Origin of the sequence: Microbacterium paludicola (assembly GCF_039529675.1) — a bacterium.
GTDB lineage: Bacteria > Actinomycetota > Actinomycetes > Actinomycetales > Microbacteriaceae > Microbacterium > Microbacterium paludicola.
The window spans coordinates 1-48,346 of sequence record NZ_BAAANG010000012.1; the positions used below are offsets into that span (position 1 = coordinate 1).

The window sequence follows — 48,346 nt, forward strand, 5'->3', positions numbered from 1 at the left end:
GTAACCCACATCCTGCCCGGAGGTCTTCGCCTACCTCAGCCGTTCACAACCTGCCGGGGAAGTACATCTAGCGATCGCGACCCCATACCCCCTCGGAACGTCTGTGGCGGTGGATAGACTCCGCGCCGAGCGAGAGGAGGTGAACATGGCGGACTATCACGTGACGCACGACAAGGGCGACGACAACTGGAAGGTGACGCGGGCTGGTGGGCAGCGGGCCTCGGCATCGGCAGGCACTCAGGCTGACGCGGTCGCGCGGGCGAACCAGCTGGCGGGCAACTCGGGCGGTGGTGAGGTGAACATCCATCGCAAGGACAACGGCCAGATCCGTGACAAGAACACGATCGGCAAGTCGGATCCGCACCCTCCGAAGGGTTGATCCGGAAGTGAGCCGGGACGACGGAGCGGAATCGTCGTCCCGGCTCTGCCAGGCGGGCTGTTGAATGCACGTCTGGCGGTCTCGGTTAAGCCGCGAGGTCGATCTCTACGATCGCGTCAGGGCGGTAGACCGAGAGGCCGAACCGTCCTTCGACGCGAGCGATGAGCTCGTTTGTCTTGAATCCCTGGCTGCGGTCCCACTCGACCTGCACGCCGCGGGTGTCGTGGTCGATGGTCGCCGCGTCGAGGTCGAGCGCGAGCGCCGTTCCTGCGGGGACGCCGGTGGACGTGATGACCTGGCTGCCCCAGACCTTGCGGGCGGCTCGGTCGATGGGTCCTCCGAGATCGAAGCTGCCCGACGTAGCGCGGGCGGTCTCGATGCCGGCCCAATCGTTCGGGTTCAGGATGAACACGTCAGCGCTGTAGCCGAGCACCTCGAGCTGGGTGGCAGCGAGGCGGAGGGTCGTGATCGGGTCGGCGCCTGCGGTCTGAGCCTGGGTGCCCGTCGTGTTGAGCAGACCGGTCAGGTGGCCGGCGGTGCCGTCGCCTGCCAGCACCTCCGCCTCGAGCTTCCGCGCGATGCCGTAGAGCATCTGCGACGTAATGAAGCTGACGAGGGTGTCGTTGTCCTCGAGGAGGAACTTGTCGACCGGCTCCGTCAGGTGCGCGATGACCTGCAGCTCGCCGGTCTCCTTGTCGAGGGTGATGACCGAGGTCGGCTTCTCCGCGCCCGGGGCAACGATCGCCGCGTTGTTCGTGAATGCGGTCTGACGCAGATACTCCCAGCGGGGCGTGCCGCGCTGCGTGCTCTTGAGCACCTCGAGCAGTGACGTCGGGATCCGCTGGATCTCGAGCGGTGACTGCGACTCGAGTGGCGTCGCGAACACCTCCGCGCCGGGGGTGACGAATGCCTTGGCTCCGTGATGGCTGCGGATCTGGTTCGCAAGCGTCGCGCCGGCGTGCTTCGCCCGGGCGCCGGTGAGAGCCAGGTAGCTCTTGGCGGCTCCGTAGACGCCACTGCCGCTGCCGCCCGCGGGCTCGGAGATGACGGTGCCGCCGATGCTGGCGAGCAGTGCCTGCGACTTCTCCGACCGCTCGATCTTGCCCTTCAGGTCGAGGGCCTCGGTGTACCCGGCCTCGATCTCAGTGATCTCGCTGGGTGTGAAGTCCCGGCTTTCGGCCTTGGCCTTCTCCGCGATCTCTCCCAGGCGCTTCTGCAGCTGGGCGAGCTTTTCCTTCGGGTTCATGAGTGTGTGCTCCAAACGCGTCTGCCCCGGCGCGTGCCGCGCTCTCGTAGGGCGTGTGAAAGGTTGCGGGCGTCACAGATGCGGACGGTGCTCGACTTGCCCCGGAGCGGGGTCCTCGTCGGTCGTCGGCTGACGCTCGGTCGCTTGGGGCGGACGGGTTGACGCTCTGCGGCGGTTCGCCGCGGCTTGACCGCTGGCCTTTCACTGAGCTTGGGCTACTCCGTCGATCTGCTCGAACTTGACCTTGCGGCCCTCGTTCTTCAGCCCGGCGTTCGCCTTTGCTTGAGCCGAGACTATCGCCCATGTCTGACATTCGAGGTTCACCGGCGTGGCGTGTCTTCCCACTGCCACGCGAGATCCGGGCGGATCCACGCCCGCTCGAGCGGCGTCCCGTCCCCGTCGCGACGAATAGTGACGAGCACGCGCCCTTCGCCGGGTTCCCCGTGCGTGATCACGTCGTCGTCATCAGAGCGGAGCGCCCACCACGGCCGCCCCGTCATGACTGGTGCCTCCGCTGCGCGAACGCGATGGCCTTGCGACGCCGCGCGAGACCGTCGAGGGCGGCAGGGAAGTCGCCGGCGAGCAACTGCTCCTCGATCTCCTTCAGCACCGCTCTGACCTTGTTTGACGTCGCACGAGCGGAGTCCCGAGCACTGAACGCATGCCCGAGATCCCGACGTGCGTAGGCGAGCTCCGTCTCGGTCTCCTCGAGTCGCGCGGCCGCGGCGTTTGCGCGACTGTTCGCCTCGCCGAGGGCCCGACGAAGCTCAGCCGCGTACCGGCGCCACGCGAGCTCTCCGTCACCGGTCTTCGGCTGCTCCACGGCCGACCACCCCCTCGATCGCCCTGCAGATGCTTGCTGTGCAAAGCGTCGCGAGCCAGATCGCCGTGAACGCCACCTGAGTGAGCCAGCTGCCCATCACCGCTGCCACGGCCGCGGCGACGCTGAACACCAGCGACACGAGCATGAGGCCGCGCCAGCCCATCACGCCGCCTCCACCTGGTCGCTCAGGAGCAGCGTGCGCTGCGGAGACTCCTCAACCTTTGCCACTGGCCCGACGGTCCGCATCAACGCGTCCTTGAAGCTGCTTTCCGGCAGATCCCGCACCAGCAGCTGACGCGGCGCGACATTCTCGATACGGCCGTGATCGCGAAGAACCCGACCGCGCGGATCGATGACCCACTCGCTTTCCAGGATCGCCAACACACCCTCAGGTTCCACGATCGTCGAGTACAGATGTGCGCCCGGCTGATTCGCTACCCTCGCGTCGCCGCCAGGCGCATACCTCGCCGCGAGACTGATGAACGGTGTCCAATGAGCACGCACCTCCCGACCCGGAGTGCACACCCGGTACAGCGGAACGGGCTCTCGGGGACGCATATCTCGGAACGTCAACGAGTTCACGTTGGCGTGAACACCATCCAGTCCGATGCTCAGCGCGTACGAGGCTGCGAAGAAGCCAACCGCCTGGAACTCTTCAATCCACTCACCAAGCGGCCGCCGATCCATCGGCGCCTGACCCGCAATGAAAAAGAACTCTCGCAGGAGTTGCAACGCGCGATCCGACCGCGTCCCAACCGCCCCGGCGCTCATAGGTAGCTCCCTTCGCTGTCGACGCACACGTACAGCACGCCGTTGTCCTCGCGGAACTGGTTAGGTCCTCGGAATAACCGGCCTCCCAGGGACTCGACCCATACCAGCGGGCTGTGGAGGGCGTGCACGTTCGCGGGGAGCGTGGTGATCGGCATCGATTCGACTGCGAGGGAGATCCACCCTTCGTGGCCGTCCTCGTCGGGACGGAGGTGATAGGGCGCGTGAGGCATCAGTGTCCTTTCGGTTGTGCCGGCTGTTCCGAAGGGCGCGCAGCGCCGGCGGGAGGAGTGGCTGCGCCGGTCACGCCGCGCTCCTTCGTGGTTCGGTGATGTCGACGCTGACCGGAGGCGCGAGCGGCGTGCCGGTCTTCGTGCTCACGACGCGGCCGTCGTCGCGGACGCCGCAGCCGTTCGCGCACCATCCGGAGGCCGGTTCGAAGCGGTGTCCGGGGCGGTTGGGGTAGCAGGGGCGCATCAGGCGGCCCTCTCGCTCACCTGGTCATCCCGGATGCCGCAGATCGTGCAGTAGCCCGATGACGCGTCGAAGCGGTGTCCGGTCTTGCACGCGCCGCGAGGCTCGCTCATGGTCGCCGGGCGCCGCGCGGATGCTGCTGTCTCCGCCGCGCGGCGATCGGTGCCGCACGCTCGGCACGGGATCGAGTGTTCCCACGAGCTGTGGACCGTGCACGTCCGTGGCGTGGCCGTGCTCGATGTGATCGGGGGTGGCAGGGGAGGGGTCGCGCGCGTGCGCGCCTCCTCCTCTTTCTCCTCCCTCCTCCTCGGGGGACCCTTCAGGGGTCCCCGTTCTGACCCTTCAGGGGTCCCCGTTGTGACCCTCAGGGGTCCCCGTTCAGCACTATTCACAGACCCGTCAGGGGTCCCCGTTCCGGCAGGTTCCACGGCAACGGGGATCCCTGAAGGGTCCCCGTGGACGCCAAGCGGTGACATCCGCCCATCGAGTAGTAGATACCTCCCTGGACGACCGGGAGCGGGCTTGCCGCTGAGCTGGATCAGGCCGGCAGCCGTGAGCGCTCTGACGGCCTTCTTCACGCTGCGATGCCCGGTCACGTCTTGCGGAGCCGCGAGCGCGTCGGCGAGCGCGTCGCGACCGCCGTAGAAGCTCGGTCGCGGGTCGCTGTCCAGCGCTGTGAGCGCCATATAGACGAACAGGCGCACCGGGGCGTGGTCGCGCATCTCGAGGGCGCTGGCGGCCGCGTACGCGGCTTTGGCGAGTCCGGCGCCCATCATGGCCAGACCTTCCGGCGCGTCATGCCGCTGCTTCCTCGCGGGTGCGCGCAGAGTCAGCCTCGTTCGCGCGTCGGCACTCCTGCTGCATCCACTGCAGGTCGTTGACGAACCGCGCGACATCGTCGGGGGTTCCGTAGAACTCGCTGGTGTGGACGTTGACGAACCAGCCGTCCGGCTCGTCGTTCTCGTCCTCGGCGAGGAGCTTCTCCACGGAGATGCTGTACGTGACTCCCGGGTGCGGTTCCTCGTAGACGGAGTCGAGCTCGTGCCAGCTGTCTTCGGTGTGCCACTTGTGGATGCAGAGAGGCTCGCCACACACGGTGACCTTCGGGGACTTGTCGCGGTGCGTGTACGGATCCGCGTAGGGGCGGCTGTCGTAGTCGAGCACGAACGTGTGATCGTCGGCCCACTCGGCACTGACGTGCTGCCAGTCGCTGTCGAGCCCCGCGCCGCTGCGGGCGCGATCGACCCACTCGAGGAGCCACTTCAGGTCGCTCTCGTTCGCGCCGACGTAGAGCGTGACGACGATCGCGCGCCCGTCGCCGTCGAGAGCGGGGCGAATCGACACGGTGCCTGGGTTCCGCCACCAGCTGCCCTGCGGGTCTCGCCAGACGTGCACTCGGCTGCCGCGCACGGTCTCACGGATCAGGACCGGCAGCCCTGCGATGTGCGTCTCAGCGAGGCGCTCCTGGCGCGGGAGGGCGTCTTCCGAGGGCTTGACGGTCTTCGCCGTCACGATAGGTGCGTCGCTGATGTCGACATCCGGGTCCGCCGCGATAGTGCCGCGCCGGGCGGCGCCTGAGCGGGTCTCGCGGGTAGAGTCGGGCATGATCGGTTCTCCCTGGTAGGTGTTCTGGTCGTTGCCCTCGACCGCGGTGGCCGCCGCGTCGGGGGCGTTCTCGTTACTGGCGGGCTGCGGCCAGCTTGAGCAGAAGATCCCGTGCCAGCCGGCGCGATCGGTGCCGCAGTCGCAGACGGTCGTAGTCATCTACGACGCCTCTGCGAAGGCGTCGTCGATGAACTTCTCGACGTCGGACTCTCGCCAGCACCGGCGGCCGCCGATGACGGCGCTCTTCGGCGCGGTGCCCTTCGTGAGCATCCACCGGAGCTGCGCAGTGGACCGGCCGAGTCGATCCGCGACTTCGTCAATGAACATGAGCCGATCGCGCGGGCGTCCTGGGGTGGTTGGGGTCGTGGTCTCCACTGGGGCCTCCGTTCGGGAAGGTTCGGACTCGGAATGTTCCGATACGGGAACAGTAACATGACCGCGTTCTGAAACGGGAACAATTGTGCGTGTAGTGTTCTCGCATGACCGATCTGACGGCCGCAGCCATCGGTGCGCGCATCGCGATGTACCGCAAGGCGCTGCGGCTCACCGCGGAGGATCTGGCCCGCGAACTGGCGCCCGATGTGACCGGCAACGCCATCGCAAAGCTCGAGAACGGTCATCGCGCGCAGGTAGCGCCAGCGATGGTGGCGGATATTGCCCGGGTTCTCGGTGTGTCCCCGCTTGCGTTGCTGTTTCCCTTGCAGGACCCAGATGCGGTTGTGGTCGTGAACGGCATGCGCTCCACCGTGCGCGAGATGGGCCAGTGGCTGTTCGGACTGCGGGATGAAGACACGGTGACCGAGACGTTCAGGCAACTGATCGCGTCAGATCGTGCGCTCGCGCTCGCCGAGGCGCGGCTTCGCTCCGCGAGCACAGACGACGCGCGTGCTCGCATGCGGCAGCTAGTCAGCGACGAGCGCGAGCGGCAGCTTTTCCTGCTCGGTGTCCTAGAGAGCAATCGACGCATCCTTGAGCGTGACGGGCTGACAGATGGCGAGCATTAAGCAGCGGTCTGACGGTGTCTGGCGAGCCCGCTACCGGGACGCGGACGGTCGCGAGCACGCGCGGCACTTCAAGCTGAAGCGCGACGCGCAGCGGTGGCTCGACGAGACCGCGGCGGCCGTCCTGACTGGGCAGTATGCGGACCCGCGCGCGGGGCGCGTGAAGTGGTCCGTGTGGGCTGTCGAGTGGATGGACCGGCAGTCGTGGGCGTCGGGTACGCGCGAGGCCGCGGAGACGGCCGTACTGCGCGTGCCGTGGGCGGATCAGCCGGTCGGCGGAGTGAAGCCGTCGCACGTGCAGGGCTGGGTGACTGCGGAGCTCAAGCGCGGACTAGCCGCATCGACGGTCCGCACCCGCCTGAACTACGTGCAGATGGCGTTCAGGGCCGCGGCCGCGGACAAGGTCATCCCCTCGAGCCCGGCCGCGAACGTGAAACCGCCGCGCGCGCGGAAGGCCGAAGCTGCGATGCGGGTCCTGACGGCCGAGCAGGTGGCCGCCGTCCTCGCGGCCGCGGGGGACTTCCGCCCGTTCATCGAAGTCTGCGTCTTTGCCGGCCTCCGGCTCGGAGAAGCCGCAGGGCTGCAGCTCGAGGACGTGAACTTCCTCGGTCGGACGATCTACGTTCGTCGCCAGGTGCAGGGCGCCACGCACAAGACCGCCGAGCTCGTCCCGCCGAAGTACGGCAGTGAGCGCGCGATCTACGTCCCCGCCGATTTGATGGCCACGCTCTCGCGCCACGTCGCGGCCGAGGGGGTCACCGCGCCGGACGAGCAGATCTTCGTCACGCCGCTCGGCCGCCTCTGGCACCGGAACAACGCCGGCGACGAGTGGCGGCGGATCCGCGCAGCGGTCGGCCTGCCCTCTGACGTCACACTGCACACGCTGCGGCACACGTACGCGTCGAACCTCATCGCCTCGGGGTGCGATGTCGTCACTGTGCAACGCGCGATGGGGCATGCCCAGCCCTCGATCACGCTCAACACGTACAGCCACCTCTGGCCATCCGCAGAGGACAAGACGCGGGCCGCGACCGCTTCGTTCATCGCTGCGGTTGCAGGAGAAACAAAGACGCCCTCCGCGTGGGAGGGCGTCGGGCAACGGTCGTGAGGTTCAACCGCTGCTGTGGTGTGTAGAGATTCTAACACCAAGCTTGTGAGTCACGAGAACGTGACTTCTATCCACTCGAGAAAATCCTGGAGAACATGGACGAGAAGAAGCTGGAGAAGCTGATCGTCTATATCGACGGCTTCAATCTCTACAACGGGTTGCACGACGCTGCAGGCAACCAGCTGCTCTGGCTCGACATCGTGAAGCTGGTCAAGTTGCTTCGCCCGCGGTCGTCGATCGTTCAGGTGAAGTACTTCACGGCTATCGTGCTCAACGAGCCGGAGGCGCAGGCGCGGCAGGACCGCTACCTCGAGGCGCTGAGCAGCCTCTACCCGGGCCGTCTCACAATCATCAAGGGTGAGTTCAAACCGAAGCTCCGCCGGTGCCGCGCGTGTGGGGCGGAGTGGACGACGTACGAAGAGAAGCAGACCGATGTGAACATCGCCGTCCATGTTGTCGCCGATGTTGCCGCCCGTCGCGCTGATTCGTTCATGCTGATCACGGCCGACACGGACATCATCCCCGCCGTGAAGATGGCGTGGGGGTTGAACGCAGAGGCGAACATCTTCGCTCAGTTCCCGCCGCACCGTGGCTCGACGGCACTACGTCGGATGATGCCGAGCTCACGGAAGATCACACAGGCGCGCATAAGAGAGGCGCTCCTGCCTGCTGAAGTGATCACCCACTCGGGTGCTAGGTTCCGCCGTCCGGAGAAGTGGGATCCGGAGGCCCTCAGCGCTGCACCGCAGGGGGAGTCAGGACAAGCTCACGAGTGCCGTCTGCCCACCCCGCTGGACGTCGCGCGCAAACGACGAAGCAACGAGGCGTCATAGTCTTGCGGACTCACCGCGGACTGGGGGCGAGAAAGCCCAGGTCAGGGGCTAGCGCTACCGGTAGTTGATGAACTGCAGATCGATGTCGAGATCGGCCGCCTTGAGGAGGCGGATGACCTCCTGCAGGTCGTCGCGGCTCTTGCTCGACACGCGCAGCTCGTCGCCCTGGATCTGCGACTTGACGCCCTTGGGGGCCTCGTCGCGGATGATCTTGCCGATCTTCTTCGCGTTCTCCTGCGAGATGCCGTCCTTGAGGCTGGAGACGAGCTTGAACTCCTTGCCGCTCGGGGTCGGCTCGCCCGACTCGAGGCTCTTCAGTGAGATGCCGCGCTTGATGAGCTTCGACTGGAACACGTCGAGCACCGCCTTTGCGCGCTCCTCGCTGTTGGCGGTGATCAGGATCTGCTCGCCGCTCCAGGCGATCGACGCATCCGTTCCCTTGAAGTCGTAGCGCTGCTCGACCTCCTTGCGGGCCTGGTTGAGGGCGTTGTCCGCCTCCTGCTTGTCGACCTTGGACACGATGTCGAAAGAACTGTCAGCCATGGCGCCAGCCTACTTGCGTCGCGTCGCCCAGCCGAGGCCCCACGTCGTCAGGGATTCGTAGACTCGTCAGGGATCCGCGCGACGGCGGATCCGGCAGACATCCGGGAGGTTTGCATGCGCGCGCTCACCGAGGCGGAGATCCGCGAGTCGTTCGTCAACGCCGAGCGGACCGACGCGTCCGCGATCGCCCTTCCCCACGACTTCCTGCTCACGGAGTGGGATCACCTCGACTTCCTCGCCTGGCGCGACCCCCGCACGCGCAGCCGCGGCTACATCGTGGCCGAGATCGACGGCGAACTCGCGGGCGTCGTGCTGCGCGCGGCAGACGGGGCGTCGAACGCGCGCTCGGCCTTCTGCAACATCTGCCGCACGATGCAGCCGGGCAACCAGGTGGCGCTGTTCACCGCGCGGAAGGCGGGAAGCGCGGGGGAGCACGGCGACAGCGTCGGCACCTACATCTGCGCGGATCTGTCGTGCCACGAGAACGTGCGCCTCGCCCTGCCGCTCGCTCCCAACGAGTACCGCACGAGCGTCGACATGAAGATCGACGGAACCAAGCGCCGCACGCGCGATTTCGTCGAGCGGGTGCTGGCGAAGGCCGCCTGACACCGACGCAGGATCGCGCCGCGCCCGGGTCGAGGGGCTGGATTTCAGTGCACGGCAAGGTGCAGGTAACATTGACACGCGTCTCCGGTCGGCTGGATAAGTCGGTCGGGTACGCCTGGCAAGTTGCCCGAGCGGCCAAAGGGAGCTGACTGTAAATCAGCCGCGTCATGCTTCGGGGGTTCGAATCCCTCACTTGCCACACCGATCGAAGCCCCCAGGGAGACCTGGGGGTTTCGTCGTTCCCGGCACCGGGCTGTCCACAGTCCTGTCGGCGCGCGCTCGCCCCGTGCCAGGATGATCCCGCAGGGCCGCTGGTCCGCATCGAGAAGGGGGATCTCCATGTCGACACCGAACGGTGCGCCGTACGAGCCGGCGCCGCAGCAGCAGACGCCGCAGCAGCAGGCGCCGCATCAGGCACCCGCTCAGGGCACCGCGCCCGCCGCCGTGCCCGGACGCCCGCAGGCGCCCGGCATGCCGAAGGTGCTGCGCGGCGCGATCTGGATCGCGATCGGCGCGCTGATCGCGGCGGCCATCGTCTGCGTCGTGTGGGTGCTGATCGGCCCGCAGAGCAACGAGCTCGTCGGGCGCGCGTTCCTCACCATCGTGCTCCTCGCCGGATTCTCGGCCTGCGTGCTGCTCGAGGCGAGCCTCGCCGAGCGGCGGCCCCCGTGGCTCGTGCTCGCCAGCATGGTCGGCTGGGTGCTCGTGCTGCTTGTCGGCGCCGTGAAGATCTGGGCCCCCTTCGAGGTCGTCGACGACGGGTACGGCGGCACCTACACCGACGAGAACGTCGCCGAGCGCATCTGGCATCTGCTGCTCGCGATCGGTCTCGTGCAGCTCGCGGTGTGGACGCAGCACTTCCTGTGGAAGGCGCACCAGCGCCACGTCACCACGTTCACCCGCGCCATCACCATCGCCACGACCGCGCTCACCGGCGCGCTGGTGCTGATGCTCCTCTTCTTCCTCGCCTTCGCCGACACGTTCGACTTCCACGAGTTCTACTGGCGCCTGGTGGTCGCCCTCGCGATCCTCGCCGTCGTGGGCACGCTGATGATCCCGCTGCTCAACGCCCTGTTCGCGCCGAAGAAGCCGCGCCCCGCCCCGTACGCCGCGGCACCGGGCTACGGCGCGCCGCAGGCGGCGCCGCAGCTTCAGCAGTGGCCGACCTACGCGGACGGACGCACGCCGCTTCCCGTGATGCCCGACGGTTCCCCCGACTGGAACGCCTACTACACGGGCGTCCCCACGGCGTTCCAGGCGCCGGCCCCGGCTCCGCAGGCCCCTATGCAGCAGCAGCCCCCCGCGCAGCAGCCGCCTATGCCGCAGCAGCCCGTGCCGCCGGTGCCTCCGGCGCCGCAGCCCCCGGTCCCGCCGGTCCCGCCGTACCCGGGTGACCAGGGTGGGCATATGCCCCCGCGTTGAGCGCCCGCACGGAGGGCCGTCATCCGGCCCCGATACCGTGAAGGCATGACCTCGCCGCTCGAACTGCAGGAGATCGCCCGCGCCATCGCCGAGGAGGCGGGCGAGCTCGCCCACCGCCGACGCGTCGCGGGGGTCGCGATCGCGGCCTCGAAGTCGACGCTCGCCGATATCGTCACCGAGGCCGACCGCGAGGTCGAGGCCCTCATCCGCAGCCGCCTTGCGGCGGCGCGGCCCGAGGACGGGTTCCTCGGCGAGGAGTCGGGCGATGCCGAGGGCACGAGTGGCATCACCTGGGTGGTCGATCCGATCGACGGCACCGTCAACTACGCGTTCGGGATCCCGTCCTGGGCCGTCTCGATCGCCGCGGTGAGCGGCTCGGTCGACCCGGGGGAGTGGCGCGCGCTCGCCGGCGTCGTTCACGCTCCCACCCTCGGCGAGACGTTCCGCGCTGCGGAGGGCGAGGGGGCCTGGCTGGGCGACATCCGGCTGCAGGTGAACACGGACGCGCCGGCGGGAGCGCTGCTCGGAACCGGGCTCGGCTACGACCCGCGCACTCATGCCGGCGACATCGAGGTGCTGCAACGGGCTATGCCGCTCGCGCGCGACATCCGCCGGATCGGCGCCGCGTCGCTGGATCTCGCTTTCGTCGCGGCGGGGCGCCTCGACGGGTACTTCGAGCGCGGCCTTCGGCCGTGGGACATCGCCGCGGGGCGGCTGCTGGTGGACGAGGCGGGCGGACGCACCGGATGGTTCTCGCCCGACGAGTTCGGCCGGCACCTGGCGATCACCGGCGGGCCGGAACTCTACGAGCGTCTGCGCGAGCGGATCCTCGGATGACGCCCGCTCGGCCGTCCCCAGCGGGCTGCCGACCCCGGTCCCGTCCACAGGGAATCCCGCACATGGCGTTTTCAGTCGCAACCGGTTAGTGTTTACCCAATCGTTACTCTGTCACCCGAGACGGACGACGATGAACCCGTGCTCCGCGCCGACCCTCCCCAAGTGCCTCGGCGCACCAACCCGAAAGTCTCTCTGTGCCCTTCGACGTCCCCCCGTCTGAGTCCGCGCCCACGCGCCGCTCACGTCGCGTCGCAGCACCGCGCCCGGAAGCCGAGGCGCCGCTGTCCCGCCGTGAGCTTCGTGCCCGCGCGCCGCAGAACGCGATGAACGCCTCGGAGCCCCTGCCCGAGATGCTCGCCGAGGTCGCGCCCCTCACTCGTCGGTCCTCGCGTGTGCGCTCCGCCGCGGCCGTGCCCGCGGTCCCCGTGCCGAGCGAGCCCGTGCTGCACCTGCCGTTCCTCTCGACCGAGGCGCCCGCCGCCGCGAAGAAGCCCGCCATCGCCGACGAGCCCGCGGTCGAGCAGCCCGCCGCCGAGGCGCCGCGCGTCGCCGAGGAGCCCGTGGCCGAGGTCATCGAGGCCGCCACGGCCGAAGAGCCGGCGGACGAGCCCGTCGATCTCTTCATCGAGGCGGCACGTGCCCTGAACTTCACGGGCGAGACCCCGATCGCCTCGGATGAGCCGCGTCCGGCTCCGCAGGCGAAGGCGCGCCCCGCGCACCGCAGCCGGCCCACCACCGTCCGCCGCGTCGCCACGCTGACGGCCTCGATCAGCGCCTTCGGCGTGGTCGGACTTCTCGCCGTGGGGATGACCACTCCCTTCTCTGCTCTCGCGCCCACGAAGAGCGCCTCGGCCGCGGCCGGCGTCTCGATCGCCGCCGCCGAGGAGGCGGAGCAGCAGATCCAGGCATTCGTGGCCCCCGCCGAGGTGAAGAACGCCGAGGTGCAGAGCTCGGGTGGTTACGAGACCGCCACGTTCGCGGAGCTCGCCGAGGTCACCGGCATCAACACGGCGAACGCCTTCTACGTGAACGACCCGACGGCCGACATCCAGTGGCCGATCGCCCTGGGCACGAGCAAGTCGTACTCGTTCGGACAGCGCTGGGGTCGCCTCCACGAGGGAATCGACTTCACCCCCGGCAACGGGGCGCCGGTTCAGGCGATCGCCGACGGCACGGTGCGCATCGCCACCGAGTCGGGCGGCGCCTACGGCGTGAACGTGTACATCGACCACGTCATCGACGGCGAGATGATCACGAGCCACTACGCGCACATGCAGTACGGCTCGCTGCGCGTCAGCCAGGGCCAGCAGGTCGAGGTCGGCGACGTGATCGGCCTCGTCGGCAACACGGGCCGCTCGTTCGGCGCGCACCTCCACTTCGAGCTGCGCCTGCCGAACAACCAGGCGATCGACCCGATGCCGTGGCTGCAGCAGTACGCCGGAACGCACTACCCGAAGACCGACGCGGCCGAGGAAGAGGTCGCGAGCGCCTCCGACGAGTGAGACGCGCGCGGGCGGGGACTCGTTTCGAGTCCTGGCCCTGAGGATGATATCCTCGTGTGGTTGCCCCGGCGCGGGCAGCACGCCCCGATAGCTCAGTGGCAGAGCACTTCCATGGTAAGGAAGGGGTCGTCAGTTCAATCCTGACTCGGGGCTCTCGACATCTTGCGACCGAGATGCGAATGGCAGGGTAGCTCAGTTGGTGAGAGCGCACGACTCATAATCGTGAGGTCGCGGGTTCAAGCCCCGCTCCTGCTACAGGTCAACACCTCCGAAACCTGATTCGATCAGGGATTTCGGAGGTGGTGTCGTTTCTGCGGCATTGTACTGAATCCCGGGACATCGCGGGACGGTGCACGGTAGCCTTGGGCGGACGTGCAGGCAAGGGTGCGCACGGATTCTCACCCGAGGAGAACGATGACTGCACTCGACGCTTCCCTGAGCGGTGACTGGCTGTTCGACCCCGATCACACCCGGATCGGGTTCTCGGCCCGGCACGCGATGGTCACGAAGGTGCGCGGCGCCTTCAACGACGTGGACGGCCGCATCCACCTGGATGTCGACAACCCCGAGGAGTCGTGGGTCGAGGTGCGCGTGCAGACCGCCAGCATCGACACCCGCAGCAAGCAGCGCGACGAGCACCTGCGCAGCGCCGACTTCTTCGACGTCGAGACCTACCCCGAGATCGTGTTCCGCAGCACCGCGATCGACGAGGTCGACGAGAACGCGCTCAACGTGGTCGGCGACTTGACGATTCGCGACGTCACGCGCCAGGTCACGATCCCACGGGCCTTCACGGGCGTGGAGCGCGACCCGTTCGGCAAGCTGCGCGCCGGCTTCGAGGGCACCCGACGCCTCGACCGCCGCGACTTCGGCCTCGAGTGGAACGCGGCGCTCGACACGGGCGGCGTGCTCGTGTCGGAGAAGATCACGCTCGAGTTCGAGATCTCGGCCGTGAAGGACGAGGGGCCCGCCGAGGGCTGAGCACGTCCCGGACTGTGGTTGCACGTCCCGCGCCTGTCGGCAACCCCATCCCGCGGCCGGCATCGCACGCATAGCGTGCCGGCATGAGCACCGAACACGAGGGCCTCCCGGACCACCACGGATCGAATGGCGGCGCGCAGGGCGACGCTGCCAATCTCGACCACGAGGACGCCGATCGTCTCGCCACCGAGCACGGCGAGACGGACTTCGCCGGGTTCACCGATCCGGATGCCGACGCCGACGACGATCAGGGAGACGACCGCGGGCGGCCGCATCCGTCCTGATCCGGTCGGCCACACCGCTCAGCGGCGGCCGATCGTCCTCCGCAGAAGCGAGACGACGCTCCAGGCGGCGAGCACCCACGGCCCGGCCACGATGATCGGATCCAGCCAGTGGTGCTTCACATCCGCCCGCCGCGTGCCGAAGCGCGAGGCGACACCGTGGCGGCGCCCCTCGCTCAGGATCCCCGTCTGCGTGATCGGGTTGTCGGGCCGTCCCTTCGCCACCGACAGCAGGTGACTCTCGACGGCGTCGACGCGGTCGCCGACGATCAGCAGCAGCCAGTGCGCGGCGCGGCCCTCGCTGAACCGGGCGTACGCGAATCGCCGGATCGCCCCCGAGAGTCCGTGCAGGGGAGCGGCGGTCCCGAACACCGGCGTGAGCCGCGCGTGTTCGATCGACCTCTCCCGCGGCGTGCGCTCGGGCTGCTGCTCGGGCAGCTCCCAGTGCGCGCCGGTCTCTCCGGGCGCGAACCGCTGCTTCGGGTACGACGGCCGGTCGGCCGGGTCGGCGTCGACGCCCCAGCCGGGGATGCGCGCGCGCAGCTCGTCGGGAGACCAGTGCCTCGGGTCCTCAGCGGTGTACGGCATGTCGTTCTCCTTCCTCGCTCGTCTCAGGCGGCGCTCGGCACGATCACGGGCTTGATGCAGCCATCGAGCTTCGCCGAGAACATGTGGTAGCCCTCGGCGATGTCCTCGAGGGGCAGCCGGTGGGTGATGATCTCGCTCGGCGTGATGTAGCCGTTGCGGATGTGCTCGAGCAGCCGCGGCCACTGGCGCTTGACGGGGCACTGGTTCATCCGCAGCGTGAGGCCCTTGTTCATCGCGTCGCCGAACTTCACGGCCGAGAACAGCGGGCCGTACGCCCCCATGACCGAGACGTTGCCGCCCTTCCGCACGGAATCGATCGCCCAGTTCAGCGCCACGGGCGAGCCGCCCTGCAGCTTGAACTTCGCCGCGGTGATGTGCTGGGTGAGGTTGCCGTCGGCCTCCGCGCCGACCGCATCGATCGCGACATCCGCCCCGAGATGATCCGTCGCCTTCTTCAGCGCGACCACGATGTCGTCGTGCTCGCCGAAGTGCAGCGTCTCGGCGTGCGCGAACTCGCGCGCCTTGGCGAGGCGGTTCTCCAGATGGTCGACGACGATCACCCGGCCGGCGCCCATGAGCCACGACGACTTCGCCGCGAAGAGCCCGATGGGGCCGGCGCCGAACACCACGACCGTGTCTCCCTCGGCGATGTCGCCGAGCTGCGCGCCGAAGTATCCGGTCGGCAGGGCATCGGTGAGCATCAGCGCGTCGTCGTCGTCGAGCCACTCGGGGATGACGCTCGGGCCGACATCCGCGAACGGCACGCGCACGTACTCGGCCTGCCCGCCGTCGTAGCCGCCGCAGGTGTGCGAGTAGCCGTAGATGCCGCCGATCGCCGTGGCGTTCGGGTTCACGTTGTGGCAGTTCGAGTACAGGCCACGGGCGCAGAACCAGCACGAGCCGCAGTACACGTTGAACGGCACCATCACGCGGTCGCCCACCTGCAGGTTCTCGACGGACGGGCCCACCTCCTCGACGACCCCGATGAACTCGTGCCCGAACGTGGTGCCCACGCGGGTGTCGGGCATCATGCCGTGGTACAGGTGAAGATCCGATCCGCAGATCGCGGCGCGCGTGACGCGCACGATCGCGTCGTTCGGATGCTCGATCGGGGGGATGTCCTTCTCCTCCACCCGCACCTTGTACGGGCCGCGGTACACCATCGCCTTCATCGCGCCTCCTGTCTCGCTCGTGTCGGTCAACTGTCCGGCGGGGCGGATCATCCACTCAAGGCTCTTGCCCTCCGGGAGACGATGTGCGATAAACGGGACCGTCACATCCGCCCGGTAGGGTGGCACGGTGATCGATGCCCTCCGCTCCCGCGGACCCCGTGCCCTGCTGACCTACGCGGCCATCGGCCTCCTCACCGGGTTCCTGTCCGGACTGTTCGGCGTCGGCGGCGGAACGGTCATCGTCCCTCTGCTCGTGATGCTGGCGGCCTTCGGGCAGCGCCTCGCCTCCGGCACCTCCTCGGCCGCGATCATGCCGATCGCCGCGGTCGGAGTCATCACCTACGCGGTTCACGGCGACGTCGACTGGATCGCCGCCCTGCTGCTCGCCGCGGGCGCGGTGGTGGGCGCCCAGCTCGGCACCCGGCTGCTGAACCGCCTGTCCGAGCCGCTGCTGCGGTGGATCTTCGTCGGCTTCCTGATCGTGGTGATGGTCAGCCTGTTCTTCGTCATCCCGTCGCGCGACGCCGAGCTGCACCTCACCTTCTGGTCGGGCGCGGCCCTCGTCCTGACCGGCCTGGTGACGGGCGTGATGTCGGGCCTCATCGGCGTCGGCGGCGGGATCGTCGTCGTGCCGGTGCTCATCCTGCTGTTCGGGGCGAGCGACCTGATCGCCAAGGGCACGTCGCTGCTCATGATGATCCCGACCACCATCTCGGGCACGATCGGCAACATCCGTCACAAGAACGTCGATCTCGTGGCCGGGCTCGGGATCGGCGTCGCCGCCTGCATCACCACCCCGCTGGGCGCCCTGACTGCCGGTGCGATCGACCCGCAGCTCGCGAACATCCTGTTCGTCGTGTTCCTCACGCTGATCCTCGTGCAGATGACGCAGCGCGCGATCCGCGCGAGCCGCAAGCCGAAGGACGACTGACCTCCGCCGCCCTCGACGGGCGGCACGCGGCGGGGCAGGATGAGAGCATCCGGCCGGCCTCAGGAGGATCCGCGATGTCCCGCACACCCGTCACCGTCACGGTCACCGGCGCGGCCGGTCAGATCGGCTACGCGCTGCTGTTCCGCATCGGCGCGGGAGACATGCTCGGGCCGGATGTGCCCGTCCGGCTGCGGCTGCTGGAGATCCCGCAGGCCCTGAAGGCGGCCGAGGGCACCGCCATGGAGCTCGACGACGGCGCGTTCCCGCTGCTGGCGGGCGTCGACATCACGGACGATGCCCGCGTCGCGTTCGAAGGGACGAACATCGCGCTGCTGGTGGGCGCGCGGCCGCGGGGGCCGGGGATGGAGCGCGGCGACCTGCTCGAGGCGAACGGCGGCATCTTCGGGCCGCAGGGCGCGGCGATCGAGGCCGCCGCCGCGGACGATGTGCGGGTGCTGGTCGTCGGCAACCCGGCCAACACCAACGCGCTCATCGCGCAGCGGCACGCGCCGAGCGTGCCGGCCGGGCGCTTCACCGCCATGACGCGCCTCGACCACAACCGCGCGCTCAGCCGGGTGGCGGGGCACCTCGGCGTGCCGGTGGCCGACGTGTCGCGCGTCGCCATCTGGGGCAACCACTCGGCCACGCAGTACCCCGACCTGACCCACGCGCTCGTGGCGGGCGAGCCCGCGGCGGCCTGGCTCGACCGCTCCTGGATCGAGGACGACTTCATCCCCGGCGTCGCGAAGCGCGGCGCGGCGATCATCGAGGCGCGCGGGGCGTCGTCGGCCGCCTCCGCCGCCAGCGCGGTGATCGACCACGTGCGGGACTGGACCCTCGGCACGGCGCCGGGCGACTGGACCTCCGCCGCACTGCCGTCCGACGGCTCGTACGGCGTCCCGGAGGGGCTCGTCTGCTCGTTCCCGGTCACGGCCGAGGGCGGCGAGTGGCGGATCGTGCCCGGCCTCGACATCGACGACTTCTCGCGGGCCCGGATCGACGCGTCGGTCGCCGAGCTGATCGAGGAGCGCGACGCCGTCGCCGCCCTGGGCCTGATCTGAGATCCTCAGGCGCCGAGGGCGCGCGCGAACGCGCGGACGTGCTCGCCGAGGCGGCGGATGCGCTCGTCGCGCGCCGCCTCGCGGTCGAACCCCTCGTAGGCGAGCGGCGGGAGCTTGCGGACCACGGCCGAGCAGCCGAAGTTCGCGCACACGAGCGTGCCGACGGTGTCGCCCTTGCGGCCGGCGGGCCCCGCCTTGCGTGCGGCGAAGAACTGCACGTCGTTTGTCAGCATGACGTCCTCGCACCACGAGCACTGGGCCCGGGCCGACGTGCGCTGCTCGGCCTGCTGCAGCAGCATGCCGACAAGCCGGCCGTCGAGCTCGACGACCGCGTAGGCGCGGCGCGGGAACTTCGGGTCGGACCAGCCGAGGTAGTCGAGCCGATCCCAGTCGAGGTCGGCGAAGCCGGCGGGCAGGGTGAGGTCGGAGACCTCCTTGCGGCTGGCGTTGACGAAGGAGGCGCGGATGTCGCGCTCGGTGACGGGAAGCATGGATGTGTCCTTGTGAGTGAGGGTGCGGAGCACCCGGATGTCGCCGCGTGCGGCGGGAAGGGGACGGCCGGAGCCGGGCGGCTGGTTCAGCCGAGGAGCGCGCGAGGGTGCGCGTCAGCTCCTGCCGGCGCGAGACGCGCCGACGACCTCCTCCGCCCCGACGGGGCCTCGATCCATCCAGAACACGCGCGACAGCTTACGGGCTCCACCTGGCCATACGCTCGATGCATGGCAGGAGAAGACGCGGCGGTCGAGTGGCACGAGGCGCGCGAGGCGAACCTCGCGAACTGGGAGGAGCGGGTGGCTCTTCACGAGAAGGCGTACGGGCTCGAGGCGTACGACGACCCGACGCACCTGTCCGACGTGGTGCGGCACGACCTCGTCGCGCTCGAGCGCTTCCTTCCGTCCCTGGCGGGCCTCGACGTCTGCCACCTTCAGTGCCACATCGGCACGGACACCCTCTCGCTCGCGCGGGCCGGCGCGACCGTCACGGGCGTCGACTTCTCGCCCGAGGCGCTCGCCGCCGCCGCGCGCCTCTTCGAGCGCCAGGCGGCCGACGCGACGTGGGTGCACAGCGACGTGCTGGAGGCCCGCGCGGCGGTGACCGGCGACTTCGACCTCGTCTACACCAGCGTCGGCACGATCTGCTGGCTGGCCGATCTCGATCGCTGGGCCGCGCAGATCGCGGGGCTGCTGCGCGCGGGCGGCCTGTTCTACATCCGCGACGGTCATCCGGCGCTGTACTCGCTCGACGAGAACGCCGAAGGGCTCGAGATCCGGTACCGATACTTCCCGAACGGGCAGGCGCAGCAGTGGGATGAGGAGACCACCTACGCCGGCGACGGCACCCTCGCCAGCACCCGCACCTACGAGTGGCCGCATCCGCTGTCCGAGGTCGTGAACGCGCTCATCGGTGCCGGGCTGCAGATCCTGCGGCTCGACGAGGACACGACCCTGCCGTGGCGCTTCAGCGACCGGATGGTCGAGGTGCCGGGCGGCTACGCGTGGCCCGAGGACGAGCGCGACCGCGTGCCGAGCACGTTCACGGTCGTCGCCCGCAGGCCCGCCTGACCGGTGAGCGACCAGCGCTCGGTCGATAGGATCGGGTGGTGCCAGTGAATCCCGAACTGCTCGGTCGTGAGTTCCCGCCGACGCCGCCGTACCTGGTCGGCCGCGAGAAGGTGCGCGAGTTCGCCCGCGCCGTCTTCGCCGATGCGCCGGAGCACCACGACCCGGAGGCCGCGGCCGCGCTCGGCTACGCCGACGTCGTAGCCCCACCGACATTCGCCATGGTCATCCAGGACCTGACAATGCAGCAGCTGCTCGCGGAGCCCGACTCGGGCATCGTGCTCGAGCGCACGATCCACGCGAAGCAGAGCTTCCGCTGGACCCGGCCCATCGTCGCCGGCGACGAGGTCACGGGCCGGATGACCGTCACGGGCGTCCGCGCGATGGGCGCGGGGGCGATGGTCACGAGCGAGACAGAGATCCTCGACGCCGAGGGCGACCACATCGTCACGGCGACGTCCGTGCTGCTGATCGGGGGAGAAGAGTGAGCGAGCTCACCGTCGGCGACGTGATCGCCGAGCGCACCGTCCACCTGACGCGCGAGTCGCTCGTGCGCTACGCGGGAGCGTCGGGAGACTTCAACCCGATCCACTACCGCGACGACGTCGCCGCCCGCGTGGGCCTCGACGGCGTGCTCGCGCACGGGATGCTCACGATGGGCCTCGCGGTCGCGACGATCGGGGAGTGGCTCGGCGACGCCGGCCGGATCGTCGACTACGCCGTGAACTTCAGCAAGCCCGTCGTCGTCGATGCCGAGACCGGCGCGGATGTGACCGTCTCGGCGAAGGTCGGCCAGGTCGACGACCAGACCGCCCGCATCGACCTCACGGTCACCTTCGGCGGCACCAGCGTGCTCGGCAAGGCGCAGGTGCGCGTCCGGAGGGCGTGATGCCCGAGGTCGCCCCGATCCCGCTGCGGGACCTGACGACGCTGCGCGTGGGTGCCGCGCCCGCGCGCATGGTCGACGCGCACACGCGCGACGAGCTCGTCGCGGCGCTCCGCGACGTCTGGGAGACGGGCGACGAGCCCTGGTTCGTTCTCGGCGGCGGATCCAACCTGCTCGCCGGAGACGAGCCGTTCCCCGGCACGGTGATCCGGATCCTGACGTCCGGCTTCGAGGAGATCCCGGGTGCGCGGGACGGCTTCGTGCGGCTGCGCGTGGAGGCCGGGCAGAACTGGGACGAGCTCGTCGCGTGGACCGTGTCGCAGGGGCTCGCCGGCATCGAGGCGATGTCGGGCATCCCCGGCACCGCGGGAGCGGCCCCCATCCAGAACGTCGGCGCGTACGGCCAGGAGATCGTGCAGACGCTCGTCGAGGTCGAGCTCATCGACGAGGCCACCGGCGACGTCTCGACGGTGCCGGCCTCCGAGCTGGGCCTCGGGCCTCGAACGTCGGTGCTCAAGCACCACTACGGGTCGGTCGCGCCGCGTTCGGCCGTTGTGCTCTCGCTCACGATCGACCTCGCGCGGGTGGGGCACGAGGCGCGCCCGGTCGCGGATGCGCGCCTGCGGTCGGCCCTCGGGCTGACACCGGATCAGGCGGTGTCCGGATCCTGGATCCGCGAGACCGTGCTCGCCATCCGCGGCAGCAAGGGGATGGTGCTGAACGAGCCGGATCACGACACGCACAGCGCCGGATCCTTCTTCAACAACCCGATCGTCTCCGAGGCGGTCTCCCGCACTCTTCCCGCCGAATGCCCGCGGTGGCCGATGACGCCCACGGTCGACGCGGTGTCGGTCATCCCGCTGTCGCAGTGGGACGGCTACGTCCCGCCGCCGGCGCGGACCGAGACGCAGGTGAAGGTCAGCGCCGCGTGGCTGATCGAGAACTCGGGGCTGCCGAAGGGCTTCTCGCTGCCGCGCTCGCGCGCATCGCTGTCGACGAAGCACACGCTCGCCCTCACGAACCGCGGCGGCGCCACGGCCGGCGAGGTCGGCGAGCTCGCCCGCTTTGTGCAGAGCCGCGTCGCCGCGGAGTTCGGCATCGTGCTGATGCCCGAGCCGGTGCTCGTCGGCGTCGAGCTCTAGCCCATCCTGTCGCTCGCGACGTCCGTCAGCGCCGGCGGCGGATCACCGGGATCGGCGAGGTCACGACCGCGTCGACCACCATCGAGCCGTCGGTGGGGCCGATCACGGGGATCGTCGTGGTCGGGGTGACCTCGCGCGGGTCCACCCGCATGGTGGCGAGCTTGCGGTGCGCGCTGACGTAGGACGGGATCAGCAGCGCGACGGCGCCGAGCCAGGCCAGCGGGTTGCTGAGCGCGACCCCCATGAAGCCCATCAGGCCGCCGAGCACCACGGCGGCGGCGGTGCGCATCACGAGCTCGACGATGCCCGTGACGGTCGGGATGAGCGTGTGGCCGAGTCCCTGCAGGGCGCCGCGGATCACGAAGAGCACGCCGAGCAGCGAGTAGGCGGCGCCGTTGATGATCAGCATCCCGTGCGCGAGCTCCACGACGGTGTCCGCGCCGTCGCCGACGAACACCCGCACGATGGGCGCACCGAGGAGGATCATGAACAGGCCGAGCAGCACGGCGGCGGCCACCGCGAGCCCGGTCGCCTGCGAGACGCCGCGACGGATGCGGTCGGGGCGGCGGGCGCCGAGGTTCTGCGCCGCGTACATCGACACGGCGAGGCCCAGCGACTGCAGCAGCGCGATCGCCAGGCTGTCGATGCGCGACGCGGTCGTGTACGCCGCCACCGCCTCGGTGCCGAGCGTGTTGAGCGCGACCTGCACCGTGATCGTGCCGATCGCGATGATCGACGCCTGGAAGCCCATCGGCAGGCCGAGGCGCAGGTGCTCGCGCAGATCATCGCGTGCCGCGCGCCAGTCCTCGCGTCGCACGTGAAGCACCGGCAGGCGGCGCCGCACGTAGTCGAGGCACAGCAGCACCGACACGCTCTGCGCAAGCACCGTCGCCAGCGCCGCACCGGCCACGCCGAAGTCGAGCACGCCGACGAACAGCAGGACGAGCGCGATGTTCAGCACGCACGAGACAGTGAGGAACACCAGCGGCGTGCGCGAGTCGCCGATGGCGCGGATGATCGCCGACAGGTAGTTGAAGAACATCATCGCCGCGGCGCCCAGGAAGCTGATCTGCGTGAACACGGTCGCCTCGTCCATGAGCTCGGCGGGCGTCTGCATCAGCGCGAGCGCGGGCGCCGCGATCAGCGGGGCAGCGACGGTGATGATCACCGTGACGATCGCGGTCAGGATCGTGCCGGCCGCGACCGAGCGGCGCACGGCGGCGTCATCCTGCGCCCCGCACGCCTGCGCGGTGGGGATCGCGAAGCCGCTCGTGAGGCCCCAGGCGAATCCGAGCAGCAGGAACAGCAGGCTTCCCGTCGCGCCGACGGCGGCGAGGGAGTCGACGCCGAGGTAGCGGCCGACGACGATCGTGTCGGCGATCTGATACGCCTGCTGCACGATGTTTCCCAGCAGCAGCGGCACCGAGTACAGCAGGATGACGCGCCACGGGGTGCCCGTGATCAGGGAACGAGCCATGTCTCTCCGATGAGGATGGTACGGCGCACGGCCGCCCGCGGACGCGGACGACCGTGCGGAAGGAGGGTCAGCTGAACAGGCGCTGCAGGCGCTGCACGCCCTCGAGCAGGGCGTCGTCGCCCAGGGCGTACGACAGGCGCAGGTAGCCACTGGGGCCGAACGCCTCGCCGGGCACGACCGCGACCTCGGCCTCGTCGAGGATGAGGTCGGCGAGCTCCAGCGACGTGGTCGGGGTGCGGCCCGCCCACTCGCGACCCAGCAGGCCGCGCACGTCGGGGTACACGTAGAACGCACCCAGCGGGTTCGGCACCTCGACGCCGGGGATCTTCGACAGCTCTCCGACGATCAGACGGCGGCGGCGGTCGAACGCCACGCGCATCTCCTCGGCATCCGTCTGCGAGCCCGTCAGCGCGGCGAGGGCCGCGCGCTGGGCGACGTTGTTGACGTTGCTCGACAGGTGCGACTGCAGGTTCGCCGCGAGCGAGATCGCATCGGCGGGCCCCACCATCCAGCCCACGCGCCATCCGGTCATCGCATAGGTCTTCGCGACGCCGTTGAGCAGGATGGTCTGCTCGGCGAGGTCGGGGACGGCCTCGACGATCGACATGGCGCGGGCGCCCTCGTAGACGAGGTTCTGGTAGATCTCGTCGCTGATCACCCAGATGCCGTGGGCGAGCGCCCACTCGCCGATCGCCTTCGTCTCCTCCGGCGTGTAGACGGATCCGGTCGGGTTCGAGGGGGACACGAACACCAGCACGGTGGTGCGGTCGGTGCGCGCCGCCTCGAGCTGCTCGACCGTGACCTTGTAGTCCTGGTCGGCGCCCGCGAACACCTCGACGGGCACGCCGTCGGCGAGGCGGATGGCCTCGGGGTAGGTGGTCCAGTACGGCGCCGGGAGCAGCACCTCGTCGCCGGGGTTCACGACCGCCTGGAACGCCTGGTACACCGCCTGCTTGCCGCCGTTGGTGACGACGACGCGCGACGCGGGGACATCCAGGCCCGAGTCGCGCAGCGTCTTCGCGGCGATCGCCTCGCGCAGCGCGGGGAGGCCGGCGGCCGGGGTGTACCGGAAGTTGCCCGGGTCCTTCAGCGCCTCGGCGGCGGCATCGACGACGAACGCGGGCGTCGCGAAGTCGGGCTCCCCGGCGGCGTACGAGATGACGGCCTTGCCCTCGGCCTTGAGGGCCTTCGCCTTTGCATCGACCTTCAGCGTGGCGGATTCGGCGATGGCGGAGAGCTTGCGGGAGAGGGGGGCGCGGTCGGTCACACGCACGAGCGTAGTAGCTGACGCCCCGTCGCATGAGAGCGTTACGGCCGCGCGCCCGCCCTGGGCGGCAGGCGTAATGTCGGCAGTGCAGGACGGTCTGCGGCGTCGGCGCCGACGCGATCGCGGACTGAGACAGACGCGAATCCGGAGGAGAACCGTGAACGAACGCGAGAAGGCGCTGCTGGACGAGGTCGACACCCGCCTGTTCATCGGGGGCGAATGGGTCGACTCCTCGTCGGGGAAGACCTTCCAGGTGCGCGATCCCGCGACGAACGAGGTCGTCGCGCATGTCGCGGATGCGACCGAGGAGGACGGGATCGCCGCGCTGGATGCGGCCGTGGCGGTGCAGGAGGAGTGGGCGAACACGCCGCCTCGTGTGCGCAGCGACATCCTGCGTCGCGCGTTCGAGCTGGTGCGGGAGCGCGCGGATGACGTGGCGCTGCTGATGACGATCGAGATGGGTAAGCCGCTCGCGGAGGCGAAGGGCGAGGTCACGTACGGCAACGAGTTCAACCGGTGGTTCAGCGAGGAGGCGGTGCGCATCGCGGGCCGTTACGGCTCGAACCCGGAGGGCACGGGGCGGATCATCGTGTCCCAGCGTCCGGTGGGTCCGTCGTTCTTCATCACGCCGTGGAACTTCCCGTTCGCGATGGCCACGCGCAAGATCGCCCCGGCGCTCGCCGCGGGCTGCACGGTCGTCATCAAGCCGCCGCAGCTGACGCCGTTGACGACGCTGTTCTTCACGAAGCTGCTGGTGGAGGCGGGCCTTCCGAGGGGTGTTGTGAACGTCGTGACGTCGGCGTCGTCGAGTCGGGTGTCGGCGCCGATCATCGCCGATCCGCGGCTGCGAAAGCTCTCCTTCACCGGGTCGACCGAGGTCGGCCGCAAGCTCATCACGCAGGCCGCGGAGGGCGTGCTGCGGGTGTCGATGGAGCTGGGTGGCAACGCCCCGTTCGTCGTGTTCGAGGACGCCGACCTCGACAAGGCGGTGGAGGGGGCGATGCTCGCCAAGTTCCGCAACATCGGGCAGGCCTGCACCGCGGCGAACCGGTTCATCGTTCACGAGTCGGTCGTCGAGGAGTTCGCGAGGCGGATCACCGAGCGCGTGACGAAGATGAAGATCGGCCGCGGCACCGAGGAGGGGGTCGAGATCGGTCCGCTCATCGACTCCGACGCCGTGGACAAGGCCGTCGAGCTCGTGACGGATGCGACCCAGCGCGGCGCGACGGTGGTCGCGGGCGGCGAGCGGGTCGACGGGCCCGGCACGTTCTACCAGCCGACGGTGGTCACCGGCGTCCAGCCCGGCAGCGCCATCCTGCGGGAGGAGATCTTCGGCCCCGTGCTGGCGATCGCCACGTTCGCCACGGAGGACGACGCCGTGCGCCTCGCGAACGACACCGAGTACGGCCTCGTCTCCTACGTGTACACCGAGGACCTGCAGCGCGGTCACCGCATGATCGAGCGCCTCGAGACGGGCATGATGGGCCTCAACGCGGGCGTCGTCTCCAACGCCGCGGCCCCGTTCGGCGGCGTCAAGCAGTCCGGCGTCGGCCGCGAGGGCGGCTTCGAGGGAATCCACGAGTACCTCTCCACGAAGTACACGTTCCTCCCGAACGGCTGACGTCGCTCTCACTGTCCGGCGCCACGCGCGGGCGCCCCCACGGTTCGCGGGGTCTCAGGGCATGCCGTATGCTTGTGTGGCAGTTGTCATCTGCATTCTTTCGCCGTGCCCGGCTTCCGGACGGGCGGGGGAGCGGATGATCCAGGGGTCCGACGGATCTCTAGGGCGGTAGCTCAATTGGCAGAGCAGCGGTCTCCAAAACCGCAGGTTGCAGGTTCGATTCCTGTCCGCCCTGCGCGTCAGCGTCAGCTGACTCACGAAAGGCAGTCAATGGTCCAGGACGCAGCAAGCGGCGACGTCGTCGCGGCAGGCACGAGCGGTGAGAAGAAGCCCGGCTTCTTCGCACGGATCGTGATCTTCTTCCGCCAGGTCATCGCCGAACTCCGCAAGGTCGTGACTCCGACCCGCTCGGAGCTGCTGAAGTTCACGGCTGTCGTGCTGGGATTCGTGGTCGTGATGATGGCCCTTGTCTACGGTCTCGACTACCTCTTCTCGTGGGTCACGACGGTCGTCTTCGGAGTCCCGGCCTGACCTGCTGACGCATCGCTCGCCCTGCCCGCCGGCAGGTGAGCATGCGGATGAAGCGCACCCGCTCATCCGCCGTTGAACGGAAGAGATGAACGCCAGTGTCTGAAAAGCACGTCGACGACGCCGACTGGGCGCCGGCAGCCGAGCAGTCGAGCGAGGAGGACGAGGCCCAGGAGGGCAACGTCCTGTACGCCAACCTGCACGCCAGCGACTCCGCCGAGCACCTCGCGATGCACATCGACGGCCCGAATGACGAGGACGACGAAGTGAGCGACGAAGACATCGAGATCGACGACCCGGAGGCTGACGCGATCGTGAACGACGCCCTGAACATCGACGAGACCGAAGAGGTCGAGGCTGCCGCCGAGGTGCTGAACGACTCCGTGGAGGAGGAGGCCGCCGAGCGCGAGGCAGCCGAGGCCACCGAGGTCGCCCCGTACGACGGCCCCGACGTGAACGGCGACGAGGACGAGGCTGACGCCGACGCGGATGCAGACGCCGACCCGTACGAGGCGTTCCGCCAGGAGCTGCGCTCGCTCGAGGGCAAGTGGTACGTCATCCACTCCTACGCCGGCTTCGAGCGCAAGGTGAAGGCCAACATCGAGCAGCGCAAGTCGACGCTCGAGGTCGAGGACGACATCTACCAGGTCGAGGTCCCGATGGAGGACGTCGTCGAGATCAAGAACGGCCAGCGCAAGATGGTCACGCGCGTGCGCATCCCCGGCTACGTGCTTGTGCGCATGGAGCTGAACGAGGACACCTGGTCGGTCGTGCGCCACACGCCGGGCGTCACCGGCTTCGTGGGCAACGCCCACAACCCGACGCCGCTGCGCTTCGAGGAGGCCTTCAACATGCTGAAGCCCCTCGTCGAGATCAAGGAAGCACAGGCTCAGGCCAAGAGCGGCGCCCCCAAGGGCAGCGCCACGCAGGCCCGCGTCATCCCCGCCGAGGTCGACTTCGAGACCGGCGAGACGATCACGATCAAGGAGGGCTCGTTCGCGGGCCTTCCCGGCACGATCAGCGAGATCAAGCCCGAGAGCGGCAAGCTCACGGTCCTCGTCTCGCTCTTCGAGCGCGAGACTCCGGTCGAGCTCAGCTTCGACCAGGTCACCAAGATGGTGTAGTTCTTCTCACGAGCGCGAGGGGGTCGATCCACAGGATCGGCCTCCTCTTGCTCTGCTAAGATCTACTGGTTTGCGCCATGTCTGCGCGAACGACACCGCTCGCAGGATCCGGATCTCCGGATGGTCCTGCGTGCGGGAGAGCGGATGCAACCGGCATCCGCTCGATGAGAGGAAGAGGAAATGGCACCGAAGAAGAAGGTGACCGGCCTGATCAAGCTTCAGATCAACGCCGGTGCAGCCAACCCGGCGCCGCCGATCGGCCCGGCCCTGGGTCAGCACGGCGTCAACATCATGGAGTTCTGCAAGGCGTACAACGCCGCGACCGAGTCGCAGCGCGGCAACGTCATCCCCGTGGAGATCACCGTCTACGAGGACCGCAGCTTCACGTTCGTTCTGAAGACCCCGCCGGCCGCGGAGCTCATCAAGAAGGCCGCCGGCCTCGCGAAGGGCTCGGCCACGCCGCACACGGTCAAGGTCGGCAAGCTCACCAAGGAGCAGGTCGCCGAGATCGCCAAGACGAAGCAGCCCGACCTGAACGCGAACGACATCGAGGCCGCCTCGAAGATCATCGCCGGCACCGCCCGCTCCATGGGCATCACGGTCGAGGACTGAGGGGGATAACCAACATGGCTACCAAGTCCAAGGCTTACGCCGCCGCCGTCGAGAAGCTCGAGGCCGGCAAGTTCTACACGCCCACCGAGGCCGTCGCCCTCGCGAAGGAGACGGGCTCGAAGAAGTTCGACTCGACCGTCGAGGTCGCGCTGAAGCTCTCGGTCGACCCGCGCAAGGCCGACCAGATGGTGCGTGGCACCGTCATGCTGCCGCACGGCACGGGTAAGACCGCCCGCGTCATCGTCTTCGCCAACGGCCCCGCGGCCGAGGCCGCCATCGCGGCCGGTGCGGACGAGGTCGGCGGCACCGAGCTCATCGAGAAGGTCGCCGCCGGCTGGACCGACTTCGACGCGGCTGTGTCCGTGCCGGAGCTCATGGGCCAGGTCGGTCGGCTGGGTAAGGTCCTCGGCCCCCGCGGCCTGATGCCGAACCCCAAGACCGGCACCGTGACCCCCAACCCGGCCAAGGCCGTCGAGGAGATCAAGGGCGGCAAGATCGAGTTCCGCGTCGACAAGCACGCCAACGTCCACTTCATCGTGGGCAAGGCGTCGTTCTCGGCCGAGCAGCTTGACGCCAACCTGCAGGCCGCGCTCGACGAGATCGTGCGCCTGAAGCCGTCGAGCTCGAAGGGCCGTTACATCCAGAAGGGCGCCGTGTCGACCACGTTCGGCCCCGGCATCCCGCTGGACGTCAACGTCATCGCGTAACACGCGCATCGCAGAAGGGGCTCCGCCGTCAGGCGGGGCCCCTTCCGCATTTCCGGATGATCCGGATCAGGCGGTGCGACGGATCTCGAAGCCGCTCGCACTGGTCGGCTCCGCCGGGGAGGTGTCGAGCGACGTCACCGCGGCGCCCGCCGCCCCGTGCTCCATCCAGGCGAGCAGCGCGTCGACGGCCGCGGCCTCGCCCTCGACGAGGGCCTCCACGGAGCCGTCCGCGAGGTTGCGCACCCATCCGGCAACGCCCAGGCGCCGGGCCTGTGCGCGCGTCTCGAAGCGGAACCCCACGCCCTGCACCCGGCCGCGGACGATGACGTGGACGCACAGCTGCCGAGGAGTCATGCCTCCATCGTGGCGGGCGGATCAGGCGACGGCGAGCCCCGCGGCGAGCAGCAGCATCGCGACGGCGATGAAGGCGTCGAGGATGCGCCATGCGCGCGGGGAGCGCAGCCAGCGCGCCGCGAAGCGTGCGGCGACGGTCATCAGCGAGAACCAGATCGCGCTTCCCGCGACGGCGCCGGCGCCGAACACCCAGCGCAGGTCGCCGTAGCCGGCCGACACCGAACCGACGAGGAACACCGTGTCGAGGTAGGCGTGCGGGTTCAGCCAGGTGATGGCCAGGCACGACAGGATCGCCGGCGCCAGCGTGCGGGAGGGTGCGGTCTGGGCGACGCGCACCAGCGTCGCGGTGCCGCCACCGAGGTCGGATGCGGGAGCGGCGGCCGGTGCCGTCGGCTCGTCGAGCACGATCGACTGCTCCTGCGGGCGCAGCGCTCGCCAGGCGGCCATCAGGCCGTACGCCGCCAGGAAGACGACGCCGCCCCAGCGCACGAGCTCGAACAGCCACGGGATGTGCTGGACGACCACGCCGAACCCGGCGACGCCCGCCGTGATCAGGATCGCGTCGCTCACCAGGCACGTCACGGCGAGCGCGACCACGTGGCGCCGTTGCACGCCCATCCGCAGCAGGAACACGTTCTGCGCGCCCGGGGCGATGATCAGCGAGAGGCACAGGCCGAGGCCGGCGAAGAGGGCGGTGAGCACCCTTCGACGGTAGGAGCGTTCGTGCGATGATCAAAAGCGACGTTCAAGATTCTTCGCTTGATTAAGGACTGCTTCATGTTGATCGCGCCCGATCTGGCCGCCACCGTCGCGGCGATCGTCGACGAGGGGAGCCTCGACGGCGCCGCCCGGCGCCTGCGCATCACGCCGTCCGCGGTGAGCCAGCGGCTCCGGGCTCTCGAGGGCCAGCTCGGCCGGGTGCTCGTCGTGCGGGCGAAGCCGGCGCGGGCGACGGAGGCCGGTGCGGTCGTCGTGCGACTCGCGCGGCAGTACGCCCTGCTCGGCCACGACGCCGGCGTGGAGCTCGGGCTCGAGGGCCCTGGTCGGATGCACGTGCCGATCGCGGTGAACTCCGACTCGCTGGCGACGTGGTTCCTCCCCGCGCTTCAGCCGGTGCTTCACGCGCACGACATCGCGCTCGAGCTTCACCGCGACGACCAGGATCACACCGCCGAACTGCTCGAGGCGGGAACGGTGACGGCCGCGGTCACCTCGCAGCGCGACCCCATCGCCGGCTGCGTGGTCACGGACCTCGGATCGACCGTGTACCACCCGGTCGCATCGCCCGCCTTCATCGAGCGCTGGTTCCCGGCGGGATCCGGGCTCGACGCCCTCGCCGCAGCTCCCGTCGTCGACTACGACCGCACCGACGACCTGCAGACGCAGTGGCTCGAGGAGCGGGGAGTCGACCCGACCCGTCCGCCGCGGCACTATGTCCCCGCCTCGGAGGACTACGCGACCGCGGTGCGGCTCGGCTTCGGATGGGGCCTGCTGCCGCCGATGCAGGCGCAGGCATCGCTCGACGCCGGCCGCCTCGTGCGTCTCGACGGACCGCGCATCACCGTCCCGCTGTACTGGCAGCAGTGGAACCTGCGCTCCCCGCTGCTCGCCGACATCCGCGAGGCGGTCGTCACCGCCGCCCGCGCCGCGCTCGAGCAGGACTGAGCCGCGGGATCCGGATCAGTCGGCGGAGACCCGCAGCACGAGCTTGCCGCGCGTGTGGCCGAGCTCGAGCTGCCGATGCGCCTCGGCGGCGTCCTCGAGCTCGAACACCTTCTCGATGTAGACCTGGATCGCCCCGGAGTCGAGCAGTCGCCCGATCGTCCCGAGCGCGGTGCCGTCGGGCGTGACCTTGAAGCTGGTCGCGCGCACTCCCGCCTCGGCGGCGGCCTCGGCGTACTCGGGCCAGCTGCCGGTGGGGACGACGACGAGGAGACCGCCCGGGCGCAGCACGCCGAGCGAGCGGCGCCCCGTGTGCGCGTGCACCTCGCCGACGAGGTCGATCACGACGTCCACGTCGGTCACCACGTCCTCGAAGCGCGTCGTCGTGTAGTCGATCACGACCTGGGCGCCGAGCTCGCGCAGCCAGGGGGCGTTCGCCGAGGACGTCGTGGCGGTGACGTGGGCCCCGAAGTACGCGGCGAACTGCACGGCGAAGTGGCCGACACCGCCCGATCCCGCGTGGATCAGGATCCGCTGCCCCTCGTGCGCGCGGGCGGTCTCGACGACAAGCTGCCACGCCGTCAGGGCCGCGAGCGGCACGCCCGCGGCCTCGGCGTGCGACAGCGACGCCGGCTTCGCGGAGAGCGACAGCGACGGCGCGACGACGTACTCGGCGTAGCTTCCCGGCGTGCGTGGGGCCGCCACCATGCCGTACACCGCGGTTCCCGGAGGCAGGGGATGGGCCTCGTAGGGCGAGGCGACGACAACGCCCGAGAAGTCGAACCCGGGCACGGCGGGGTAGCCGCCGACGGCGTGGGAGACCCCGCGGCCCGAGCGGGTCTTCGCGTCGATGGGGTTCACGCCGGCGGCGACGACGCGCACGAGCACCTCGTCCATGACCGGCACCGGTGCGGGGACCGTCTCCACCCGCAGGGAGGAGGCGTCACCCGGGCCGTCATACACGACGGCGCGCATCTGCTCGGGGGGAGGCGCCGGCAGTGTGCCGGCGAGGCCTGCCGAGCGCGGAGTGATCGTGCGTGCCGGGCGGAATCTCATCGATCGTCCCCTTCTCGGCGGTTCAGCGGATCGTGCATCGTCGCCCGATCCCTCGTATCGAGAGTCAACCCGTCCAATGTCTCGCGGGTGTTTCGGCGGTGAAACAGATCCGCGGCGCCGGTGGGGGAGGCCGGATGGCGACCCGCGGGCGTTGCGTCAGGATGGTGTCGGCCGCCGGGGTTAGGGTCGATGGGTGACCCCCGAACTGCAGGCCCGGATCCTCGCGGACTCCCGCGACCGGGTCGCGTGGCTGAGGGCTCGCGCCCGGGGAATCACCGCGACGGATGTCGCCTCCCTGACGGCGAGCGAGAAGTCCATCGCCCGCGCCGCCGACCAGAAGCTGATGGGTTCGCGCTTCTCCGGCAACTCCTACACGGACCACGGCCGCCGGCGCGAGCCGGAGATCGCCGCGTGGGTGGCGGCGACGCACGGCATCCAGCCCTCGAGCGCCCTGTTCCACGCCGTCGTCGAGAAGCGCCACCTCGCGACGCCGGATGGCATCGGGGTGGATGCGCAGGGCCGGGTCGCCCTCGCCGAGATCAAGACGACCAACAAGTCGTGGCGCTCGATCCCGCGCAGCTATCTGCGGCAGGTCTGGTGGCAGCAGCACGTGCTCGGCGCCGAGCGCACGCTGTTCGCGTGGGAGGAGCACCGCGACTTCCAGCCGCTCCACGACGAGCCCAAGTGCACGTGGATCGAGCGCGACGATCGCGAGATCGCACAGCTCGTCCGCCTGGCGACGCGGCTCATCGACGAGCTCTACCAGCGCACGACCGGCAAGACCGTCGCGGAGGTCGTCCCCGCGCCGGCGTCCAACCGCGAGCGCCTGCGTGAGCGCGACATGTTCCGCGCTCTCGCGCTGTCCGACTGACGTTCGGGGGCGCCCGCGCGGCATGCTAAGCTTGTCGAAGCCGAAGACCGCCGGTCATCTTCTCGCGCTTGCGCGGAACGATCGAAGCACTGCATCGCAGGGGCCCGCGCAGGTGTACGAATGAGATCTCCGATCTGAGCTCCGTGCGCTTGCGCCGGAGCTTTTCTGCGTTTCGGGGCGGTTCTCGGTCGGTGCCTCACCGCCGTGAGGCATCTCGTACCCACCAAGGAGTGACCATGGCGCAGAAGGATGCATCGGTCAACGAGCTCACGAAGTCTTTCGAGAGCTCGAACGCCGTCCTGCTGACCGAGTACCGCGGTCTGACGGTTGCCCAGCTCAAGGAGCTGCGCAACAACATCCGTCAGGACGCGGAGTACGCCGTGGTGAAGAACACGCTGACGAAGATCGCCGCCAAGGCTGCGGGCTTCGACTCGCTGGACGACGACCTCAAGGGCCCGTCGGCCATCGCCTTCGTGCACGGTGACTTCGTCGCCACCGCGAAGACGCTGCGTGACTTCGCCAAGGCCAACCCGCATCTCGTGATCAAGGGCGGTGTGTTCGAGGGCAAGGCCCTCTCCGCCGACGAGGTCAACACGTACGCGTCGCTCGAGAGCCGCGAGGTTCTGCTGGCGAAGGCGGCGGGCATGATGAAGGCCACGATGGGCAAGGCTGCGGCCACCATCGACGCTCTTCGCGAGAAGCTCGAGACCGCTCAGGCCGCGTAAGCAGCCGGCGTTTCATCCCCACAAACCACTTATCTATCTAGGAGATACATCATGGCGAAGCTCACCACCGAGGAGCTGCTCGAGCAGTTCTCCGAACTGACCCTCATCGAGCTCAGCGAGTTCGTGAAGGCGTTCGAGGAGAAGTTCGAGGTCACCGCTGCCGCTCCCGTCGCCGTCGCCGGTGCCGGCGGTGGCGCCGCTGCCGAAGAGGTCGAGGAGAAGGACTCGTTCGACGTCATCCTCGAGGCTGCCGGCGACAAGAAGATCCAGGTCATCAAGACCGTCCGCGAGCTCACCTCGCTGGGCCTCGGCGAGGCGAAGGCCGTCGTCGACGGCGCGCCCAAGGCCGTGCTCGAGGGTGCGAACAAGGAGACCGCCGAGAAGGCCAAGGAGGCCCTCGAGGCCGCCGGTGCCACGGTGACCCTCAAGTAATCCACTCGGATTCACTTCGCGCGAAAGCCCCGGGATCTCCCGGGGCTTTCGTCGTCTGCGGGGGCGGCCGCCCAGTCCGTGACACTCCCGTGACTCGGGGATCGTTGTCCGCGATCCCGGGGGCTACTAGTGTCGGCGGCACAAGGACCTCCGAACCCGGGGGATAGGCGCGCGGCTGGATCGCGCGACGACAGACGGGAGCAGACGATGTCGACTGCAGGGCGAAAGAGGCTCATCCTCTCGACCACCGGCCTAGGGATCACCGTGCTCGCACTCGCGGGCTGCAGCGGCGGCCCGGGAGTGCAGGGTGGCGGCGGAGACGGCGGCGGCGATGGCGGCGGCGGCGGAGACAACCAGGTGACCGTGTACGGCACGATCATCGACGCGGAGCAGGAACTCCTCGAGCAGTCCTGGGCGGACTGGGAGGAGGAGAACGACATCGACATCGTGTACGAGGGGTCGCAGGAGTTCGAGGCCCAGATCGCCGTGCGTGCGCAGGGCGGCACTCCGCCCGACCTGGCGATCTTCCCGCAGCCCGGTCTTCTCGCCGACATGGCGAGCCGCGGCTACCTGCTCGAGGCCCCCGAGGGCGTCGTGAACAACCTCCGCGAGAACTGGGCGGAGGACTGGGAGGGCTACGCCACCTTCGAGGACAAGATCTACGGCGCGCCCCTCATGGCGAATGTGAAGGGCTGGGTCTGGTACCAGCCGAGCGTGTTCGAGGAGAACGGCTGGGAGGTCCCGACCGACTGGCAGGGCCTGCTCGATCTCACCCAGGAGATGCGCGACGCGACCGGCAACCCGCCGTGGTGCGCCGGCTTCGGATCGGACGCCGCGACCGGATGGCCGGGAACCGACTGGATCGAGGACCTCGTCCTGCGTCAGGCCGGACCCGACGTCTACGACCAGTGGGTGGCGAACGAGGTGCCCTTCACGGATCCGCAGATCAAGAGCGCCTTCGACGAGACCGCGAAGATCCTGCTCAACCCCGACTACGTCAACGCCGGCTTCGGTGACGTCGCCTCGATCGGCACGACGCCCTTCGGTGACGTCGCGACGGCACTCGTCGAGGGCGACTGCATGGTGACCCACCAGGCGTCCTTCCTCGACGGCTTCATCGTCGAGGCCGGCGGCGAGGTGGCCCCCGACGGCGACGTCTGGGCGTTTATGCTTCCGCCGTACGACGCGAGCGCGGAGGGCGAGGTCGTCACGGGTGGTGGCGAGATCGTCGGCGCGTTCAGCGACGAGGAGGCTGTGGTCAAGGTGCAGGAGTACCTGTCCAGCCCGGAGTGGGCGAACTCCCGCGTCTCGCTCGGCGGTGTGATCAGCGCCAACAAGGGCCTCGACCCGGAGAACGCGCAGAGCGAGATCCTCAAGGAGGCGATCGAGATCCTGCAGAGCGAGGAGACGACGTTCCGCTTCGACGGTTCGGACCTGATGCCGTCGGTCGTCGGTTCCGGCTCGTTCTGGCAGGGAATGCGCGACTGGGTGAACGGAGCCGAGACGTCGCAGGTGCTGGAGCAGATCGAATCAGGCTGGCCGGCCGAGTAGCAGCCGACGACCATGGCGTCATTCCTCACATGGTTGAGCACACTGTCGCCGTGGCTTGAGATCCCGATCATCATCGGGGTGTTCGTCGCTGCGGTCGGCATCCTGCTCTTCTTCATCGAGATCGCGCCGCGCGCGGGCCGGATGTACACCCTCATCCGGCTCGCCGCGTGCGTGCTCATCCCGCTCGGCATCATGTGGGCGCTTCAGTCGTACACATGGGCGATCATCGCGGCGGGGGTGCTCGGCGCGCTGTTCTTCTGGCTCGACCTGCGCTCCCGCGACGGGGCGGGAACGCTCTTCCAGCTGTTCGGGTTCCTCGCTCCGGCGCTGATCCTGCTGCTTGTCGGGCTCGTGTTCCCGGTGATCCAGACCTTCGCGCAGTCGATGATGAACTCGCGCGGCACTGCGTTCGTCGGCTTCGACAACTTCCTGTGGATCTTCACGCAGCCGCAGGGGATCCGGACCGTCGTGAACACGATCGTCTGGGTCCTGATCGCGCCCGTGCTCTCGACCGTGATCGGTCTCGTGTACGCGTACTTCATCGACAAGACGCGGGGGGAGAGGGTCTACAAGATCCTCGTGTTCCTGCCGATGGCGATCTCGTTCGTGGGCGCGTCGATCATCTGGCGCTTCATGTACACGGCGCGTCCGGCGGACGCCGAGCAGATCGGCTTCGTGAACCAGCTGATCGTGTGGCTCGGCGGCAGCCCCGTGCCGTTCCTGCAGGTGCAGCCGTGGAACACGCTGTTCCTGATCATCGTGTTCGTCTGGATCTACACCGGGTTCGCGATGGTGGTGCTCTCCGCCGCCATCAAGGGCGTGCCGACCGAGCAGCTCGAGGCCGCCGAGCTCGACGGCGCGAACGGCTTCGAGCGGTTCATGAACGTCGTCGTGCCGGGCATCCGGCCCTCGCTGATCGTGGTGCTGACGACCATCGCCATCGCGTCGATGAAGATCTTCGACATCGTGCGCACGATGACCGCCGGCGCCAACAACACCTCGGTGCTCGCGAACGAGATGTACCAGCAGTTCCGCAGCTTCGAACCCGGACGGTCGGCGGCGTACGCCGTCATCCTGTTCATCCTCGTGCTGCCGCTCGTCATCTACAACGCGAGACAGCTCCGGGCGCAGAGGGAGGTGCGGTGATGGCCGCCACAGAGGAGGTCGTGGCGACGACCCAGGCCGTCACGACGGCGAAGAACGGCAGGAAGCCGGTGCTCGGCGACGCCAAGCGGCGGCTCACGTCGCCCGTCGCGACCATCGCGGCGATCATCATCGCGGCGATCTGGACAGTGCCGACCTTCGGTGTGCTGGTGTCGTCATTCCGGCCGCGTCAGCAGATCGAGCGCAACGGATGGTGGACGGCCCTGCAGAACTGGGGCTGGACGACCGACAACTACAGCGAGGCGCTCAACTCGAGCACGGGCGGGCTGACGATGCTCGGCGCGTTCGTGAACTCGTTCGCGATCACGCTTCCGGCAGCGATCATCCCGCTGATCATCGCCACGCTCGCCGCATACGGCTTCGCGTGGATCGAGTTCCGCGGGCGGAACCTGCTGTTCGTGCTGGTGTTCGCGCTGCAGATCGTGCCGATCCAGATGGCGTTCATCCCGCTCCTGCAGCTGTTCTCGCGGGGCGAGCTGTTCGGCTTCCCGGTCATCCAGGCCTTCGGGCAGGCGGGGTATGCGCAGGTCTGGATCGCACACACGATCTTCGGCCTTCCGCTGGCGATCTTCCTGCTGCACAACTTCATCTCGCAGATCCCGCACGAGGTCATCGAGGCCGCGCGCGTCGACGGGGCGGGCCACGGGCAGATCTTCTTCCGGATCGTGCTGCCGCTCAGCATGCCGGCGATCGCGTCGTTCGCGATCTTCCAGTTCCTGTGGGTGTGGAACGACCTGCTCGTGGCGCTGATCTTCGCCGACGGAAACGTCGCGCCGATCACGAAGCTCCTCGCGCAGATGACGGGATCGCGCGGTGAGGACTGGCACCTGCTGACGGCCGGCGCGTTCATCGCGATCATCGTGCCGCTGCTGGTGTTCCTGTTCCTGCAGCGCTACTTCGTCCGCGGCCTGCTCGCCGGGTCGGCGAAGGGCTGAGGCCGCAGGCGGTCGCTTCGACTCGTTCCTCGCTCAGCAGCCGGTGGTCCCCCGCCGGTTGCTGAGCGAGCTTGCGAGCCGAAGCGACCGCCCGAGTCCGGCTAGCTGCAGCCGAGGCGCTCCTGCACCGATCGGAGCGCCTGGATCTCGCGCTCCTGCGACTCGGCCATGCCGCCCGCCACGCGCGCGACGCGGGGATCGCTGCCGAGCCGCTGGATCGCATCCACCATCTCGATCGCGCCCTCGTGGTGGCGGATCATCAGGGACGCGAAGAGGCAGTCCTGCGCGGTGCCGGTCGCCTCGCGCAGCGCGGAGAGCTCGTCCTCGTCGGCCATTCCCATCGCCGCGCGCAGCTCGTCCTCGCTCGCGGGCTGGGCCGACGAGCCGCCGTGGCCGTGCCCGCCGTCCTCGGACATCCATTGCATGAGCGGATCCGAGCCGTGCTGCGGCACGCCCCAGTCCTCGATCCAGCCGAACATCTGGCCGGACTGCTGCGACTGCGCCGTGGCGATGTCGTAGGAGAGGAGGCGCACCTCCTCGTCCTCGGTGTCGCGGTACACGATCAGCGCCATCTCCACCGCCTGCGCGTGATGGACCTGCATGTCGCGCGCGAAGCCGATGTCGGCGGCGTTGGGGCCGCCCTGGGCCGCGCCGAACGTCGAGAACCGGCCGATCGCGAACGCCAGGCCGGCGACCAGGACGATCGCGAGCGCGATCAGCGGCCAGCGGCGCGGGCGGGTGACGGTCTCGTCGGAGCCGGACACGTCAGAGCTTGCCGGGGCCCTCGATGCCCGTGCACGAGGCGCCGAGCTCGGGGGCGGTGCCGCCCTGCCAGTACTCCTCGATGAACTGGGCGATGCGCGGGTCGTCGACGGAGTCGACCTTGAGCTGGTGCTCCCACGCGCTGACCGTGATCGGGGTGTCGAGGCCCTCGTAGGGCGAGACGATCGAGTAGGTGCGGGGGGCGAGCTCGCGGAGCGCCTCGAGGTCGGCGCCCTGGATCTCGTCGGCGTCGTACGTGATCCACACCGCGCCGTGCTCGAGCGAGTGGACGGCGTTCTCGTTCGCCTGCGGCTGGTCGTAGACGCCGCAGCTGAGCCACGCGATGTTGTGGGGCCCGCCCGCGGGAGGGTTCTGCTCGTACTCGACGACGCCCTCGACGTGGTCGGACTCGAGATCGAACGTCTCGACGCCCTCGATGGTCGCGCCCTCGCTGCCGGCGGTGTAGGACCGGGGCGCGAACACGATGGAGGCGACGATGACGGCCACGACCGCAAGGACCGCGACGATGCCGACGACCCACCAGAGCAGCTTGCCGCGCTGGCGCTTCTTCAGCTGGCGCTGGTACTCGGCGAGCTTCTCCTGACGCTTCGCCTCGCGCTGCTGCTTGACGGTCTGCTCGATCTGCGCCTGGCGCGCGGGGTTGCCGGACTGCTTCTGCGGGGACACGCGACAATCCTATTCGGACACATGGAGCGAAAGTGCTGACGGAGGCTCGGAGAACGCTATGTGGGCGTAGGATCGATCCTTCTCCCCGACGATGAAAGGGCCCCGTGCCTGACGCCCTGCCCCCGCGCACAGACTCGATCACCCTCCCGTTCACGGGAAGCATCCCGATCCCGCCGGCCACGGGCGCGATCCGCACGCTCGGGCCGAACCCGGCGACCGCGCCGATCGTGCTGCACCCGGGCGATGCGATCTCCTCGCGGCGGCGGCTGCTGTACGTGCTGCTGCTCGGCGCGCTCACCGCGCTCGGCCCCTTCACGGTCGACCTGTACCTGCCGGCGTTCCCGCTGCTTCAGCGCGACTTCGCCACCGACGAGGCGGCGATCCAGCTGACGCTGACGGGCACGATGATCGGCTTCGCCTTCGGCCAGCTGCTTGTCGGGCCGCTCAGCGACACGGTGGGGCGGCGCGGTCCGCTGCTCGTGGCGACGGCCTTGCACGTGGTCGCGAGCATCACGGCCGCGGTGGCGCCGAACCTCGCGCTGCTCGGCGTCGCCCGCGTCGCGATGGGGTTCGGCGCCGCCGCCGGTGCGGTCGCCGCGATGGCGATCGTGCGCGACCTGTTCGGCGGGCGCCGGCTCGTGGTGATGCTCGCGCGTCTCGCGCTCGTGACGGGCGTCGCCCCGGTGGTCGCGCCGCTGATCGGATCCGCCCTGCTCGGCGTGATGCCGTGGGAGGGAATCTTCTGGGTGCTCGCCGGGTACGGCGCGGTCATGCTCGCCGCGGCGGTGTTCGGCATCCCCGAGACGCTTCCCCGCGCGCGGCGGCAGGAGCGCGGCGCGAGCACCGTGTGGCAGCGCTACCGGTCGGTGCTCTCCGACCGGGTCTACGTCGGCGTGTTGATCATCGGCGGGATGACCTTCGCCGGCCTCTTCTCGTACCTGTCGGCCTCGCCGTTCCTGTTCCAGGAGAGCTACGGCTTCGATGAGATCCAGTACGGGCTGCTGTTCGCGGCGAACTCGATCGGCCTCGTCATCGGCAACCAGGTCGCCTCGCGCCTCGCCGCCCGCTTCGGGCCCCAGTGGGTGCTCGCCGGCTCCACCGCGGTGCTCGTGATCGCGGCGACGCTCATCGTCGTCTTCGACCAGCTGGGGCTGGGCCTCTGGGGCACGGCCATCCCGCTGTGGTTCTTCATGAGCGCCTGCGGGTTCACGTTCCCGTGCGCGCAGGTGCTCGCCCTCGACCGCCACGGCAAGGCGGCCGGGACGGCGGCCTCGCTGCTCGGTGCCAGCAACGCCGGCATCGCGGGCCTCGTGTCGCCGATCGTGGGCGCGGTCGCCGGCCCCGAGGGCATCACGGGCACGTCGATGGCCGTGGTGATGATCGGCTGCGCGCTGGTCGCGGTGGCGATGCTCTGGCTCGTCGTGCGGCCGCGCACGGTGGAGATGCTCAACCCCTGACAGGGAGGGACCGGATGAGCGCGCGTCGGGATCGGATCAGCCGGACATGGCTGTGGTGGGGCGTCGGGCTGCTCGCCGCGGGCATCGCACTCGGCGCCGGCCTGCTGCTCCCCGGGGCGGACCCGACGGTCGTCGACCTGTGGTGGGACGGCGTGCTCGCCGACACCCCCGACGGTGTCGCGCTCTGGGCCTCGCTGTTCATGGACGCGGCCGGGGGAGGCCGCATCGCGACGCTGTGGCTGCCCCTCGCCGTGGTCGCGGTCCTGCTCGCGGCCCGGCGGCCGTGGGGCGCGGGCTACTTCGTTGTCGCGTCGCTCGCGAGCGCCGGGGTCGTGCAGATCCTCAAGCACGTCCTCGGCCGGGCGCGCCCGGAGGACATCCTTGTCACGGTGGATGTCGGATCCTTCCCGTCCGGACACGTCGCGAATGCCGCGACGCTCGCGCTCGCGCTCTGGATCATCCTTCCCCGCCGGTGGCTGGGCGCGCTCGCCGCGTGCTGGGTCTCACTCATGGCGTTCTCGCGCACGTACGTGTCGGCGCACTGGCTGACGGACACGATCGGCGGTGCGCTGATCGGGGCGGCGGTCGCCCTCCTGATCGCGGTCGCATTCGCGCGCGGGCTGACCGTCGAACGTCGCGCCGGACGCGGCGGTCGCGGGGGAGCGGCGCGTCGCTAGGCTGACTGCCATGAGCGCCGAGAAGGATCCCGCTGTCGTGGCCGCCGAGGCCGAACTCGCCCGACTGCAGGCGGAAGCCGAGGCCGCCGAGGCGGCCCTCAAGGCGGCGGAGGCGAAGGCGAGGCTGGCGGCCGCGCAGGCTGCGGCCGCGCAGGGCGCTGCAGGTGAGGCGGACGCCGAGGCGGCGCCCGCCGATCCCGAGCCCGGCGTCGAGCAGGAGGCGCCCGAGGCACCGGCCCCGGAGGCCGAGGCTCAGGAGATTCCGGCCGCGACCGCCGCGACCGGGCCGCTCGACGACGACGCCGTGACGGCGATCGTCGCGGGCTACACGTTCGACGCCGAGACACTCGACATCGGCGCGCTCGTGAACGGAGACCCGCTGCCGCAGGCGCAGATCCGGATCCCGCTCGGCATGCTGAACCGGCACGGCCTCGTGGCCGGCGCGACCGGCACGGGCAAGACCCGCACGCTGCAGGGTCTCGCCGAGCAGCTCGCGGCAAAGGGCGTGCCCGTGTTCGCCGCCGACATCAAGGGCGACCTCTCGGGAATGGCCACGCCCGGCGAGCCCAGCGAGAAGCTGCTTGCGCGCACAAAGGGCATCGGCCAGGACTGGGCGCCGGCCGCATCCGCCGTCGAGTACTTCGCGCTCGGCGGCATCGGCAAGGGAGTGCCGGTGCGGGCGACGGTCACGGGCTTCGGCCCGTTGCTGCTCTCGAAGGTCCTGGGGCTCAACGACACCCAGGAGTCGAGCCTCGGGCTCGTGTTCCACTACGCCGACAAGAACGGCCTGCCGCTCGTCGATCTCGAGGATCTGCGCTCGGTGCTGACCTATCTGACCAGCGACGAGGGCAAGCCCGAGCTCAAGGAGCTCGGCGGACTGTCCAGCGCCACCGCCGGGGTCATCCTGCGCGAGCTGATCACGTTCGCCGAGGGCGGCGCCGACGTGTTCTTCGGGGAGCCCGAGTTCGACGTCGCCGACTTCCTGCGGATGGCCCCGGATGGGCGCGGCATCGTGTCGCTCCTCGAGGTGCCCGGGGTCGCCAGCCGGCCCGAGCTGTTCTCGACGTTCCTGATGTACCTGCTCGCCGAGCTGTTCGAGATCCTGCCCGAGGTCGGCGACCCCGAGAAGCCGAAGCTCGTGTTCTTCTTCGACGAGGCGCACCTGCTGTTCAACAACGCGTCGAAGGACTTCCTCGCCGCGATCACGCAGACCGTGCGGCTCATCCGCTCGAAGGGCGTGGGCGTCTTCTTCGTGACGCAGACGCCGAAGGACGTGCACGAGGATGTGCTGGCGCAGCTAGGCTCGCGCGTGCAGCACCAGCTGCGGGCGTTCACCCCGGACGACGCCAAGGCCCTGCGCGCCACGGTGGGCACCTACCCGAAGTCGGGGTACGACCTCGAGCGGGTGCTGCAGGAGCTCGGCACGGGCGAGGCGATCGTCACGGTGATGAGCGAGAAGGGCGCGCCGACGCCCGTCGCCTGGACACGCGTGCGGGCGCCCCAGGGACTCATGGAGCCCACGCCGGAGGCGCAGATGGACGCGGCGATCGCCGCCTCCCCGCTGCTGCCGAAGTACGGCGACCGCGTCGACCGCGAGTCGGCGTACGAGATCCTCACCGCGAAGGTGAACGCGGCCGAGGAGGAGGAGCGCCGGGCCGAGACCGAGGCGGAGCTCACCCGCCAGCGTGCCGAGATCGAGAAGGCGAATGCCGCGGCCGAGAAGAAGGCCCAGCAGGAATACGAGCGCCTGCTGAAGAAGACCTCCGGCACCGGCCGGACCCGCACCTCGTCGCGCGCCGAGAAGTCGACGCTCGAGAAGGTGCTCGGCTCGCGGACGACCCAGACGCTGCTCAACGGCGTGATCCGCGGCCTGTTCGGCACGGGGCGCCGCCGCTAGCGCGAGGCCCTGGAGGGGCGTGCGCTAGACGGGCTCGCCGTCGAGGAAGCGCCCGACGATGCGCGCCCCCGGCCCGCCCTCGAGCAGGATGCCGTGCCGCGCGTCGGGCACGACGACGAGCTCGGCGTCCGCGATCCGGTCGTGGAGCAGGCGCGCGTGATCGACGGGGGCGAGTTCGTCGGCGCCGCCGTGCAGGATGAGCGTCGGCGCGGCGATGGAGTGCAGGTCGGCGAGCGCGTCATGGCGCCGGCTGGCGCGGAAGTGGCGGCCTCGGATGTTCGGGTCGCCGCTGATCGCGAGGAGGTGCATGAACCACGCGGCGTGCTTCGTGAAGAACACGCGCGCGATGCGCGCGCGATCACCGGAGCGCAGCGCCTCCTCCGCGGCGGCGGTGCGGGGCGCGCCGTGCGCGTCGCCCGCCGACGTCGACACGAGCACCAGGCGCCGCACGCGCTCCGGCGCATCGATCGCGAGCCACTGCGCCACGCCGCCGCCCATCGAATGGCCGACGACGTCCGCGCGCTCGATCCCCGCGTGATCGAGGATCGCGACGAGATCCCTGGCGAACAGGCGGGTCTCGTAGCGATCGGCGGAACCTCTGCCGCTGTCGCCCGTGCCGCGGTGATCGAACACGATGACCTGCCGTGATGCCGTCTCGCCGGAGTGCAGCAGAAGCTCTGCCGCGATGCGCCATGAGGCGTGCTCGACTGCCTGACCGGCGATCAGGATGACCGGGTCGCCCTCGCCGGCGATCCAGTACGCGAGGGTCGCGCCGTCGTCCGCGGTGGCATCGGCGCGCCTCCAGAGCGGAGGAACGCCGACGCTCACTGGTCGTTCATGAGGTCGCTGAGCGCGCCCAGGTGGATGATCGTGCCGTCGTTGAGCTGGATGTACAGCACCGAGGAGCGCGCGGTGTTGCCGTCGAGAGTGATCTCGATCGGCACACCGGGCGCGATCCCCGAGCGACGCTCGGGATCGCCGTTCGGCTGCTGCAGGTACACGCTTCCCCACACCCGACGGTCGTCGGTGCCGATCACGCACGTCAAGCCGCCGAAGAATCCGTCACCGCACGATGCCCATACCTCGGGCTGCGCGGTCGGCGGCGGCGTCGTCTCCACCGGGGTCGGCTCCGGGGTCGGCGTCGCGGTCGGCGTCTCCGTGGGCATCGGGGTGGGCGACGGCGTGTCCGTCGGCTCCGGCGTGAGGGTCGCGATGGGGCTCTCGGTCGGCGTGGGGGTGGGAGTCGGTGCGTCGGGCTCCGGCTCATCGAGCAGAAGCGTGCGGATGTCGCCGAGTTCGCTCAGGCGGTGGGCGGCGATTCCCTCGTCCTCGCCCGCGTAGACGACCTCGATCGTCACGTCGGCCTGCGCCTGGGCGCGCGTGAGCTCGAACACGAGCGTTCCGGTGCCGTCGGCCGAGAGCGTCGTCTCGTCGAGCACCTCGTCCGACGCCATCGCCACGGCCAGCGGCACACCGACCGAGAAGCCGCCGTCGCCCGAGGCGTCATCGGAGCGGGCGAAGGCCTGCACGTCGCTGTTCGGCTCGCCGGTGACGGCCAGTGCGACGGCGCCGTCGTCGGTGCGCTCCGCAGAGGTCATGGCGAGCTGCGCGCGATCGGTCGGCGCGTCGGTCGGTGTGGGGTCAGGGGTCTGCGACGGGGTCGGCTGCGCGGACGGCGGGGCGACGGCGGGCGACGACGCAGTCGGCGAGGGGCCGGGCTTCGCGGCGTCGGTCTCCTCGGGCTTCGGGGTCGCGGAGGCATCCTCGGGCGCGGGCGTCTCGTCGATCAGCTCGGGCGACGCCTCGACCTCGGTCGAGGGCGGCGCGGCGTTCTCGCCGGCCGCGGGTGTGGTGGCCGCGGAACCGCCCCCGGGGAACAGCCCGAGCGAGGCGGCGACGACGACACCGGCGACGGTCAGCGCCGTGGCACCAGCGGCGACGAGGCCGCCCACGGTCCACGCCGAAGCGGAACCGCCCGCCCCGGGGCCGCCCGATCCGCCGGAGGCCCCGCCCGCCACACCGGCGGCGGCGCCGCCGACGGCGACGACCGCGCCCTCGACGACGGAGGACGGCATCGCGGCGAGGGCGACAGCGGCCGCGTCGCCGCGCTGCAGCGACGCGAGGTAGGCGGCGGTGGCCGAGACGCCGATCGTGATGGGCAGCAGGACGAGCGCGAGGCGGCTTCCGACCTCGTGCGCCTCGCCGGCGACGATCGTGCATCGCGCGCAGTCGGCGAGGTGGGCATCCAACCGGGTCTGATTGCGCACACCGAGGTTTCCGCGGGTGTGGGCGCCGAGGTGCTCGATCGCCCACTGGCACTCCGAGCCGTCCTCGACCGCGTTGAGGTGCGCCTGGATCCACGCCTCGCGCAGGCCCTCGCGCGCGCGAGAGGCGAGCTGCGCCACGGCGACGGGCTTCATCGCGAGCAGCGGTGCCACCTGGGACGGCTTCATCTGCTCGATCTCGGTGTACCAGAGCACCTCCTGCCAGCGCGTCGGCAGGCTGCGGAAGGCGGAGTGCGTGAGGCTGCGGTCGAGCGCGGCGATCGTCGCCTCGTCGGTGGTCTTGGGATCCTCGAGGGTGTCGAGCTCGTCGATCGCCGTCTCGCGCGCCGCGCGGCCCCACGCGGCGGCGGTGTTGCGGATCGCCGTGAACAGATACGCGCGGAACGAGCCGCTGGGTCCGTGACCGCGGCGGATCGCCTGAAAGATGCGGGCGTACGCCTCCTGCACGAGGTCATCCGGATCGATCGTGCTGGAGACGGAGCGGGCCACCACAACACCCGAGCGGTAGTGGCGACGCCAGAGCTCGCCGAAGGCATCCGCGTCGCCGGAACGCGACCGCAGCACGAGGTCGGCGTCAGGCGCGGCCTCGGGGGCGTCGGGTGCTTCGTGGGTCGTCATGTGTGTGCTCGATACGGATGGTGTCCGGTGCGCGGACGGCGGATGGGCGACAGGCGCTCGGGAACCGCTCGCCCCGCGCCGCCTGGTGTCTCCATTCTCGTCGCTCGCGGGCCTGAGCCGCCACTGAAAGGCCCGGTTTGTGGGTGGATTCTGCGCTGTGGACGACTTGTCTGGGCGTCCGCGAAGAAATTCTCGGAAGTCGCGTCATAGAACCGGCCCCACCGCATCTCATGAGGTGAGAGCACATATCGGTTCGCATTGCCGGGGGCATGCGGGCGAGGCGCGCCGGATCCTGACCGATCCGGCGCAACGGGGCTCGAGAGATTCTCGGGGGAGGGCTCTCGAGCCCCGTTTCTGCGCCTGCGCGCTCAGCCGAGCTTCAGGCCGAGCAGACCGCCCTTGCCGCCGAGCGAGACGCCGAGATCGATCCCGCCGACGCTCACGCCGACATCGATGCCGTCGCCGACCTCCGCGCCGACCCCGACGAGATCGCCCGCCACGCCCGCGTCGACGCCGATTCCGTCTCCGTCGACCGTGACGTCGGTCGTCACGGTGCCGCCCGCCACATCCGCGCCGACGCCGATTCCGTCACCGCCCACGGCGACGTCGGTCGTCACGGTGCCGCCGGCGACATCCGCGCCGACGTCAATCCCGTCTCCGCCGACCGAGACGTCTGCCTCGACGGCTCCGCCCGCGACGTCCGCGCCGACGGACACCCCACCGCCGCCGACGCCCGCGGTCACGTCGGCGACGCCGGGCGCCGTGACGCCCACCGACGCGCCGGGGGCCGACGGCGAAGGAGACGGCGCCATGCTCGGGGTGGCGCCCTCGGCGGGACGCGTGCTCTTCGACGGCGTCGGCGTGGGGGCCGTGCTCGTCGTGGGAGCGGGGCTCTTGACCGGGGCGGGGCTCTTCGCCGGGGCGGAGCTCTTTGGCGGGGCGATCGACGGGCGCGGCGTCGGCGCCTCCGCGGTCGCACTCGGCGCGGGCGTCGTGGCGGTCGGACGCGAGACGGGCGTGGTGCTCTCCGGGGACGACGCCGCGGTGGCCGTGGGGCGCGGCGCCGCGCTGGGCGACGGCCCGCGGGTCGCCATCGGCTCGCGAACGGCGGACGGAGACGGGGCGTCGTCCTCGGTCACGGGCCGCAGGGGGACGCCGCTTCCCGTCGAGGGAGCAGCCGCGGGCGACGGATCGATCCCGGCCGGATCGGCTGCGGAGGAGGATACGGGGCCGCTCGAGGCCGCCTCCGCGGCGTCGTCCTCGAGGGAGGGGAGCGGATCGGGCGCGGGAGTGCCCGGGGCGCTGACGCTCGTCTCCGGCACGGCGGCGCTTGCATCTGCCGGCGTGAGCGCGGGCACGATCGTCACCGCGAGCAGCGTGCCGGCGACGCCGACCGAGGTCATCCCCGCGCCGACGAGGCCTCCCAGCGAGAACGCGCTCGCCGTGCCGGCGGCCGCAGCCGCGCTCGCGGCGACGGCTCCTCCGGTCGCCGCTCCTCCGGTCGCGGATCCGGCCGTCAGCGCGGTCCCCGCCGCGGTGATCCCGCCTCCGGCGGCCACGGCGCCCTCGACGACGCCCGAGGGCATCGCCGCGAGAGCGAGCACTGCGCCGTCGCCGCGGAGTGAGGCGAGGTAGCTGGCGGTGGCCGTCACGCCGATGAACACCGGCAGCAGTGCGAGGGCCAGGCGGCTGCCGACCTCCTCGGCCTCGCCGGCGAGCACCGCGCACTCCTGGCAGTCGGCGAGGTGCGCCTCGATGCGAGAGCGGTTGCGCGGGGTGAGGTTGCCGCGCGCGTGCGCGCCGAGGTGCTCGACGGCCCAGCGGCACTCGGAACCGTCCCCGAGCGCGGCGATGTGCGCCTGGATCCAGGCCTCGCGCAGTCCCTCGCGGGCGCGGAAGGCGAGCTGCTTCACGGCGCCCGGCTTCATCCCGAGCAGCGGAGCGGCCTCGGCGGGGCCGAGCCCCTCGACCTCGGTGTACCAGAGCACCTCCTGCCAGCGCGTGGGCAGGCTGCGGAAGGCGCGGTGCGTCAGGCCGCGGTCGACCTCCTCGAGCCGCGACTCCTAGGGCGTGTCTGACAAATAGTTCGGCGGCGCGCTGAGAGTCTGAGGTCGTGACGCGGTTTCAGG

The 48,346-nt window shown here is 70.0% G+C and carries 50 protein-coding genes and 4 tRNA genes; 35 read left to right on the top strand and 19 right to left on the bottom strand.

Translation table 11 applies throughout. The features are described 5' to 3' along the window. Positions 1-145: 145 nt before the first annotated feature. On the top strand, positions 146-379 hold the full coding sequence (locus ABD161_RS07030) for a DUF2188 domain-containing protein (RefSeq protein ID WP_344001010.1): 234 nt from the start codon (positions 146-148) through the stop codon (positions 377-379). An 85-nt stretch (positions 380-464) separates the two neighbouring features. Here ABD161_RS07030 and ABD161_RS07035 read toward each other — a convergent pair whose 3' ends face one another. The 5 genes from ABD161_RS07035 to ABD161_RS07055 form a co-directional block, all read right to left on the bottom strand. Next, positions 465-1,625, bottom strand: coding sequence for a phage major capsid protein (locus ABD161_RS07035; protein WP_344001012.1), 1,161 nt, complete (start codon positions 1,623-1,625; stop codon positions 465-467). Between the two features lie 800 nt (positions 1,626-2,425). Further along, the gene (locus tag ABD161_RS07040; protein WP_344001013.1) at positions 2,426-2,611 is read right to left on the bottom strand and encodes a hypothetical protein; all 186 of its coding nucleotides are present in this window, start codon (positions 2,609-2,611) and stop codon (positions 2,426-2,428) included. Next, entirely contained in the window at positions 2,611-3,219 is a 609-nt protein-coding gene (locus ABD161_RS07045) for a hypothetical protein (protein WP_344001015.1), read from the bottom strand. Before ABD161_RS07045 ends, ABD161_RS07040 begins: the two co-directional genes overlap by 1 nt. A 1,266-nt stretch (positions 3,220-4,485) precedes the next feature. Further along, entirely contained in the window at positions 4,486-5,454 is a 969-nt protein-coding gene (locus tag ABD161_RS07050) for a hypothetical protein (RefSeq protein ID WP_344001017.1), read from the bottom strand. Then, positions 5,455-5,670 carry a helix-turn-helix transcriptional regulator gene (locus ABD161_RS07055; RefSeq protein ID WP_344001019.1) on the bottom strand — a complete coding sequence of 72 codons (216 nt, stop codon included), beginning with the start codon at positions 5,668-5,670 and terminating at the stop codon, positions 5,455-5,457. Positions 5,671-5,774: 104 nt separating this feature from the next. Here ABD161_RS07055 and ABD161_RS07060 point away from each other — a divergent pair, with 104 nt between their 5' ends. The 3 genes from ABD161_RS07060 to ABD161_RS07070 all read left to right on the top strand — a co-directional run bounded on the left by ABD161_RS07060 (position 5,775) and on the right by ABD161_RS07070 (position 8,237). Continuing rightward, complete coding sequence (locus ABD161_RS07060; protein ID WP_344001022.1) at positions 5,775-6,299, top strand: helix-turn-helix domain-containing protein; 525 nt, start codon at positions 5,775-5,777, stop codon at positions 6,297-6,299. Next, a complete protein-coding gene (locus ABD161_RS07065) occupies positions 6,286-7,404 on the top strand; it encodes a tyrosine-type recombinase/integrase (protein WP_344001024.1) in 1,119 nt (372 codons plus the stop codon). The genes ABD161_RS07060 and ABD161_RS07065 overlap by 14 nt, the downstream gene beginning before the upstream one ends. 95 nt (positions 7,405-7,499) lie before the next feature. Next, positions 7,500-8,237 (top strand): NYN domain-containing protein, encoded by a 738-nt coding sequence (locus ABD161_RS07070; RefSeq protein ID WP_344001026.1) that lies wholly within the window; start codon positions 7,500-7,502, stop codon positions 8,235-8,237. Positions 8,238-8,291: 54 nt separating this feature from the next. Here ABD161_RS07070 and ABD161_RS07075 read toward each other — a convergent pair whose 3' ends face one another. Then, positions 8,292-8,780 (bottom strand): YajQ family cyclic di-GMP-binding protein, encoded by a 489-nt coding sequence (locus ABD161_RS07075; protein WP_135113901.1) that lies wholly within the window; start codon positions 8,778-8,780, stop codon positions 8,292-8,294. A 114-nt stretch (positions 8,781-8,894) separates the two neighbouring features. Here ABD161_RS07075 and ABD161_RS07080 point away from each other — a divergent pair, with 114 nt between their 5' ends. The 9 genes from ABD161_RS07080 to ABD161_RS07120 all read left to right on the top strand — a co-directional run bounded on the left by ABD161_RS07080 (position 8,895) and on the right by ABD161_RS07120 (position 14,412). Then, positions 8,895-9,386 carry an FBP domain-containing protein gene (locus tag ABD161_RS07080; protein WP_135113900.1) on the top strand — a complete coding sequence of 164 codons (492 nt, stop codon included), beginning with the start codon at positions 8,895-8,897 and terminating at the stop codon, positions 9,384-9,386. A 117-nt stretch (positions 9,387-9,503) separates the two neighbouring features. Next, positions 9,504-9,585: transfer RNA gene (locus ABD161_RS07085), tRNA-Tyr, on the top strand. A 140-nt stretch (positions 9,586-9,725) separates the two neighbouring features. Further along, positions 9,726-10,808, top strand: a complete 1,083-nt coding sequence (locus ABD161_RS07090) for a hypothetical protein (protein WP_344001030.1) — start codon at positions 9,726-9,728, stop codon at positions 10,806-10,808. A 45-nt stretch (positions 10,809-10,853) separates the two neighbouring features. After that, positions 10,854-11,645, top strand: coding sequence for an inositol monophosphatase family protein (locus ABD161_RS07095; protein WP_344001032.1), 792 nt, complete (start codon positions 10,854-10,856; stop codon positions 11,643-11,645). Between the two features lie 323 nt (positions 11,646-11,968). Continuing rightward, on the top strand, positions 11,969-13,147 hold the full coding sequence (locus ABD161_RS07100; protein WP_344001034.1) for a M23 family metallopeptidase: 1,179 nt from the start codon (positions 11,969-11,971) through the stop codon (positions 13,145-13,147). A gap of 81 nt (positions 13,148-13,228) precedes the next feature. After that, positions 13,229-13,300 (top strand) — tRNA-Thr (locus ABD161_RS07105). 28 nt (positions 13,301-13,328) lie between these two features. After that, positions 13,329-13,402 (top strand) — tRNA-Met (locus tag ABD161_RS07110). Positions 13,403-13,561: 159 nt separating this feature from the next. After that, a complete protein-coding gene (locus tag ABD161_RS07115; RefSeq protein ID WP_344001036.1) occupies positions 13,562-14,128 on the top strand; it encodes a YceI family protein in 567 nt (188 codons plus the stop codon). An 83-nt stretch (positions 14,129-14,211) separates the two neighbouring features. After that, a complete protein-coding gene (locus ABD161_RS07120; RefSeq protein ID WP_344001038.1) occupies positions 14,212-14,412 on the top strand; it encodes a hypothetical protein in 201 nt (66 codons plus the stop codon). 18 nt (positions 14,413-14,430) lie between these two features. Here ABD161_RS07120 and ABD161_RS07125 read toward each other — a convergent pair whose 3' ends face one another. Beyond that, complete coding sequence (locus ABD161_RS07125; protein WP_135113894.1) at positions 14,431-14,997, bottom strand: hypothetical protein; 567 nt, start codon at positions 14,995-14,997, stop codon at positions 14,431-14,433. 23 nt (positions 14,998-15,020) lie between these two features. Next, complete coding sequence (locus ABD161_RS07130) at positions 15,021-16,169, bottom strand: zinc-dependent alcohol dehydrogenase (protein WP_135113893.1); 1,149 nt, start codon at positions 16,167-16,169, stop codon at positions 15,021-15,023. A 127-nt stretch (positions 16,170-16,296) separates the two neighbouring features. Here ABD161_RS07130 and ABD161_RS07135 point away from each other — a divergent pair, with 127 nt between their 5' ends. Together ABD161_RS07135 and ABD161_RS07140 are read left to right on the top strand one after the other, a co-directional pair. Further along, positions 16,297-17,100: a sulfite exporter TauE/SafE family protein gene (locus ABD161_RS07135; RefSeq protein WP_344001040.1), complete on the top strand. Its 804-nt coding sequence runs from the start codon at positions 16,297-16,299 to the stop codon at positions 17,098-17,100. A 74-nt stretch (positions 17,101-17,174) separates the two neighbouring features. Further along, positions 17,175-18,161 (top strand): malate dehydrogenase, encoded by a 987-nt coding sequence (locus ABD161_RS07140; protein ID WP_344001042.1) that lies wholly within the window; start codon positions 17,175-17,177, stop codon positions 18,159-18,161. Positions 18,162-18,166: 5 nt separating this feature from the next. On the opposite strand, the gene ABD161_RS07145 is transcribed toward ABD161_RS07140, so the two are convergent. Then, the gene (locus ABD161_RS07145; RefSeq protein WP_135113890.1) at positions 18,167-18,652 is read right to left on the bottom strand and encodes an FBP domain-containing protein; all 486 of its coding nucleotides are present in this window, start codon (positions 18,650-18,652) and stop codon (positions 18,167-18,169) included. Between the two features lie 228 nt (positions 18,653-18,880). On the opposite strand from ABD161_RS07145, the gene ABD161_RS07150 reads away from it, so the two are divergent. The 4 genes from ABD161_RS07150 to ABD161_RS07165 are packed head-to-tail and all read left to right on the top strand — an operon-like array spanning position 18,881 to position 21,748. Further along, entirely contained in the window at positions 18,881-19,723 is an 843-nt protein-coding gene (locus ABD161_RS07150) for a class I SAM-dependent methyltransferase (RefSeq protein WP_344001044.1), read from the top strand. Between the two features lie 38 nt (positions 19,724-19,761). Continuing rightward, complete coding sequence (locus tag ABD161_RS07155; RefSeq protein WP_344001047.1) at positions 19,762-20,208, top strand: FAS1-like dehydratase domain-containing protein; 447 nt, start codon at positions 19,762-19,764, stop codon at positions 20,206-20,208. Beyond that, positions 20,205-20,609 carry a MaoC/PaaZ C-terminal domain-containing protein gene (locus tag ABD161_RS07160; RefSeq protein ID WP_344001049.1) on the top strand — a complete coding sequence of 135 codons (405 nt, stop codon included), beginning with the start codon at positions 20,205-20,207 and terminating at the stop codon, positions 20,607-20,609. Before ABD161_RS07155 ends, ABD161_RS07160 begins: the two co-directional genes overlap by 4 nt. Then, positions 20,609-21,748, top strand: a complete 1,140-nt coding sequence (locus tag ABD161_RS07165) for a UDP-N-acetylmuramate dehydrogenase (RefSeq protein ID WP_135113886.1) — start codon at positions 20,609-20,611, stop codon at positions 21,746-21,748. The genes ABD161_RS07160 and ABD161_RS07165 overlap by 1 nt, the downstream gene beginning before the upstream one ends. A 25-nt stretch (positions 21,749-21,773) precedes the next feature. Here ABD161_RS07165 and ABD161_RS07170 read toward each other — a convergent pair whose 3' ends face one another. Next, positions 21,774-23,225, bottom strand: coding sequence for an MATE family efflux transporter (locus tag ABD161_RS07170; RefSeq protein WP_344001051.1), 1,452 nt, complete (start codon positions 23,223-23,225; stop codon positions 21,774-21,776). A 67-nt stretch (positions 23,226-23,292) separates the two neighbouring features. After that, on the bottom strand, positions 23,293-24,492 hold the full coding sequence (locus tag ABD161_RS07175) for a pyridoxal phosphate-dependent aminotransferase (protein ID WP_344001053.1): 1,200 nt from the start codon (positions 24,490-24,492) through the stop codon (positions 23,293-23,295). A gap of 157 nt (positions 24,493-24,649) precedes the next feature. Here ABD161_RS07175 and ABD161_RS07180 point away from each other — a divergent pair, with 157 nt between their 5' ends. From ABD161_RS07180 to rplA, 6 genes are all read left to right on the top strand, one after another. Beyond that, positions 24,650-26,113 (top strand): NAD-dependent succinate-semialdehyde dehydrogenase, encoded by a 1,464-nt coding sequence (locus tag ABD161_RS07180; protein ID WP_344001056.1) that lies wholly within the window; start codon positions 24,650-24,652, stop codon positions 26,111-26,113. Between the two features lie 162 nt (positions 26,114-26,275). After that, positions 26,276-26,348 (top strand) — tRNA-Trp (locus ABD161_RS07185). 35 nt (positions 26,349-26,383) lie between these two features. Continuing rightward, entirely contained in the window at positions 26,384-26,644 is a 261-nt protein-coding gene (gene secE, locus ABD161_RS07190) for a preprotein translocase subunit SecE (RefSeq protein WP_135113882.1), read from the top strand. 95 nt (positions 26,645-26,739) lie between these two features. After that, a complete protein-coding gene (gene nusG, locus ABD161_RS07195; RefSeq protein ID WP_135113881.1) occupies positions 26,740-27,765 on the top strand; it encodes a transcription termination/antitermination protein NusG in 1,026 nt (341 codons plus the stop codon). Positions 27,766-27,945: 180 nt separating this feature from the next. Beyond that, a complete protein-coding gene (gene rplK, locus ABD161_RS07200; RefSeq protein ID WP_135113880.1) occupies positions 27,946-28,377 on the top strand; it encodes a 50S ribosomal protein L11 in 432 nt (143 codons plus the stop codon). A gap of 14 nt (positions 28,378-28,391) precedes the next feature. Further along, positions 28,392-29,084, top strand: coding sequence for a 50S ribosomal protein L1 (rplA, locus tag ABD161_RS07205; protein WP_135113879.1), 693 nt, complete (start codon positions 28,392-28,394; stop codon positions 29,082-29,084). A gap of 66 nt (positions 29,085-29,150) precedes the next feature. Here rplA and ABD161_RS07210 read toward each other — a convergent pair whose 3' ends face one another. Both ABD161_RS07210 and ABD161_RS07215 read right to left on the bottom strand, forming a co-directional pair. Beyond that, positions 29,151-29,438, bottom strand: a complete 288-nt coding sequence (locus tag ABD161_RS07210) for an acylphosphatase (protein ID WP_344001060.1) — start codon at positions 29,436-29,438, stop codon at positions 29,151-29,153. Between the two features lie 21 nt (positions 29,439-29,459). Beyond that, positions 29,460-30,140: a LysE/ArgO family amino acid transporter gene (locus ABD161_RS07215; RefSeq protein WP_344001062.1), complete on the bottom strand. Its 681-nt coding sequence runs from the start codon at positions 30,138-30,140 to the stop codon at positions 29,460-29,462. Between the two features lie 75 nt (positions 30,141-30,215). Here ABD161_RS07215 and ABD161_RS07220 point away from each other — a divergent pair, with 75 nt between their 5' ends. Then, entirely contained in the window at positions 30,216-31,103 is an 888-nt protein-coding gene (locus ABD161_RS07220) for a LysR family transcriptional regulator ArgP (RefSeq protein ID WP_344001064.1), read from the top strand. A 15-nt stretch (positions 31,104-31,118) separates the two neighbouring features. On the opposite strand, the gene ABD161_RS07225 is transcribed toward ABD161_RS07220, so the two are convergent. Continuing rightward, positions 31,119-32,156 carry an NADP-dependent oxidoreductase gene (locus ABD161_RS07225; RefSeq protein WP_344001067.1) on the bottom strand — a complete coding sequence of 346 codons (1,038 nt, stop codon included), beginning with the start codon at positions 32,154-32,156 and terminating at the stop codon, positions 31,119-31,121. 193 nt (positions 32,157-32,349) lie between these two features. On the opposite strand from ABD161_RS07225, the gene ABD161_RS07230 reads away from it, so the two are divergent. From ABD161_RS07230 to ABD161_RS07255, 6 genes are all read left to right on the top strand, one after another. Then, entirely contained in the window at positions 32,350-33,027 is a 678-nt protein-coding gene (locus ABD161_RS07230) for a YqaJ viral recombinase family protein (RefSeq protein ID WP_344001069.1), read from the top strand. 236 nt (positions 33,028-33,263) lie between these two features. Further along, on the top strand, positions 33,264-33,752 hold the full coding sequence (rplJ, locus tag ABD161_RS07235; protein ID WP_344001071.1) for a 50S ribosomal protein L10: 489 nt from the start codon (positions 33,264-33,266) through the stop codon (positions 33,750-33,752). A gap of 51 nt (positions 33,753-33,803) precedes the next feature. Next, positions 33,804-34,184, top strand: coding sequence for a 50S ribosomal protein L7/L12 (rplL, locus tag ABD161_RS07240; RefSeq protein WP_344001073.1), 381 nt, complete (start codon positions 33,804-33,806; stop codon positions 34,182-34,184). Between the two features lie 207 nt (positions 34,185-34,391). Further along, positions 34,392-35,735, top strand: coding sequence for an ABC transporter substrate-binding protein (locus ABD161_RS07245; RefSeq protein ID WP_344001076.1), 1,344 nt, complete (start codon positions 34,392-34,394; stop codon positions 35,733-35,735). A gap of 33 nt (positions 35,736-35,768) precedes the next feature. Further along, positions 35,769-36,881 carry a carbohydrate ABC transporter permease gene (locus ABD161_RS07250; protein WP_344001078.1) on the top strand — a complete coding sequence of 371 codons (1,113 nt, stop codon included), beginning with the start codon at positions 35,769-35,771 and terminating at the stop codon, positions 36,879-36,881. Further along, the gene (locus tag ABD161_RS07255; RefSeq protein WP_344001080.1) at positions 36,881-37,834 is read left to right on the top strand and encodes a carbohydrate ABC transporter permease; all 954 of its coding nucleotides are present in this window, start codon (positions 36,881-36,883) and stop codon (positions 37,832-37,834) included. Before ABD161_RS07250 ends, ABD161_RS07255 begins: the two co-directional genes overlap by 1 nt. A 101-nt stretch (positions 37,835-37,935) precedes the next feature. On the opposite strand, the gene ABD161_RS07260 is transcribed toward ABD161_RS07255, so the two are convergent. Next, positions 37,936-38,598 (bottom strand): DUF305 domain-containing protein, encoded by a 663-nt coding sequence (locus ABD161_RS07260; RefSeq protein WP_344001081.1) that lies wholly within the window; start codon positions 38,596-38,598, stop codon positions 37,936-37,938. A 1-nt stretch (position 38,599) separates the two neighbouring features. Beyond that, positions 38,600-39,283: a thioredoxin-like domain-containing protein gene (locus ABD161_RS07265; RefSeq protein ID WP_344001083.1), complete on the bottom strand. Its 684-nt coding sequence runs from the start codon at positions 39,281-39,283 to the stop codon at positions 38,600-38,602. A gap of 137 nt (positions 39,284-39,420) precedes the next feature. Here ABD161_RS07265 and ABD161_RS07270 point away from each other — a divergent pair, with 137 nt between their 5' ends. Genes ABD161_RS07270 through ABD161_RS07280 form a run of 3 tightly spaced genes read left to right on the top strand, consistent with a single transcriptional unit; the run spans position 39,421 to position 43,314 of the window. Continuing rightward, the gene (locus tag ABD161_RS07270; protein ID WP_425560822.1) at positions 39,421-40,740 is read left to right on the top strand and encodes a multidrug effflux MFS transporter; all 1,320 of its coding nucleotides are present in this window, start codon (positions 39,421-39,423) and stop codon (positions 40,738-40,740) included. Between the two features lie 14 nt (positions 40,741-40,754). Continuing rightward, positions 40,755-41,417, top strand: coding sequence for a phosphatase PAP2 family protein (locus ABD161_RS07275; protein ID WP_344001085.1), 663 nt, complete (start codon positions 40,755-40,757; stop codon positions 41,415-41,417). A 10-nt stretch (positions 41,418-41,427) separates the two neighbouring features. Further along, positions 41,428-43,314, top strand: a complete 1,887-nt coding sequence (locus tag ABD161_RS07280) for a helicase HerA-like domain-containing protein (RefSeq protein WP_344001087.1) — start codon at positions 41,428-41,430, stop codon at positions 43,312-43,314. Positions 43,315-43,338: 24 nt separating this feature from the next. Here ABD161_RS07280 and ABD161_RS07285 read toward each other — a convergent pair whose 3' ends face one another. The 3 genes from ABD161_RS07285 to ABD161_RS07295 form a co-directional block, all read right to left on the bottom strand. Beyond that, positions 43,339-44,142: an alpha/beta fold hydrolase gene (locus ABD161_RS07285; RefSeq protein WP_344001089.1), complete on the bottom strand. Its 804-nt coding sequence runs from the start codon at positions 44,140-44,142 to the stop codon at positions 43,339-43,341. Next, positions 44,139-46,217, bottom strand: a complete 2,079-nt coding sequence (locus ABD161_RS07290) for a sigma-70 family RNA polymerase sigma factor (RefSeq protein ID WP_344001090.1) — start codon at positions 46,215-46,217, stop codon at positions 44,139-44,141. Before ABD161_RS07290 ends, ABD161_RS07285 begins: the two co-directional genes overlap by 4 nt. Positions 46,218-46,585: 368 nt before the next feature. After that, the gene (locus tag ABD161_RS07295; RefSeq protein WP_344001095.1) at positions 46,586-48,250 is read right to left on the bottom strand and encodes a zf-HC2 domain-containing protein; all 1,665 of its coding nucleotides are present in this window, start codon (positions 48,248-48,250) and stop codon (positions 46,586-46,588) included. Between the last annotated feature and the right edge of the window lie 96 nt (positions 48,251-48,346).

Bases quoted from the DNA above. Each gene is read 5' to 3' on its own strand.
- ABD161_RS07170 (WP_344001051.1), bottom strand. From the start codon at position 23,225: ATGGCTCGTTCCCTGATCACGGGCACCCCGTGGCGCGTCATCCTGCTG.
- ABD161_RS07120 (WP_344001038.1), top strand. From the start codon at position 14,212: ATGAGCACCGAACACGAGGGCCTCCCGGACCACCACGGATCGAATGGC.
- ABD161_RS07225 (WP_344001067.1), bottom strand. From the start codon at position 32,156: ATGAGATTCCGCCCGGCACGCACGATCACTCCGCGCTCGGCAGGCCTC.
- ABD161_RS07045 (WP_344001015.1), bottom strand. From the start codon at position 3,219: ATGAGCGCCGGGGCGGTTGGGACGCGGTCGGATCGCGCGTTGCAACTC.
- ABD161_RS07115 (WP_344001036.1), top strand. From the start codon at position 13,562: ATGACTGCACTCGACGCTTCCCTGAGCGGTGACTGGCTGTTCGACCCC.
- ABD161_RS07030 (WP_344001010.1), top strand. From the start codon at position 146: ATGGCGGACTATCACGTGACGCACGACAAGGGCGACGACAACTGGAAG.
- ABD161_RS07255 (WP_344001080.1), top strand. From the start codon at position 36,881: ATGGCCGCCACAGAGGAGGTCGTGGCGACGACCCAGGCCGTCACGACG.
- ABD161_RS07035 (WP_344001012.1), bottom strand. From the start codon at position 1,625: ATGAACCCGAAGGAAAAGCTCGCCCAGCTGCAGAAGCGCCTGGGAGAG.
- ABD161_RS07050 (WP_344001017.1), bottom strand. From the start codon at position 5,454: ATGACTACGACCGTCTGCGACTGCGGCACCGATCGCGCCGGCTGGCAC.
- ABD161_RS07065 (WP_344001024.1), top strand. From the start codon at position 6,286: ATGGCGAGCATTAAGCAGCGGTCTGACGGTGTCTGGCGAGCCCGCTAC.
- ABD161_RS07060 (WP_344001022.1), top strand. From the start codon at position 5,775: ATGACCGATCTGACGGCCGCAGCCATCGGTGCGCGCATCGCGATGTAC.
- rplK (WP_135113880.1), top strand. From the start codon at position 27,946: ATGGCACCGAAGAAGAAGGTGACCGGCCTGATCAAGCTTCAGATCAAC.
- ABD161_RS07150 (WP_344001044.1), top strand. From the start codon at position 18,881: ATGGCAGGAGAAGACGCGGCGGTCGAGTGGCACGAGGCGCGCGAGGCG.
- ABD161_RS07090 (WP_344001030.1), top strand. From the start codon at position 9,726: ATGTCGACACCGAACGGTGCGCCGTACGAGCCGGCGCCGCAGCAGCAG.
- ABD161_RS07210 (WP_344001060.1), bottom strand. From the start codon at position 29,438: ATGACTCCTCGGCAGCTGTGCGTCCACGTCATCGTCCGCGGCCGGGTG.
- ABD161_RS07245 (WP_344001076.1), top strand. From the start codon at position 34,392: ATGTCGACTGCAGGGCGAAAGAGGCTCATCCTCTCGACCACCGGCCTA.
- rplL (WP_344001073.1), top strand. From the start codon at position 33,804: ATGGCGAAGCTCACCACCGAGGAGCTGCTCGAGCAGTTCTCCGAACTG.
- ABD161_RS07080 (WP_135113900.1), top strand. From the start codon at position 8,895: ATGCGCGCGCTCACCGAGGCGGAGATCCGCGAGTCGTTCGTCAACGCC.
- ABD161_RS07275 (WP_344001085.1), top strand. From the start codon at position 40,755: ATGAGCGCGCGTCGGGATCGGATCAGCCGGACATGGCTGTGGTGGGGC.
- ABD161_RS07040 (WP_344001013.1), bottom strand. From the start codon at position 2,611: ATGGGCTGGCGCGGCCTCATGCTCGTGTCGCTGGTGTTCAGCGTCGCC.
- ABD161_RS07095 (WP_344001032.1), top strand. From the start codon at position 10,854: ATGACCTCGCCGCTCGAACTGCAGGAGATCGCCCGCGCCATCGCCGAG.
- ABD161_RS07145 (WP_135113890.1), bottom strand. From the start codon at position 18,652: ATGCTTCCCGTCACCGAGCGCGACATCCGCGCCTCCTTCGTCAACGCC.
- ABD161_RS07125 (WP_135113894.1), bottom strand. From the start codon at position 14,997: ATGCCGTACACCGCTGAGGACCCGAGGCACTGGTCTCCCGACGAGCTG.
- ABD161_RS07280 (WP_344001087.1), top strand. From the start codon at position 41,428: ATGAGCGCCGAGAAGGATCCCGCTGTCGTGGCCGCCGAGGCCGAACTC.
- ABD161_RS07290 (WP_344001090.1), bottom strand. From the start codon at position 46,217: ATGACGACCCACGAAGCACCCGACGCCCCCGAGGCCGCGCCTGACGCC.
- ABD161_RS07070 (WP_344001026.1), top strand. From the start codon at position 7,500: ATGGACGAGAAGAAGCTGGAGAAGCTGATCGTCTATATCGACGGCTTC.
- ABD161_RS07220 (WP_344001064.1), top strand. From the start codon at position 30,216: ATGTTGATCGCGCCCGATCTGGCCGCCACCGTCGCGGCGATCGTCGAC.
- ABD161_RS07100 (WP_344001034.1), top strand. From the start codon at position 11,969: ATGAACGCCTCGGAGCCCCTGCCCGAGATGCTCGCCGAGGTCGCGCCC.
- ABD161_RS07130 (WP_135113893.1), bottom strand. From the start codon at position 16,169: ATGAAGGCGATGGTGTACCGCGGCCCGTACAAGGTGCGGGTGGAGGAG.
- rplA (WP_135113879.1), top strand. From the start codon at position 28,392: ATGGCTACCAAGTCCAAGGCTTACGCCGCCGCCGTCGAGAAGCTCGAG.
- rplJ (WP_344001071.1), top strand. From the start codon at position 33,264: ATGGCGCAGAAGGATGCATCGGTCAACGAGCTCACGAAGTCTTTCGAG.
- ABD161_RS07140 (WP_344001042.1), top strand. From the start codon at position 17,175: ATGTCCCGCACACCCGTCACCGTCACGGTCACCGGCGCGGCCGGTCAG.
- ABD161_RS07075 (WP_135113901.1), bottom strand. From the start codon at position 8,780: ATGGCTGACAGTTCTTTCGACATCGTGTCCAAGGTCGACAAGCAGGAG.
- secE (WP_135113882.1), top strand. From the start codon at position 26,384: ATGGTCCAGGACGCAGCAAGCGGCGACGTCGTCGCGGCAGGCACGAGC.
- ABD161_RS07165 (WP_135113886.1), top strand. From the start codon at position 20,609: ATGCCCGAGGTCGCCCCGATCCCGCTGCGGGACCTGACGACGCTGCGC.